This is a genomic window from Microbacterium phycohabitans (genome assembly GCF_032464935.1).
In the GTDB taxonomy this organism is placed as follows: Bacteria; Actinomycetota; Actinomycetes; order Actinomycetales; family Microbacteriaceae; genus Microbacterium; species Microbacterium phycohabitans.
On record NZ_JAWDIT010000003.1, the window covers coordinates 454522 to 511730 of the forward strand.

The window sequence follows — 57209 nt, forward strand, 5'->3', positions numbered from 1 at the left end:
ACCGCGCCACCTCCCCGTGCAGCGCTGGGTGAAGCCCGCGGAGTTCGTGGAGTTCAAGGAAGAGGCCGAGCGCATCGGCTTCCTCGGCGTGCTCGCCGGTCCCCTCGTGCGCTCGTCGTATCGCGCGGGCCGCCTGTGGGCGCAGTCCATGGTGTCGAAGGGCCGCGAGATCCCACCGCACCTGGCGCACCTCGCGAAGGACATCGCGGCGGCCGACGCCGGCTTCGCACAGGCGGTCTGACCCGACGGATGCCGCGGCCCGCCGCCGGGAGCCGGCAGTCGTGGCATCCGGGGGTCGGCGACGGGTGCCGTCAGACGGGCCAGACGTACGGCAGGTCGTCGGCGATCTCACCGAACCGCGGGACGTAGAACTCCGGGTCCTTGCGGATGAGATTGGAGCGGTGCGCGAGGTGGAAGTCCTCGTCGCCTATCCACGGCGGGAGCTCGAGATCGTCCTGGGCGAGACCGTCGACCTCGGGCGCGAACGCCCGGATCTTCTCGCGCACCGTGTCGGCGCGACCCTGCGCGATCCATTCGTCGGTCATCACGAGCCCGTACGACACGAGAGCTGGCAGATGCCCGTCCCACATCTTCGCCGCGGGGTGATGCCGCCACCCGTGATCGGGCACGGTGAGAGCGCGGAGGAGCTGGAACGTCTCGACGCGCTGCTTGCCGAGCCGCTTCGCGTCCAGAACGCGAGCGGAGTCGACGAACGACGGGTAGGGCAGGAAGGTCTGCACGGATCAGTCGGCGCTGGTGACCGACTGCACGCGCCCGTCGGAGGCGAGGTTGACCAACAGCACGTCGTCGGTCGCGTCGGGGTCGAGCGCGTACTCGAGGACGGCGAACGGGTCGGCGCCGCCGTGCTCGTCGGCGAGGATCGTCATGCTCATCAACTGCAGGGCCTTGATGACGTCGATGTGGGTGTCACCGGTCTGATCGACCAGGAGGTCGTCGAGCTCCTCGCCGAGAGTCGCTTGCTGCTGCAGGATGTACTCGGTCACCTCGCTCGTGCGCGAGTCGAGCTCGTTCACCATGGCGTTGCGGGCGGCGAGGTCGACGGCCTCGAGAGACGAGACGAGCGAGGCCGCGACGTCGAGGGCCTCGGTGGACACGTCGTCCTGATCGGGCGCGGTCAGGTCGACCGTCACGCTCTGGTCGCCGAACTCGACGTTCTCGCTCCAGAAGATCGACCCGTCGGGGCCCGACTCGAGGAGTCCGAAGAAGTCGTGCTCGATCGCCATGCGTCCCATGTAAGCATCACCCGCGGGCTTCGGGAAGAAGACCCGCCCGGAGCCGCCCGTGCGGTATGGGGGCTCAGTCGACCAACGATGCGGCGAAGACGTGCGGGGTGAAACCGGTGAGGTCGCCGATGCCCTCGCCCTGGCCGAGCAGCTTGACCGGGATGCCGGTGCGCTCCTGCACCGCGAGGACGAACCCGCCCTTGGCGGAGCCGTCGAGCTTGGTGAGCACGAGTCCGGTCACCCCGGCGCTGTCGAGGAACGCCTGCGCCTGCAAAAGCCCGTTCTGCCCCGTCGTGGCGTCGAGCACGAGCAGCACCTCGCTGATCGGCGCCTGCTTCTCGACGACGCGCTTGATCTTGCCGAGCTCGTCCATGAGCCCGCCCTTGGTGTGCAGACGCCCGGCGGTGTCGATCAGCACGATCTCGGTGGCGGTCTCCTTCGCGTGGGCGACGGTCTGGAAGGCGACGGATGCCGGGTCCTGGCCCTCGTGCTGGGGACGCACGATCGTGGCTCCCCCGCGCTCGGCCCACGTCGCGAGCTGATCGACCGCGGCAGCGCGGAACGTGTCGGCGGCGCCCACCACCACGGTGCGGCCGTAGCGCTGGAGGAACTTGGCGAACTTGCCGATCGTCGTGGTCTTGCCGACGCCGTTGACCCCGACCACCAGCACGACCGCGGGACGCTCGGTGAGGCGCAGGGTCGTGTCGAACTTCGCGAAATGCTCCTCGAGCGTCTCGCGCAGCATGCGCTGCAGGTCGCGCGGGTCGGTGGTGCGGTACCGCTCGACCTTTTCGCGCAGTTCGTCGATGAGGCGTTCGGTGACGTCGGGGCCGAAGTCCGCCGTCAGCAGCGCCGTCTCGAGATCATCCCAGGTCGTCTCGTCGATGGTGGGTTTGACGAACAACCCGCGCAGCGCGCGGCCCAGCGACCAGGAGTTCTCAGCCATTGCTTCAGCTTACGGGGGCGGCCTCGTCGCGGGCGGCGGCCGGGACGCTCTGCCGCGAGGCAGCACGATCGCCCATCCGCTGCCCCACCACCGCCGAGACGCCGTCCTGCCGCATCGACACGCCGTAGAGCGCGTCGGCGATCTCCATGGTGCGCTTTTGGTGGGTGATGACGATGAGCTGACTGCTGGCGCGTAGCTTCTCGAACACGCCGAGGAGGCGGCCGAGGTTGGCGTCGTCGAGAGCCGCCTCGACCTCGTCGAGGATGTAGAACGGACTCGGTCGTGCGGTGAAGATCGACGTCAGGAACGCTACGGCCGCGAGCGAGCGCTCCCCGCCCGAGAGCAGGGACAGGCGCTCGATCTTCTTGCCGACGGGACGCACGGCCACCTCGATGCCCGTCGTGAGCGGGGAGTCGGGGTCGGTCAGCGAGATGCTGCCGGAACCGCCCGGGAAGAGGATCGGGAAGATGTCGGTGAACGCGGCCCGGGTGTCCTCGAAGGCCGCGACGAAGATCGTCTGCATCCGTTCGTCGAGGTCGGCGATGATCGTCTGCAGGTCGGCTCGGGTCTGCTGCAGGTCGGCGAGCTGCTCGGTGAGGAACGCGTGCCGCTGCTCGAGGGCGGCGAACTCCTCGAGCGCGAGCGGATTGACCCGGCCGAGCTGACCGAGCTTGCGCTCGGCATCCTGGAGGCGGCGCTTCTGGGTCGCACGGTCGAAGGCGGTCGGCTCCCCCTCGTCATCGGCGGGAATCGGTTGATCGGGCCCGTATTCCGCAACGAGGACGTCTTCCTCGAGGGCCAGCTCCGACCTCACGCGTTCGAGGAGGCTCGTGACGTGGAGCTTCTTCTCGTGCATCTGCAACTCGAGCCCGTGCACGTTCTCGGTCAGGCGCGCGAGGCGATCGCGGACGCCCGACTCGTCTGCGCGAGCGCGCGTGAGCTCATCGGTGATCGCGGCACGCGCGGTCTCGGCCGCGGCGAGCTCGACACGCGCCTGGCTGACCGAACGGTCCACCGAGTCCAGCAGGGCGGGCAGCGCGCTGGCGACCTCGGCCGCGATCTCGCGCTGAGCACGACGAATCACGGCGCGGCGAGCGGCTTCGGCGGCGGCGGCGCGCTCGCGTTCGCGCTGCTGCTCGAGCTGCACGATGCGCGCCTCACCAGCACGCACCCGTTCCTTCAGCGTCTCGATGTCGAGCCGCGCGCGCATCTCCCGCTCCCGCGCCGTCTCGACCTCGGCGGCCAGGGGCGCCCTCGCCGACGCGTCGAGCAGCGGGCGGGGCACCTCGAGCGCACGGGACAGGGCGTCGTCGGCGCGTCGCGCCGCCCCCTCGGCCTCGGTCACGGCGGTCTCCGTCTGGGCGAGACCGGCCGCGAGGCGGTCGCACTCCGCCACCGCGGCCTCGTGACGGACGGTGACGCGGTTGACCTTCTCGGCGTGGGCCGCGAGAGCGGCGTCGTGCGCGCGCAGCGTCGAAAGCGTCTCCTTGGTGCGCTGCCGAGCGTCCGCGAGCACCCGTTGCTCATCGGCGAGAGCCTCCCGCAACGAGTCGGCGACCACCACGATCTCGTCGAGCCGCTCGGCCGCGGCGTCGCGCTCCGCGGCGAGCTCGAGGCGCGAGCGTCCCGTACCCGACCCGGCCCGCAGCGTGTAGGCCGTGAGCACCTCGCCGTCACGGGTGACGACCGTCACATCGTGCGGGATCCGCTCGCGCAGCGCTTCGGCCGCGGTCAGGTCGTCGACGATCACCGTGCGACTCAGGATGCCGAGCACCCCGTCGGACGCGGTCACCACCTCCGTCGCGGGGGTCGCACCCAGGTCGGGGGGCGAGACGGTCGTGGTACCGGTGCCGCCGGCGATGGCGATCTCAACCAGACCGAGGTCGGACGCGGACGCCTCGCGCGCCGCGACGAAGGCGGACCCGGCGTCGTCGACCAGGAGACCCTCCGCCAGCGAACCGAGCGCCGCGGCGATGGCCGCCTCATAGCCGGCGGTGACCTTGACGTCGTCGCCGACCAGTCCGCGGACACCGGGACCACCGCCGGAGAGGAGATCGGCCGCGGCGTTGCGCACGTCGAGGGCGCGGCCGAGGGCGGTCGTCTGGGCCGCCAGCGCATCGCGCTCGCGCTCGGCGGCGTGAAGGCGCTCTCTCAACCCCGCAACGGTGGTCTCCACCTCGTTGGCGTCGCGCTGCGCGCGCTCGTAGGCGGCCGCGTGCTCCGCCGTCGACGCCTCGGGAACCACGTCGGGATCCAGCTCGGCACGCGCCTGTTCGGCCTCCGCTCGGCGCGCGAGCGCGGCATCCAGAGCCCGCTGCTGGCGTTCCAGACCGCCGCGCACGGCCGCGAGGGCCGAGTTCGCGGCATCCGCCGTTCCCCGCAGGGCCTGGATCTTCAGCTCGTGCTCCGACACGAGCGCGCTCTGGGCGGCGATGTCGACGTCGAGGGCATCGAGATCGGCGCGGGCACGGACGACCGCGCGCGCTGCGTCGGCCGCGGCATCCTGGGCGTCGCCGAGACCGGATGCGATGTCGTCGATCTCGGAGCGGACGTCGTCGATCGTGCGCTGCGACACCGTCGGCGCGAAGCCTGCGCCGTCGCTGTCGTCGTCGCTCAGCAGGGTGAGACGCTGCCCGGCGAGGGTGTAGAGACCACGCAGACGCTCCTGCACCTGCTGGAGGGCGAAGGCGACGCCGCGCGCGCGATCGACGGCTTCGGACCGCTGGTCGTTCTCGAGACGCTCCACGCGTCGACGCAATCCGTCGGCCTGCTCCTGGAGCCCCAGCCGCTCGGTGTGGCGCTCGCTCTCCGCCCGCGCCGCGTCGGCCAGCTGCGTGCGGAGGCGGACGAGGTCGTCGGCGTACAGGCGCGCCTTCGCGTCGCGCACGACGGCCGCGATCGTGGCCGCCTCCCGCGCGATCTCGGCCTGCTTGCCGAGGGGCTTGAGCTGACGGCGGAGCTCGCCCGCGAGATCGCTCAGTCGCGTGAGGTTCGTCTCCATCGCCTCGAGCTTGCGGACGGTCTTCTCTTTGCGACGACGGTGCTTCAGGATGCCGGCGGCCTCCTCGATGAAGCCGCGTCGATCCTCGGCGGTCGCCTGCAGGACGGTGTCGAGGCGTCCCTGACCGATGATGACGTGCATCTCGCGTCCGAGACCGGAGTCGCTGAGCAGTTCCTGCACGTCGAGCAGTCGGCAGGTCTGCCCGTTGATGGCGTACTCGCTCGCGCCGTTGCGGAACAGCGTGCGACTGATCGTCACCTCGCTGTAGTCGATGGGCAGGGCGCCGTCGCCATTGTCGATCGTCAACTGCACCTCGGCGCGACCCAGCGGGCCCCGCGTCGAGGTGCCGGCGAAGATGACGTCCTCCATCTTGCCGCCACGCAGCGTCTTCGCCCCCTGCTCCCCCATGACCCAGGCGAGCGCGTCGACGACGTTCGACTTGCCGGAGCCGTTCGGGCCGACGATGCACGTGACCCCCGGCTCGAGAGCGAAGGTGGTCGACTGGGCGAAGGACTTGAACCCTTTGAGCGTGACGCTCTTCAGATGCACGTCACCCTCCCTCGCTCGACTCAGCGCTCCCACGGTATCCGAACGCCCCCGGGATTCCGCGGCGGCGAGCCGACACCGACCCACGGACGCGCCCGGGAGGCGTTCGTTTCTGAGGAAGAGCTTGACATCCGCTGAGTGCCTTCGCTAGCGTCGGGGGTCGCAACCGACGTCGAGAGGAGGTTCCTTCCATGATTCGCAACACCACCGGCTTCACCGCCCCCGGCTTCATCGCCGTCCCCGTGCTCTCCGCATCCGTTTCCGAAGGGGCTTCCGCCGTCGGAATGCCTTCCCGACTCGGATAACCCCGTCGCGTCGAGACGTCCTGCGTCTCCGCTTCCGCGAGCCTCTTCGCTCGCCCGGACCCTCGCGGTCCGTCCGTCGACGCGCCCGTCGCGTCATCCGCTCGTCTTCTTCCCTTCCACGGAGCATCCGCATGAACGCCCTGTTCACGCGCGCGCCGCAGCACGCCTCGGCCGCGCCCACCGTCATCGCCACCCCGTCGACCGTCACGTTCGACACCACCGCCTATCGCCCGCTCGGTCTGCTCGACCGGCTGTCGCTGCGTCTCGGCCTCTGGCTCCTGACGCGGCACGCCGATCGAGCGCGGGCGCTCGACCACCAGGCCGTCGCGGCGTACCGCGCGCAGAAGGCCCAGGCCGAGCGCGAGAAGCGCGAACGCGCCTGGCAGAGCGCCGCGGCCTTCAGCCGCCCGCCGTTGTAATCGGTGGGGCCGACAGACGATGTCGTCGGCCCCACCGCTATCCCCTCTTCGACACGAAAGTCATCGTATGAGCACTCTCCCGGCCGGCCTCGAGCTGCGCCCCCTGCACATCCCGTCCTCCATCGACGCTCCCGACGCCGCGGACTTCCGCGACATGGTGCGCCTGCGCAACCTCGTCTACGCCGAGATCTCCGGTCACGACGACTCCTCCATGCCCGCCGACGAACTCCTGCCGCTGTATCAACCGCAGCCCGAGATGAAGCGGTACGCGTGGATCGCCGTCTTCCGGGGCGAGGTCGTGGGTCGCGTGGGCCTCGACCTTCCCCAGGAAGACGGCGCCCGCACCGCGTTCTGGCTGATCGAGCTGCGACGGTCGTCGTGGGGCCACGGCATCGGCCGTGCCGCCTTCGCGGAGATCGAATGCGTCGCCCGCGACGAAGGGCGCACGGTCCTGCAGTCCTGGGCCGAGCACCCTGCCGCCGAGGGACCGCAGCTGGCGGCGCCCACCGGCTTCGGCGCCGTTCCCGAGGATCACGCGGCGCGGTTCCTCCGGGCCTCCGGCTGCACGCTCGAACAGATCGTGCGGGTGAGCGCGCTCCCCCTCGCCGGCGCCCGCCCTCACCTCGAGGCGCTGCTCGCCGAAGCCGAGGCCGCGGCATCCGGCTATCGGGTCGTGCAGTGGACGCTGCCGACCCCCGAGGAGTTCGTCGACGCCTTCGCGTGGATGAAATCGCGCATGGTCACCGACGCGCCCTCGGCCGACCTCGAGTTCGACGAGGAGGTGTGGGATGCCGGGCGCGTCCGCCGTTACGAAGCGGGGTACCTCGACGCCGGCCGCCACATGCTCGTCACCGCGGCCCAGCACGTCGACAGCGGCGAGCTGGCCGCCTTCAACGAACTCGTGATCGGCAAGGACCGCACGGCGGCGACCAGCCAGGAGGACACCCTGGTCGTCTCGACGCATCGCGGCCACCGTCTGGGCATGCTCGTGAAGTGCGCGGGCCTGCTCGCGTGGTACGACGTCGCCCCGGACTCCCCGCGCGTCCTGACCTACAACGCCGAGGAGAACCGCCCGATGCTCTCGATCAACGAGCGGATCGGCTTCCGTCCCCTCTCGTACGAGGGCGTCTGGAAGAAGGTCCTCGCCTGACCGCGCGAGTCGCCGGGAATCGTCGCCGCGAACCGGCCGGAAGCGACGATCCCCGGCGACTCACACACAGGTCGGGTCAGCGCCGACGCTGGCAGTGCGGGCAGAAGTGGCTCGAGCGGTTCATGAACGACACGCGCACGATCGGCCGACCGCACCGCGGGCACGGCTGACCGGTCCGGCCGTAGGCGTTGAGCGAGTGCGCGAAGTACCCCGCCTGACCGTTGACGTTGACGTACTGCGCGTCGAAGCTCGTGCCGCCCTCGGCCAGGGCCTTCTCGAGCACCGCCTGCACCTCGGCGAGCAGGCGGTTCACGGCACGAGTGGGAAGGGCGGATGCCGGAGTCTCGGGGTGGATGCGAGCGGCCCACAGCGACTCGTCGGCGTAGATGTTGCCGATCCCGCTGGCCGCGGTCTGATCCAGCAGCACGCGCTTGATCCCCGACGACGTGCGCCCCAACCGCGCGCGGAAGCGGGCGCCGTCGAAAGCCGGATCAAGCGGATCGCGTCCGATGTGCGCGACCTGGGTCGGCACCCGCGGGAGGGCGGAGCCCCGACCGCCGGCGGCCCCGTCGGGCGTGTCGACCAGAGCGTCGATCGCGAGCGAACCGAAGGTACGCTGGTCGGCGAAGACCACCGACAGCGGCCCGTGCTCCGGGTGCTCGAGCTCGATGCGGATGCGCTCGTGGCGTTCCTCGGGCGCTCCCGGGAGGCGCAGGAGCATCTGCCCGCTCATTCCGAGGTGCGTCACGATCGTCTCGTCGTCGGACACCGGCATCCACAGGAACTTGCCCCGCCGCACAGCCGCCGAGATGCGCCGACCGGTGAGCTCCGCCTCGAAATGGGCCGCTCCCCCGGTGTGCCGCGTGAGGGCGCGTTCGTCGCGCACGTCGACCGACGCGATCAACGCGCCGCGCACGGCGGGCTCGAGGCCCGCCCGAACGACCTCGACCTCGGGAAGCTCAGGCACGCGCGTCGAGCTCGCGCCAGGCGGCGAGGGCTGCCGCCATCTCGGCCTGCTTCTTGCTCGAGCCCTGGCCCGTCGTCACGACGTCTCCCACGGTCACGGTCGCGGTGAAGCGGCGGTCGTGGTCGGGGCCTGCGGCCTCGATGCCGTAAACGGGAGCTGAGAAGCCGAGACGCGCCGCGATCTCCTGCAGGCTCGTCTTCGGATCCATCGCGGCACCGTAGCGCTCGGGATCGGCGAGCAACGGCTCGACCAGGCGCAGCACCATCGCCGTCGCGGCATCGGGACCGGCCGAGAGGAAGGTCGCGCCGATGATCGCCTCCATGGTGTCGGCGAGGATCGAGTCCTTGTCGCGCCCGCCGGTGAGGATCTCACCGCGGCCGAGACGCACGTGGTCGCCGAGCGAGATGCTGCGGGCCACCTCGGCCAGCGCGACCGTGGAGACGACGCTCGCGCGACGCTTGGCGAGGCTGCCCTCGTCGAGGTCGGGGTGCCCGGTGAACAGACGCACGGTCACGGCCTGGCCCAGCACCGAGTCGCCGAGGAATTCCAGGCGCTCGTTGTGGGCGATGCCGCCGTTCTCGTAGGCGAACGACCGATGCGTCAGAGCAAGAGAAAGAAGCTCGGGGTCGATGTCGACCCCGAGCTTCTCGGTGAGCGCATCGCGCTCGACGTTGTTACGCGCCACGAAGTGCCGATCAGACGTCGGCGACCTTGCGGCCCTTGTACTCGAGGAAGAGCTCGGTGCCCTGCGAGTCGGTGACGACCTTCGCCTGGTGAGGGCGGCTGTAGACGACCTTGCCGTTCTCGATGGTCTTGACCAGGGCGGGGGCTTCAGCCTTCCACTGGGCGCGACGCGAACGGGTGTTGGAGCGGGAGACCTTCCGCTTCGGGGGGTTACCTGCCATGTCTAGCTCTTCTCTGTCTTGGGGGCGGCGCGGAGCGCATCGCCGTGGTCTGGGGTGTACTGCTGGAGCGCAGCCCATCGGGGATCGACAGGCGACTGCTCCGATTCGCCGGGGCTTTCCGTCAGCCTCTCGCCCGTGTTCGGGTCGAGCCCGGGGCAATCCGGCTGACACACCGGCTGGAACGGAAGCGACAGGACAATGGCATCCCGGACCAGATTTTCAAGATCCACGTGGTCGTCTTGAACGTCGAAGTCGCTCGCTTCTCCCCCAGGATACGCGAAAAGTTCTTGGAACTCGACTTCGACAGGCTCGGTCATGTCGATGAGGCAGCGTCCGCACACGCCCGTGGCGGTGGTGTCGACCGTGCCCGACACGAGGATGCCCTCGTGCACGGACTCCAGGCGCACCTCGAGTTCGAGCACCTCGGCCTCGGGGACGGAGAGGAGACCCTCGCCCCACTTCTCGGGGGTGGGGATGTCGAGGGAGTGCTCGCGCATCTCTCCCGGCTTGCGTTCGATGTCGCGCACGGGGAGCTGGAAGGGTCCGGGACGGTGAGTTCTCACGGTCGACAATGCTACCCGCGCGCCCCTGGGCGCGGGCCGGGTGCGGTGCGGCGAGCCCCGGCCCCCACGACCTCGGGAGGACGAGCATCCACCGGGGAGGCGATGCCGGGCTCCCGCGACGTCAGAGGTCGCGCGCACCCGTGTCGAGGAACCGCGCCACGGCCGCCGGCACATAGGGCGATACGTCGCCCCCGAGCCCCGCGACCTGCCGCACGAGCGAACTCGACACGAGGGCATGCGACGGGTCGGGCAGCAGGAACACGGTCTCGACGTGCGCGAGGTCGCGATTGACGATCGCCATGGGGGTCTCGTACGCCACGTCGACCTGCGAGCGGATGCCCTTGACGAGCACCTTCGCGCCCACGTCGGTGGCGTAGTCGACGAGCAGGCCCATGCTCCAGGCCGCCACGATCACGTCACCCTCGATGCCCGCCTCGCGGATGGACTGCTCGAGCAGACTCTGACGCTGCGCGATGGGCAGCATGGCCTCTTTGCCGGGGTTGTGCACCACCAGGACGTGGAGCTGGTCGAACAGACCGGCCGCACGGCGGATCACGTCGAGATGGCCGAGGGTGGGCGGGTCGAACGAGCCGGGGACGACGGCGATCCGGGGGTCCATTCCGCCAGCCTAGCGAGAGCACTCCTGCCCAGGGCCGACGACTCAGGACTTCGCCAGCGCGGCGCGCTCCTCGACACCGACGCGCCGCTCGAGAGCGGCGGCGAGACCCGGATGCCGGGTGAGCGCGGGGTCGTCGGCGAGGACGCGCTCGCCCTCTGCACGGGCCTCGGTGATGAGCGCGGCATCGGTGACCACGCGCAGCAGTCGCAGCGAGGACCTCGCCCCCGACTGCGCCCCGCCGAGCACGTCTCCCTCACCGCGCAGCTCGAGATCGACCTCGGCGAGGGCGAACCCGTCGAGGGTCGCGGCGACGGCCTCGACCCGCGACCGGGCCGAGGTGCCGGGGGCCGCCTCGGTCACGAGCAGGCAGAGCCCCGGAAGACCACCGCGCCCCACGCGACCGCGCAGCTGGTGCAGCTGCGAGACACCGAAGCGATCGGCCTCGAGGATCACCATCGTCGAGGCGTTGGGCACGTCGACCCCGACCTCGATCACCGTGGTGGCGACGAGCACGTCGATGTCGCCGCGCGAGAAGGCCTGCATGACGGCATCCTTCTCGTCGGAGGCCATCTTGCCGTGCAGGATCTGCACGCGGATGTCGCCGAACGACGGCAGCTGCGCGAGCAGCGCGTCGACCTGCACGACGCCCCATCGCGTGCGATTGCCCTCGCCCGACGCAGCCGCCGGCGCGTCGGCCGGCTCGTCGCTCTTGCCATCGGCGGCGACCTGCTCCGCGTCGATCGCGGGGCACACGACGAACGCCTGTCGCCCGAGCGCCACCTCTTCGGCCACGCGATCCCACACCCGCGCGAACCAGCCCGGCTTCTCGGCGAGAGGGGCGACGAACGATTGGATGCCGGCACGCCCGGCCGGCATGGTGCGGATCGTCGAGACGTCGAGGTCGCCGAACACCGTCATCGCGACGGTGCGCGGGATGGGAGTGGCCGTAAGCACGAGGGTGTGGGGGGAATCGCCCTTCGAGCGCAGCGCTTCGCGCTGGTCGACGCCGAAACGGTGCTGCTCGTCGACCACCACGAAGCCGAGATCGGCGAAGGTCGTGCTCGCGCTCAACAGCGCGTGCGTGCCGACGACGATGCGCGCCTGACCGGATGCCACCCGCAGCGCCGCCTTGCGACGCTCGGCCGCCGGCATCTGGCCGGTGAGCAGGGTGGGCATGAGCTCGGGCGCGAGTTCGGGCCCCAGCATGCGCGCGATCGAGCGCAGGTGCTGACCCGCGAGCACCTCGGTGGGCGCGATGAGCGCGGACTGGCCGCCGGACTCGGCGACCTGGAGCATCGCGCGCAGGGCGACGAGGGTCTTGCCCGACCCGACCTCGCCCTGTACGAGCCGGTTCATCGGCCAGCCGCCGACGAGGTCGGCCGCCAGCTGGGCACCGACGCTGCGCTGATCGGGCGTCAGCTCGAACGGGAGGATCGCGTCGAAGCGCTCGAGGAGGCCTCCCGGTGACGCGGGGCGACGGGCGGCGGAGAGCGCCCGCACGAACTGACGCTGCTGCAGCAGCGCGGTCTGCAGCACGAAGGCCTCCTGCATGCGCAGCGTCTCGACCGCGGGCGGGATGTCGTCGTCGCTCTCGGGACGGTGGATGCGCTCGAGCGCGGCGCGCGCGTCGAGGAGGCCGCGGCGGGACCGCAGATCGTCGGGCAGGGGATCGTCGATCTCGCCCAGACCGTCGAGTACGAGCGCGATGGTCTTCTGTACGAGCGTGCTCGGTACGGAACTGGTGGCCGGGTAGATCGGGATGGGCCGCTTGGCGGTGACCTCCGCCTCGGCGCGCGCTTCGGCGATGTCGTCGAAGAGCTCGTAGTCGGGGTTCGTCAGCTGCGTCTGCCGCCGGTACTCGCCCACCTTGCCCGAGAAGATGCCGCGCCGGCCGGGAGTGAGGTCTTTCAAGCGCCACGGCTGGTTGAAGAACGTCAGCGACATGCGCCCGTCGCCGTCGCTGATCGTGACCTCCAGCAACGACCCGCGGCGATTCTGCATGCGCCGCTCGTTCGCGCTGACCACCTCGGCCACGATCGTCACCGGCTCGCCCAGGGGGAGCGTCGCGATGGGCGTGAGCTCGCCGCGACGCGCGTAACGACGGGGGTAGTGCTCGAGGAGCTCGCCGACCGTCTTGACCCCGAACGCCTTGTCGAAAGCGGTCGCCGTCTTGCCGCCGACGGCCCCGTCGAGACGGGAGGCGAGCGAGAATCCGGGCATGCTCCGAGTCTAGGCAGCCCCTCCGACACCACCGGCCCGGGCGCGACGGCAGCCGTCCCCGGGATGGTTGCTCGCGGAGACCGATCCGCGGCATCGGGAAACCCTAGGCTGGAACGGTGACGCGCATCATCTCGGGCCGCGCGGGCGGCACGGTCCTCGACGTCCCCCCGAAGGGCACGCGCCCCACCAGCGACCGCGTGCGCGAGTCCCTGTTCGGCGCTCTCGAGTCCGCGGGTGTCCTCGACGATGCCCGCGTGGCCGACCTGTACGCCGGATCCGGCGCACTCGGCCTCGAGAGCCTGAGTCGCGGAGCGGCCTCCGCCGACCTCGTCGAGCTCTCCGCCCCCGCCGCGACGCTGATCCGCAAGAACGCCGACCGCCTGCGAACGGCGGGAGTCGCCGCACCCGCGCGCGTGCACCGGGCCAACGTCTCGACCTACCTCGCGGCATCCGCCCAGGTCTGGGACCTGGTGTTCATCGATCCGCCCTACGACGTCTCGGAGGCGGAGATCACGAGCGTGCTCGTCGCGCTCGCTCCCCGGCTCAGCGCCGACGCGACCGTCATCGTCGAGCGCGCCAAGCGCTCGCCCGCTCCCGACTGGGCCGCAGCCGGCCTCGAAGCCGATCGCGACCGGGCCTACGGCGACACCACGATGTGGTGGGGACGCCCCACGGGCTGAGTCCGCCACCCGGACTCGGTGCCGAGACCGGGGTTCCCTGCAGCACCGCACCGCGCAGCCGCCCCGGGCAAGGCCCTGCCGCCCGAGCGGTCCACCGGACGACGACGGGCAACCAGCCGGACGCGGAGCGCGCGGTGGGCCCGCCGCGGCCTCAGCCGCGTCCGGCGTCCCAGTCCCGGTAGGGATCCCAGCCGCCGAGCCCGTCCCATGCGCGCCCGTCGACCCGCACCGCCTCCGCGCCCCGGGCGACGACCGTGCCGATGCGACGGCCGTGGGGCTCGGCATCCGGGGGGAAGGTGACGAGGAACCCGTGATCCTCTCCCCCGTCCAGAGCGCGCGCCGGCTCGTCGCCGAGCGTGGCGGAGTCGATCTCGATCGTGACGTCGGAGGCGTCGGCCAGGCGGGTGGCGTCGAGCACGAGGCCGTCGGAGACGTCCATCATGGCCGTCGCGCCGGATGCCGCCGCCGCCAGCGCCGCGGCCAGCGGCGGGCGCGGGGCGAGCTGGCGCGACACCGCCCGCGCGTCGGCGGGATCAAGGGCCTCGCGGGCCTCCGAGGTCAGCGCGATGGGGGCGCCGTGGACGTCGGTGAAGCGCCGGAACAACACCTCGAGACCCCGCGCCGCCTCGCCCAGCTCGCCGATGACATAGACGCCGTCGCCCGCACGGGCGCCCGAGCGGCGCACCGGGTCGCGTCCATCGAGGCTGCCGAGAGCGGTCACGGCGATCGTGAGGGTGTCCGAGACGGTGAGGTCGCCGCCCTCGACGGCGCACCCGGGGGCAAGCTCGGCGCACGCGGCCGCGAGACCGTCGGCGAGCCCCCGCACGAACGACGCCGGCGTCGCGTCGGGCATGGCCAGCGCCACGAGCAGGGCCACGGGGCGGGCTCCCATCGCTGCCACGTCGGCGAGGTTGACCGCCGCGGCCTTGAAACCCAGGTCGAAGGGCGACGACCACGCGAGACGGAAGTCGGGTCCGTGCACGAGCGTGTCGGTCGTGGCGACCACGCGCCCGTCGGGGACCGCGAGCACGGCGGCGTCGTCGCCCGGGCCCACGGGCGCGGTCGAGGGCGGGAGGCGATCGAGGATGCCGCGGAGAACCTGCCCCTCGGACAGCTCCCCCACAGTGCTCTCGCGGGTGGTCTCGGCGTCGGTCACGCTCCCACGCTATTAGCCTGGAGGGGTGCCCCGCTCTTCCCGTACCCTCGCGCTGCTGACCGCCCTCGCCCTGCTCCCGGGGCTCGCGGCGTGCAGCACGACGGTGGCGATGGAGCCCGCGAGAGACGCGAACGACCCGGCCTGCGCCGACATCGTCGCGCGCCTGCCGCAGACCATCTCGGGGCAGGAGCGCCGGTGGACCGACGCCCAGGCGACCGGGGCGTGGGGCGATCCGGCCGCGATCCTCATGACCTGCGGGCTCGAGACCCCCGGCCCCTCGACGCTGCCGTGCCGCTCGTTCGACGGCGTGGATTGGCTCGTCGACGAGTCGCAGGCCGCCGACAACCGGTACACGCTCACGACGTTCGGCCGCACCCCCGCGCTCCAGGTGTACCTCGACTACGAGGCGGCGAGCAGCGGCGACGTCGCGCAGGCGCTCGGACCGCTCATCCGCAGCTACCTCCAGCCCACCGGCTCGGTGTGCACCTCGGCGTCCGACGCGACGGCGACCCCCAGCCCCACCCCGACGCCGTAGTCACCCACGCGTCCCCGGGGCTCGAATCGGTGACGAGCCGCGGGCACAACGGCAGGAAATTCACCCGACACGCCGCCGGCCGGCATCCGCCCCTCGGCGTGTCGGCGATCGACCCACCGATATGCACACCTTCGCGCGCGACGCCGGATCCGGCGGCGGAGGACGCCCGGTCAGAGCCCCGCCCGCCGCGGACGTCAGGCCTTCTCGAGTGCGGCCTCGAGCAGATCGGTGATGAGATCCGGGTACGACAGGCCCGAGGCGATCCAGCAGGTGGGGAACATCGAGATCGGGGTGAAGCCCGGCATCGTGTTCACCTCGTTCACGTAGAACTCCGACCCGGTGTAGAAGAAGTCCACGCGCGCCAGGCCCTGTCCGCCGAGCGCCTCGAACGCGTGAGCGGCGATCCGCTGCATCTCGGCCAGCTCTCCGTCGCGCAGATCCGCGGGGCACACCAGGTCGACACCGGGGGCGTCGAGGTACTTCGCCTCGAAGTCGTAGAACTCCCGACCGGTGACGACGATCTCCCCCGCCACCGAGACCCGTACCGGCCCGCCGTCGCGTCCGGGCAGCACGCCGCACTCGAGCTCGCGGCCCACGATGGCCTGCTCCACCAGCACGAGGCCGTCTTCCGCGAAGGCGGTGTCGAGGGCGGCATCCAGGTCTTCCCACCGCGAGACCTTGGTCACCCCGACGCTGGATCCCGCCTCGTTGGGCTTGACGAACACGGGCAGGTCGAGGGCGCGGATGCGCCGCTCCCAGAGCCCGCGATCGCGTGCGAGGTCGGCGCGGGTGACGGCGACCCACGGCACGACGGGCACGTTCGCCGCGCGCAGGACCTGCTTGGTGACGTGCTTGTTCATGCCGATCGCCGACATGAGCACGCCGCCGCCGGCGTAGGGGATGCCGAGCAGCTCGAGCAGCCCCTGCACCGTGCCGTCCTCGCCGAAGCGCCCGTGGAGGATCGGCAGCACGACATCGACCTCGCCCAGGGAGCGTTCGCCGTCGGCATCCGTCACCGTCCACTCGCGCGACAGCGTCGAGTCGGGCAGCCGCACGCGGGTGCCGTTGTCGACGACCTGCGGCAGCGCCTCGGGGCGCAGGGCGAACTTGTCGGGGTCGTCGTCTTCGAGCACGAAGGCGCCGTCGCGGGTGATTCCGACCGGGATCACCCGGAAGCGGTCACGGTCGATCGCCCGCAGCACCCCGCCCGCCGTGGCGGAACTGATCGAATGCTCGCTGGAGCGCCCGCCGAAGAGCACCACCACCACCGGATTGGTCATTCTGCGTCCTCTCGCCCTGCGGCTGGTCGTCGTCTGTGGTCAGATGCGGGGCGATGTCGCGGGGATCCATGGTGCCGTCGAGCACCATCTTCACCTGCTGCACGATGGGCATGTCGACACCGACCTGCTTCGCGAGCTGGAGCACCGGGGCGACGGATGCCAGACCCTCGGCGGTCTGCTGCATCTGGGTCACGACCTCTTTGTAGCCGTAGCCCTGGCCCAGGAGGCGCCCGGCGGTGTTGTTGCGGCTCAGCGGCGACTGACACGTCGCGATGAGGTCGCCGAGGCCGGCGAGACCCTGCAGGGTCTCGGGCTGCGCGCCCTGCGCCACCGCGAAGTCGGTCATCTCGACGAGACCGCGCGTGATGATCGACGCCTTCGTGTTCTCGCCGTAGCCGACGCCGTCGACGATCCCGATGGCGACGGCGATGAGGTTCTTCAGAACCCCGCCGAACTCGGTGCCGATCACGTCGGTGTTGACGAACGAGCGGAAGTACCGGTTGCGCGCGCGTCGGGCCACGGCCTCGGCGGTCTCGGGACTCAGCGAGCTGATGACCGCGGCCGTGGGCTGCTCGCGCGCGATCTCGAGCGCCAGGTTGGGGCCGGAGGCCACGGCGATGCGGGCCGGATCGCACCCCAGCACCTGCTCGATCACCTGGCTCATGCGCAGGCCCGTCGACTTCTCGACGCCCTTCATGAGCGAGACGAGCGGCACGTCGGTGGCCTCGACGAGCGGACGGATGGCGGCGAGGTTCTCGCGCAGCGACTGCGAGGGCACCGACAGGTAGATCTGCTCGGCACCGCTCAACGCCTCCGCCAGATCGGTGGTGGCCGTCATCGTCCGCGGCAGGTTGATGCCCGACAGGTACCGGCTGTTGCGCTTGGACTCGGTGATCTCGGCCGCGAGTTCCGGCCGACGAGCCCACATGACGACCGAGGCCCCGCCGTCGGCGAGGATCTTGCCGAACGTCGTGCCCCAGCTTCCGGCGCCGACGACGGCGACCTTGGGCCCCGCGGCCTGCGGGAGGTTCTTACGCGTCAAGGCGGCCCGTCTCGTTCTGTCCGTGCTGCGACGGATTCCACCGCTCGGCCGGCGCCGGGATGCCGCGGATGCCGGACAGCATCTCCGTGATGCGGTTCATGAGCGCGTCGGTGGCCCGGGTCAGCGTCGCCGGCTGCGTGGGCGCGTCGGCGTAGGCCGACATGTCCATCGCGGGTCCGAATTCGACGATGACGCGCGAGCGACGCGGGAAGCGCAGCTTGCCGTAGCGCGGGAGGATCTGCTGCACGCCCCACTGCGCCATCGGGATGAGCGGCAGGTCGCCCGCGAGGGCCAGCCGCACCGCGCCCGTCTTGCCGCGCATGGGCCACAGCTCGGGGTCGCGCGTGAGCGTGCCCTCGGCGTAGACGATGACACCGCGTCCGTCGCGGGCGATCTGCTCGGCCGCCTTCATCGATTGGTTGGCGCTCGTCGACGCGCGCGGCACCGGCACCATCCCGGTCGCCTTGAGGGCCGCGCCGAGGACGGGGACGCGGAAGAGGCTCTCCTTCGCCAGGAAGCGCGGGGCCCGGCCGACCCGCCACACAGCGACGGCGACGACGAGGGGGTCGAACTCGGAATTGTGGTTGGGGGCGAGCACGTACGCCCCCTCCCGCGGGAGGTTCTCCGCGCCGCGGATCTCGATGCGCGCGAACAGCCCGGTGAGGGGTACGACGATCGCCGCGAGCGGCCAGAAGGCGCTCGGACGGCTCTTCTCGGGCGAGGACGAGGACGCCATCGCGTCAGCCCACGACGTCGAAGTCGGCGTGCAGTGCCGTGAGCTTCTCGAGGAACTTCTCGTAGCCGCGCCGGATGATGCCGATGTTGCGCACCGTCGACTCGCCCTCGGCCGCCAGTGCCGCGATGACGTAGCTGTAGCCGCCGCGCAGGTCGGGAACCTCGACGTCGGCCGCGTGCAGCGGCGTGGGGCCGTTGATGACGGCCGCCTGCTCGAGGTCGCGACGCGGGACGCGACGGTCGGGGCTGTCGATGCCCTTGGGGTGCACGACGATGTCGGCGCCCATCTTGTTCAGCGCCGCGGTGAAGCCGAGTCGGTTCTCGTACACCGTCTCGTGCACGGTCGACGTGCCGGCGGCCTGCGTCAGGGCGACGATGAGCGGCTGCTGCCAGTCGGTCATGAAGCCGGGGTGCACGTCGGTCTCGACCATGACGGGCTTGAGTTCGTCGCCGCGACGGAAGAGGATGCCGTCCTCGCGCACGTCGAACCAGCCGCCGGCCTTGCGGAAGACGTTCAGGAACGTCAGCATGTCCTGCTGGCGCGCGCCCTTGGCGAAGATCTCACCGTCGGTCGCGAGGGCCGCACAGGCCCAGGACGCAGCCTCGTTGCGGTCGAAGATGGCGCGGTGGTCGTAGCCGACGAGCTTGTCGACGCCCTCGATGAAGATGACGCGGTTGGGCTCGTACGAGATGATCGCGCCCATCTTCTGCAGGACGGCGATGAGGTCCATGATCTCGGGCTCGATCGCGGCGTTGCGCAGCTCCGTGACGCCCTTCGCGCGGACGGCGGTGAGCAGCACCTGCTCGGTGGCGCCGACGCTCGGGTACGGGAGGGTGATGTTCGCACCGTGGAGTCCGTTGGGCGCCGTGATCCGGATGCCCTCGTAGCTCTTGTCGACGACGGCGCCGAACGCGCGCAGCGCGTCCATGTGGAAGTTGATCGGCCGGTCGCCGATGCGGCATCCACCGAGGTCGGGGATGAGCGCCTCGCCGAGCAGGTGCAGCAGCGGCCCGCAGAAGAGGATCGGAATGCGCGAAGCCCCCGCGTGCGCGTCGATCTCCTCGAAGTGCGCGGCGACGGCGCCCGAGGGGTCGAGGTGCAGCGTGCCCTCTTCGTCTCCCTCGGTGACCGTGACGCCGTGCACCTCGAGGAGCGACCGCACGACCTTGACGTCGCTGATCATCGGCACGTCGCGCAGGGTGCTGGCCGTCTCGCCGAGCAGGGCCGCCACCATCGCCTTGGTGACGAGGTTCTTCGCCCCCTTGACCTCCACCGTGCCGCGCAGCGGTCGCCCGCCGCGGATGGTCAGGGTTTCGGCCGACTCCCAATCCGGCTGCCCGATGGGGTGTTCTCCGGTGTCGGAAACGAGTGTGCTCATAGGGGGGTGGACCTCACTTCGTGGACGAGGGGCGACAGATCGACCCGATCGGGTCGATCGGGGTCAGCGGACCGGGAGGGTCCGCGGCCGCCATGCCTCGCGGCGCGCCTCGAACTGCGTGATCTTGTCTTCGTCACGCAGCGTGAGCCCGATGTCGTCGAGCCCTTCGAGAAGCCGCCACCTAGTGTAATCGTCGATCTCGAACGAGACCGTGAGCTCGCCCACCGTCGCGGTCTTCGCCTGCAGGTCCACGGTCATCTCGACGCCGGGGTTCTGCTCGAGGACGGCCCAGATCCGCTCGACCTCGTCCTCGGTGATCACGCCCGTCACCAGACCCTGCTTGCCCGAGTTCCCGCGGAAGATGTCGGCGAACTTCGGGCTCAGCACGACCTGGAAGCCGTAGTCGCGCAGCGCCCACACGGCGTGCTCGCGGCTGGATCCGGTGCCGAAGTCGGGGCCGGCGACGAGCACGGATGCCGAGCGGTAGGCGTCCTGATTGAGGATGAACTCCGGGTCCTGGCGCCAGTTGGCGAACAGAGCGTCGTCGAAGCCGGTCTTGGTGACGCGCTTGAGGAACACGGCCGGGATGATCTGGTCGGTGTCGACGGCCGAGCGCTTCAGCGGGGCGGCGACACCGGTGTGCGTGGTGAACTTCTCCATGTCAGGCCTCCGCCCCGGTCGAAACGGTCTCCGCGGGCGCAGCGGCCTCGGGCAGGGGGCCGAGGTCGGCCGGGCTCGACAGCGTCCCGCGCACGGCGGTGGCCGCCGCCACGAGCGGCGACACGAGGTGCGTACGCCCGCCCTTGCCCTGTCGGCCCTCGAAGTTGCGGTTCGAGGTCGATGCGCAGCGCTCCCCCGGAGCCAGCTGGTCGGGGTTCATGCCGAGGCACATCGAGCAGCCCGCGAAGCGCCACTCGGCACCGAACGCGGTGAACACCTTGTCGAGGCCCTCGGCCTCGGCCTCCAGTCGAACGCGGGCCGAGCCCGGAACGACCATGACGCGGACGTTCTCGGCCTTCGTTCGACCCTGGATGACGGAGGCGAAAGCCCGGAGGTCTTCGATGCGGCTGTTCGTGCACGAGCCCATGAACACGGCATCCACCGGGATGTCCTTCATCGGGGTGCCGGCCTCGAGGGCCATGTACTCGAGAGCCCGCTCGGCGGCGGCGCGCTCGTTCGGATCGGCGATGTCGGCCGGGGTCGGCACGACGTCCGACAACGACACGCCCTGACCGGGGTTCGTGCCCCAGGTGACGAAGGGCTCGAGGTCGGCTGCGTCGAGGAAGACCTCGGCGTCGTAGACGGCGCCCTCGTCGCTGGGAAGGGTGCGCCAGTAGGCCACCGCGTCGTCCCAGTCCTGGCCCTGCGGGGCGTGCGGCTTGTCTTTGACGTAGGCGAACGTCGTCTCGTCGGGGGCGATCATGCCCGCGCGGGCACCGGCCTCGATCGACATGTTGCACATCGTCATCCGCCCCTCCATCGAGAGGGAGCGGATCGCGGAGCCACGGAACTCGAGCACGTAGCCCTGGCCGCCGTTGGCGCCGATCTTGGCGATGATCGCGAGGATGATGTCCTTCGCCGTCACGCCGGGCTTCAGCTCGCCCTCGACGGTGATCGCCATGGTCTTGAACGGCTTCAGCGGCAGCGTCTGCGTGGCGAGCACGTGCTCGACCTCGCTCGTGCCGATGCCGAAGGCCATGGCCCCGAAGGCGCCGTGGGTCGAGGTGTGGCTGTCGCCGCACACCACCGTGATGCCCGGCATCGTCAGGCCCAGCTGCGGGCCGACGACGTGGACGATCCCCTGCTCCTTATCGCCGAGCGAGTGGATGCGCACGCCGAACTCGTCGGCATTGCGACGCAGCGTGTCGATCTGCGTGCGACTGGTGAGATCGGCGATCGGCTTGTCGATGTCGAGCGTCGGGGTGTTGTGGTCCTCGGTGGCGATCGTGAGATCGAGCCGGCGGACCGGGCGCCCCTCGGCCCGCAGGCCGTCGAACGCCTGGGGGCTGGTGACCTCGTGCACGAGGTGCAGGTCGATGTAGATGAGATCGGGCTGGCCGTTCTCGCCCTTGACCACCAGGTGGTCGTCCCAGACCTTCTCGGCCAGGGTGCGGGGGCGATCAGGGATCTGGATGCCGTCGATCGATGTGCTGCTCATTCTGCGTTTCTCCTCGGAAGGGGTGTGAGGCCCGCGACGAACTCCGCGACGAGAAAGGCCTAGAACAAGGTCTCGTCGCGGCCGCTAAGGAGGAGGCGAGCGATCCGCACCCGGTCACGATACCACCGGCCGAGACGGGGGTTCCCGCGTAACACGACGCCGCACGTTTCGTCGTTCCCCGATCGCGCATGCGAACCTGGCCCGATCCCGAAGGAAGGAGCACGCCCATGACCGCAGGTGCCGACACCGGATTCTCGACCCGCCAAGTCCACGCGGGCTCCGTCAGCGCGCCCGCCACCCCGCGGGCGACGCCGATCTACCTGACCGCCGGTTTCACCTTCAGCGACCTCGACGAGTCGGCCGAGCACTTCGGCACCGGCGCGGGGTTCGGTTACAGCCGCACCGGGAACCCGACCGTGCAGGCCGTCGAGGAGCGGCTCGCCTCTCTCGAGGGCGGCGACCAAGCGATCCTCGTGTCGAGCGGACAGGCCGCCGTCACCGTCGCCCTGCTCGCCCTCGCCGGAGCGGGCGACCACGTCGTCGTGTCGGAGCACATCTACGAGGGCACTCGCGGACTCTTGCTCGACAACCTCGCGCGACTGGGCATCGAGACGACGTTCGTCGACGTGTCCGACCTGGATGCCGTCCGCGCGGCCGTCACGCCACGGACGAAGGCCCTCTTCGCCGAGACGCTCTCCAATGCCCGCAACGACGTCCTCGACGTCGCCGCCGTCGCCGCGATCGGGGCCGAGCGCGGCATCCCCCTGGTCGTCGACAGCACGTTCACGACGCCGTATCTCCTGCGCCCGATCGAGCACGGCGCGGCCGTCGTGGTGCACTCGGCGAGCAAGTTCCTCGCCGGGCAGGGGGCGGTGCTCGGCGGCGTCATCGTCGACGACGGACGCTTCGACGCCGCGGCATCCGGGCACCTCTTCCCCCACCTCGTGCAGACGGACCGCCTCGGCGGAGCGAGCTACGCCGAGAAGCACGGCCCCCGCGCGCGCGGTCAGTACCTGCGCGAGAGCGTGGCGCCCCGGTTCGGCCCCTCCCCCTCGCCGTTGAACGCCTTCCTGATCGGTCAGGGCATCGAGACGCTGAGTCTGCGCGTCGAGCGCCAGTCGGCGAATGCGCTGGTCGTCGCCCGGTGGCTCGAGGACCGCCCCGAGGTCGAGCGCGTCGACTACGTCGGTCTCGCCTCGCACCCCCACCACGCCCTCGGCGAGAAGTACCTGCGCGGCGGGCACGGATCGGTCTTCACCGTGACGCTGCGCGGCGGTCTCGAGGCCGCCCGCCACCTCGTGCAGTCGGTGCGGCTGATCACGCACATGACGCACCTGGGCGATGTGCGATCGCTGATCCTCCACCCCCAGAGCACCTCGCACTCCGCGCGCACGGTCTCCGAGCGCGAGCGGGCGGGGGTCTTCCCCGGCACGGTGCGACTGTCGATCGGCATCGAAGACGTCGGCGACATCCTCGCCGACCTCGAGCAGGCACTGGTCGGGGTCCCCTCCGCCGAGCGGGAGACGGTGGTCCTTTGAGCCGCCTGCAGCACTTCGGCTGGTTCCTCGCGCGCGGCTTCGGCCCGCACGGCTGGGGGCACCCCTATCTGCGGTGGAACCACCGGTGGACCGAGCCCGGGCTCTACCAGGATTCCGCGCGCACCCTGGAGCAGGCCGGGTTCGACCTGCTCATCATCGAGGACGCCCCCTCCCTGGGCAGCGCCGAGACCATCGACCTGCGCGTGCGCCACGCCTTCGGCGGACCGAAGCACGACCCACTGCTGCTCGCGCCCTACCTCTTCGCGGCGACACAGCACCTCGGGGTCGTCCCCACGGTCAACCCCGCGGCGTACCTGCCCTACACCGCCGCCCGCCAGTTCGCGACGCTCCAGCACCTGAGCGGTCACCGCCTGGGCCTGAACGTCGTCACCGACACCGGAAGCGCGCGCCACTTCTCGACCGCGCCGCAGCTCGGACACGACGCCGCGTACGACCGCGCGGAGGAGTGGCTCGACGGCATCCGTCACCTCTGGCGCAGCTGGGGCGAGGGAGCCCTCGTGGCCGACGAGGAATCGGGCGTCTACGCCGACGGTACGAGACTGGATGCCACGCGCCACCGCGGTGAGTACTTCGGCTTCGACGGTCCGCTCAACGCGATCCCGTTCACCGACGGCGAGCCGGCGATCGTTTCGCCCGGCGGGTCGGGGCGGGGGCTGTCGTTCGCCGGACACAACTCCGACGTCCAGCTCGCGCTCGCGCCCCTCGACGAGGCCAGCATCCGGGCGTACCGCGGGCGGATCCACGCCGCGGCGGAAGCGGCGGGGCGCTCCGCCGACGACATCAATATTCTCTTCGCGATCCAGCCCGTGCTCGTGTCGTCGCCGGAGGAAGCCGACCGCCTGGTCGCGGCATCCGCCCACCCGGACGACGAGGCCCTGCGGCAGATCGCGCGCAAGCAGTCCAGCGACCTCGAGACCGACCTCACGGCGCTCGACCTCGACAAGCCGCTCGACCGCGCGATCTTCGGCGAGCACGTGTCGGAGGGCAGCATCAGACGCCTCGTCGGAAAGCACGACGCCGACGCTCCCCTGCGCACGCTGCTCGCGGCCCACGCGCGCCTCGGCCGCCTGAACGACGGATCCGGGTTCGTCGGAACCGCCGACGAGTTCGCCGACCGCATCGAGGAGCTCGGCGACTGGGGCAACGACGGCGTGCTGCTGTGGGGCGACCTGCACCCGGTCACCGTGCACCGGCTGCTCGACGACCTCGTGCCGATCCTGCGGCGGCGCGGGATCCTCCGCGAGGAGTACGTCGGCGGCGGCCTGCGGGCGAACCTGCGCGCGTTCTGAATTCCGGATGCCGCCCGCCCGGCCGAGACCCTCGTCCCACTTATGGCGGGTTGGCGCGCCCTCGACCGGCCACAAGTGGGACACGCAGCGCTAGAAGTGGGACAAGCGGCCAGCACCACCACCCCTCGCCCCACTCCTGACCGGCCAGCGGGCGTTCCCGACCGCGGATGCCGCCCGCCCGGCCGAGACCCTCGTCCCACTTATGGCCGGTTGGCGCGCCCTCGACCGACCACAAGTGGGACACGCACCCCGAGAAGTGGGACAAGGGGGGCGACAGGCGACTCGGGCCGCACAGGACGCAGACGTGTCGCGCGAGGGTCAGTCGCGCGAGGGTCAGTCGCGCTCGGGCTGTTCCACCGTCGCGGGGGTGCCCTTCTCGTCGGCGACCTCGGCCGCGGCATCCTGAGGTCCCTCGGCAGACGGCTCGCGCCGCGCGGCGACGAGGCTCGCGACCGTCGCCACCGCCATCGACAGGATGATCACCGCGAGCGAGACCCACGTCGAGATCTCGGGAGCCCACTCGATGGGCTCTCCGCCGTTGAGGAACGGCAGCTCGTTGACGTGCATCGCGTGCAGGATGAGCTTCACGCCGATGAAGGCGAGGATGAACGCGATGCCATAGTGCAGGTACTTCAGGCGATCGAGCAGGTCGCCGAGCAGGAAGTAGAGCTGGCGCAGGCCCATGAGCGCGAAGAGGTTCGCGGTGAACACGATGAACGGGCTCTGCGTGATGCCGAAGATCGCGGGGATCGAGTCGATGGCGAAGAGCAGGTCGGTCACGCCGATCGCCACGAACACGATGATCATCGGCGTGAACAGCTTCTTGCCGTTGACGCGGGTGATGACCTTCTTTCCGTCGTACGAGTCGCTCATCGGCAGCACGCGGCGCAGCGTCCGCACGATGAGGTTCTCTTTCTGACTGTCGTCATCGTCGTCGCCGGGGAACGCCTGGCGGATCGCGGTGTAGATCAGGAACAGGCCGAACAGGTAGAAGATCGGGCTGAAGTTCTCGATGATCGTCGCGCCGACGAGGATGAACGCCCCCCGCAGGATCAGCGCGATGATGATGCCCACCATCAGCACCTCCTGCTGATAGCGGCGCGGCACGGCGAACTGCCCCATGATCAGCACGAAGACGAAGAGATTGTCGATCGACAGGCTGTACTCGGTGAGCCAGCCGGCCACGAACTGACCCGCCACCTCTCCCCCGGCGACGATCCACAGCACGCCCGCGAAGATGAGCGCGAGCGTCACGTAGAAGATGACCCAGAGCGTCGACTCCTTCGGCGCCGGGATGTGCGGACGCTTGAGGATGATCAGCAGGTCGGCGATCAGGATGACGACCAGCACCACCAACGTGATGGTCTGGAAGAGCGGGTCGAGCTGCAGCTCCATCGCGGGGGCCTTTCATCGGGGGAAGCGATCGAGTCTATCGAGCGGACTCCGCCCGCCCCCGGGTTGTGCACGTAGTTCTCATTACGTGCGTCGTTGCGTGAGACGATCGGCCGCGCACCGACACCTCTGAGTGAGAGAGTGCTCGCAGAGCCTCGCCCGGACGAGAAGTGGATGCCGATGACCGACGACGTGATCGACGACAGGATGCTGGTCGCGCGCGCCGCCGGCGGCTCGGAAGCGGCGTTCCGCACCCTGTACCGCGCCTACGTGCGGCCCGTGTACTGGGTGGCCTTCGGGCTCGTCGGCCAGGCTGCTGACGCCGAGGACGTCACCCAGGAGACGTTCGTCGTCGCGTGGCGGAAGATCCCCGCTCTTCGCCTCGAGGGGGACTCGCTCCTCCCCTGGCTCGCGACGATCTGCCGCCTGCAGGCGCAGAATCGCCTGCGCGCACGGCGACGTCACGGTTCGCACGCGGCGCTCGACGCGGAGATCCCCTCCGTCGTCGACGTGGAAGCGCAGGTCGTCCAGGCCGAGACGGTCGCCGCGATCCTCGCGGCCGTCGACCGACTGAGCGAGCTCGACCGGGAGATCTTCCGCCTGTGCGCCGCCGAGGGCTACGGGTACGAGGCGGCGGCGGCGACGTTGGGCGTCTCGCACGGCGCGGTACGCAACCGCCTCTCCCGCATCCGATCCCGGATGCGCGCCACCGCGATGGAGACGGAGACCCCATGAACGCGCCCACCCTGCCCTCCCTGTCCCCCGACCGGATGGATGCCATCGAGACCGCCGTCTTCGGACGGATCGCCGACGAACGCGACCGCCGTCGTCGGCGTCGACGCGCCGTCTGGACGGGCGTCGGCGCCGCCGCCGCCGTCATCGTGGTCGCCGCCGTCGTCGGCCCCTCGCTCAGCACCACCTCGGGCGTCAGCGGTTCGTCGACCGTCGCGGGTGCCGGCGACAGCGCACCCGAGGGCGGGACGATCGATCAATCCGCCCAGGGCTTCGCCGGCTCGGAGGCCGGGTCCGCGCCCGTGGCCCCCGGCCAGAGCGGTGCGGGAGCACGCTCCGACGCCTCGTCGTCGACGGACGCCTCCGCGCGGGAGATCGTCTCCACGGGGTCCAGCACGGTCGCCGTCGACGACATCGGCACCGCGATCGAGGCGATCGGCAACGCCGCCACCGCGGCCGGCGGGTATGTCGAATCCTCTCAGCTCGGCGACGGCGGCGTCGTGATGCCCCTCGAAGGAGTCTCGACGGGCGCGACGCTCTCGTCGGGCTGGATCACCGTCCGGGTCCCCGCCGACTCGCTCGCCGCGGTGATGGACGGCCTGGGCACCGTGGGCGAGGTCACCGCGACCAGTGTGACCCGGTCCGACGTCACCGACCAGGCCATCGACCTGCGTGCGCGGGTGGCCGCGGGCGAGGCGTCCGTCGCCCGCCTGACCGAGCTGATGGCGCAGGCCGGATCGGTGTCCGACCTGATCGCCGCCGAGACCGCTCTCGCCGATCGCCAGGCGCAGCTCGACAGCGACCGGCAGATCCTCCAGTCGCTGTCGTCGCAGGTGGCGATGTCGACGCTCAGCGTGCAGCTGACCGCGCGCACGGCATCCGTCACCGCCGATCCGGCGGGCTTCGGCGACGGCCTCGCCGCGGGATGGAACGGCCTCGTGGCGACGCTCAACGGCATCGTGATCGGCCTGGGCTTCCTGCTGCCGTGGGTCGTCGTGGCCGGGATCGCCGCCGCCGCGGTGTGGGGCGTGCGCCGGGTCGTCCGCCGTCGCCGCGCCGCACGACAGGGCTGAGCCGGAAGGTCGGAGCGAGGCGGATGCCAAGGGCCCGGCGTCCGGTTTCGATGCACTCGACCGATTCCGCGGGGGTCTGAGCCGCGGCTCGGCGCCGCTTCAGGGCGCGCGGAGCCTCCGGGCGGTGGGGCCCAACCCGCACATACAGCTCCTCGTCCTGCTGAAGTCGCCGACAACGAAAATGAGCCCCGACCATTCGGTCGAGGCTCTTCTTCGTGTTGGTGACCCCAGCGGGATTCTCCCTCCGCCCCCTCCACGCGCCGCTTCGCAGCGCGCGGAGCCTCCGGGCGGCGGGGCCCAACCCGCGCATGCAGCTCCTCGTCCAGCCGAAGCCGCCGACAACGAAGAAGAGCCCCGACCATTCGGTCGAGGCTCTTCTTCGTGTTGGTGACCCCAGCGGGATTCGAACCCGCGTTACCGCCGTGAGAGGGCGGCGTACTAGGCCGCTATACGATGGGGCCGCGTCGCAACGTGTTCAAGTATGCACCACGAATGACGCGCACGCAAAATCAGGGCCGAGCCACCGATATCCCGGGCGTGTCCGGCCACGGTACCGCGATCGGGCGGCCAACGGAAGAGGCGATAGACGCTGTTCACCTTCCGCGCCAGCGCTTGCCGCCCCGTGGCATCCGGGAGTTGGATCGGGGTATGCGCCTCACGAAACACGAACACGCCGCCCTCGTCGTCGTCGAGTCCGGGCACACGCTCGTCATCGACCCCGGGAGCTTCACCTCTCCCCTCGAAGAGCTCACGGGCCTCGTCGGAGTGGTGATCACGCACGAGCACGCCGACCACTGGACGCCCGAACACCTCACGCGCCTGCAGAAGGCGCACCCGGACGTGCCAATCTACGGGCCCGAGGGCGTGCGGAACGCCGCGGCGGGCTTCGAGATCACAGTCGTGAACCCCGGTGACCGACTGGACCTCGGCCCCTTCCACCTCGAGTTCTTCGGCGGACGCCACGAAGTCATCCACGAATCGATCCCCGTGGTCGACAACGTCGGCGTCCTCGTCAACGACGCGCTCTACTACCCCGGCGACTCCTACGCCGTGCCGAAGCACAAGAAGGTGGCCCTTCTCGCCGCTCCGGTCGGGGCGCCGTGGCTCAAGATCGGCGATGCCATCGATTACGTCCTCGCGGTCAAACCCGAGCGGGTCTTCGCCACCCACGACATGACGCTCTCGGTCGCCGGCAAGCAGATGGGCGATGCCCGCCTGACGTGGGCGGTGGAGCAGAACGGCGGCTCTTTCGTCGATCTGAAGCCAGGCGATTCGGTCGAGGTCTGAGGCCGCGGGCGGGCCGAACTCCGGAGCCTTCGACCGTCGGCGTCGGTCGCCACGGCGTGTCCGGCAGCACATCACGCAGATCTCAGGAATTCTTCCCGCTCGCGCAACGCCACCCCGACGCTGACGGGCCCGCTTCGAAACCAGAACACCGGATGCCACGAGCCCTCAGGCCCGTGGCATCCGGTGTTCTGGTGCGAGGTGCTTACTGCGCGTCGAGGTCGGTCTCGAGCAGGGCGACGAGCTCGTCGAGCGCCTGCTCGGCACCCTCGCCCTCGGCCTTGAGCGTCACGACCGTGCCGTGACCGGCGCCGAGACCCATGAGCGACAGGATGCTGCCGGCGTTGAGGTCGGGACCGCCCTGGGCCGCGATCGTGACGGGGACCTTCTTCTCCTGCACGGCCTGCACGAAGAGCTTCGCAGGACGGGCGTGGAGGCCCGAGGCGCTGGCGATGGTGGCCTGACGTTCTGCCATGGTGAATCCTTCCGATTCGACGGGGGTGTTACGCGGCGACCGTGACTGCGGGCGCAGCCTCGGTGACGGCGGCGTCCTTGGTGCTGCGACCGACGCCCTTGAGGGCGACGACGATGAGCGCCGTCACGACGGTACCCGCCACGATCGCGAGGGCGAAACCCCAGAAGGGGTTGATCGCGAAGAAGACGAAGATGCCGCCGTGCGGGGCGAACGACTGCACACCGAAGAGCATGCTCAGACCACCCGTGATCGCACCGCCCACCATCGAGGCGGGGATGACGCGCAGCGGGTCGGCCGCCGCGAACGGGATGGCACCCTCGGAGATGAACGAGGCGCCCAGCAGCCACGCGGCGGCACCGTTCTCGCGCTCGACCGGAGTGAACTTCTTGCGCGCGAGCAGCGTCGAGGCCAGGGCCATGGCCAGCGGCGGGACCATGCCGGCGGCCATGACGGCGGCCATGATCAGGTACGGAGCCGTGTTGGTCTGGGTGGCGGCGGCGAGGCCCGTGGTGGCGAAGACGTAGGCGACCTTGTTGACCGGGCCACCGAGGTCGAAGCACATCATGAGACCGAGGATCACGCCGAGCAGGATCGCACCGGCACCGGAGGCGGCGAGCGAGTTGAGGCCGTCGGTGAGGGCGGCCATGAGGGCGGCGATCGGACGACCGAGGAACAGGATCATCAGGCCCGAGGCGAAGATCGAGCCGAGGAACGGCACGATGACGACGGGCATGAGTCCGCGCAGCCAGCGCGGCGCGTCGAAGCGGCCGAGCCACCAGGCGATGAAACCGGCAAGCAGACCGCCGATGATGCCGCCGATGAAGCCCGCGTTCATGAGCACCGCGACGGCACCGGCGACGAATCCGGGCGCGATACCCGGGCGGTCGGCGATCGCGTAGGCGATGAAGCCCGCGAGCACGGCGACGATGAAGCCCATCGAGGTCGCGCCGATCATGAACGCCACCGAGCCGAGGTACTGGCCGACCGGTCCGAGCGGGGAGGTGATGCCCTCGGTCGGGAGGTCCCACAGCGAGTTCTGGATGATGACGTTGGCGGCGTTCTGCGTCACCTGATATCCGCCGAGCAGGAAGCCCAGCGCAATGAGCAGACCGCCACCGGCGACGAAGGGAATCATGTAGCTGACACCGGTGAGCAGCCACCGCTGGATGCGACGGCCCACCGACTGCTGCGCCACCGGAGCGTCCGACGCGAATGCCGCGGCGGCACCGCCCTGCACGCGCGCGGCGTTCGGGTTCTCGCTGGCGGCGAGGGCCTCGGCGATGAGCTGCTTCGGCTGCTCGATGCCGCGCTTGACGCCGGCGCGCACGACGGGCTTGCCCGCGAAGCGCTGCGGCTCGCGCACGTCGACGTCGACCGCGAAGATCACGGCGTCGGCGTCGTCGATGACGCTCTGCGGGAGGGCCTTGTATCCGCTCGAACCCTGCGGCTCGACGACGAGCTCGACGCCGTCGGTCTCGGCACCGGCCGCGGTGAGGGCGTCGGCAGCCATGAAGGTGTGGGCGATGCCCGTGGCGCACGCGGTGACGGCGACGATCTTCTTCGTCTTCGTCGCCGTGGCGGTGCGCGCCTCGGCGCGGGTCGCAGCGGGGGCCTCGGCGGCCGCCGGCTGCGCGGGGGCCGGGTTCACGGCATCCGTGATGATGCGCACCGCGTCCGAGGGCGTCTGCGCGGCGCGCAGGCCGGACATGAACTGGTCGTTCATGAGGCTGCGAGCCAGCTGCGACAGCACCGCGAGGTGCGCCTCGTCGGCACCGGCGGGTGCGGCGATGAGGAACACGATGTCGGCCGGGCCGTCGGGGGCGCCGAAGTCGACGCCCGGGGTGAGGCGGGCGAAGGCGAGGGTCGGCTCGGTGACCGACGCGCTGCGCGCGTGCGGGATGCCGATACCGCCGGGCAGGCCGGTCTCGTCCTTCTGCTCGCGGGCCCACGCGTCGTCGAAAAGCTCTTGGGCGCTGGTCGCGCGGCCCTGCGCGACGACGCGCTCGGCGAGGGCGCGGATCACCGACTGCTTGTCGGTGCCCAGGGGCACGTCGAGGGTGACGAGCTCCGGAGTGATGATGTCGGACATTGTCAGTGACCTCCGTGGTCAGGATGTTGCGATGGGGGTGGCGAAATTGGATACGGCGATCGGGCCCGCGGGCAGATCGGCCGGTGTCGGGGCCTGGGTCCCCGGCAGGGTCGCGGCAGCGGCACCGTAAGCGATGCTGCGCGCGAGACGGTCGGGGGCCGGAGCCCCCTCGAGGTCGGCCAACAGGTAGCCGGCGAGCGAGCTGTCGCCCGCGCCGACCGTGCTGGCGACCTGGATCTTGGGGGCGCGTCCGCGCCACGCGCCGTCGGCGGTGAACAGCAGCGCACCGTCGGCACCGAGGGTCACGAGAGCGGATGCCACGCGGCCGGGCACGAGGGCCGTTGCGCGCCGGGCGGCCTCGGCGAGGACATCGGCATCGAGGGACGGGTCTTCCCCGACCAGCTCGGCGAGCTCCTCGTGGTTCGGCTTGATGAGGTCGGGACGAGCGCTCTCGACGACCGCGGCGAGAGCCTCGCCGGAGGCGTCGACCGCGATGAGCGGGGCGGCGGCGCCCCAGCGTCCGCGGACGGCGGAGACGAGGTCGGCGTAGAACGACGCGGGCACCCCGGGAGGCAGGGACCCGGCAAGCACGAGCCAGGTCGCGCCCTCGGCGGCCGCGACCACGCCCGCGGTGAGCGCCTCGGCCTCGACGGCGCTGAGCTCGGCACCGGGCAGGTTGAGCTTCGTGGTCTCCCCGGTGGGGTCGGTGATGGTGAGGTTCGCGCGGGCGCGACCGGCCACCTCGACGATGTCGAGGGCGATGCCGGTGTCCTCGAGCAGCACGCGGTACGGGTCGTGAGCACCGACCGGCACGACGGCCCGGGCCGGGGCACCGGCGGCCGTCACGACGCGGGCGACGTTGACGCCCTTGCCTCCGGCATCCTCGCGCGACGACACCGCACGCTGAACCTCGCCCGGGACGAGGGCGTCGGACAGCACGACGGCACGGTCGGCGGACGGGTTGGCGGTCAGGGTGACGATCATGCGACCCGCACCTCGATGTCGGCGTCGGCGAGGGCCTCGGCCAGGTCGGCGGGCGGTGCCGCATCGGTCACGAGAACGTCGATCTCGTCGAGCTGGGCGAAGCGCACGAGCAATTCCTCTCCGAACTTGGCCGCGTCCGCGACGAGGACGACGCGGCGGGCCGACTGGATGATGGCGGCCTTCACCGCGGCCTCGTCGGGGTCGGGCGTGCTGAGGCCGAATCCCGCACTGAGACCGTTGGTGCCGACGAAGGCGATGTCGGGCCGCAGCTGGCGGATCGTGCGTACGGTGTGCGCGCCGACGGCGGCGGCGGTGACCCCGCGGACGCGGCCGCCGATGGTGGTCAACGACAGCCGGTCGTCGCCCGAGAGCACGTGCGCGGCTTCGAGCGAGTGCGTGACGACCTCGACCCCGGCGATACCCGCTCCGAGAGCCTCGGGCAGGAGAGCGGCGACCGCGGCGGGCGTCGTGCCGGCGTCGAGGAAGACCGAGCCGCGGAAGTCCGGGCCCAACAGAGCGACGGCCGCGGCGGCGATCGCGCGCTTCGCATCGCCGTGCCGCTCTCGGCGTTCGGTGAGCGGAGACTCCGCGGTACTCGCGCGACCGGCGTCGACGGCACCGCCGTGCACGCGACGGAGGGAGCCGAGGCTCTCGAGGCGGTCGAGGTCGCGGCGCACCGTCTCGGTGGTCACGTCGAAGCGGCGGGCAAGGTCTACGACGCTGACGCGTCCGACCTCGCGCAGTTCGCGCTCGATGAGCTGCTGGCGCTCCATTGCGTACACGGGATCTCCTTCGAAGATTCCCACACAGTACAACACGAAACCACAGAGGGCAACAGATTTACGCAGGCATGCGCGCAGGACGCCTCCAGCTCCCGCACCCACGGACTTCCGTCGGGTCGAGCGCCGTTCCTCACCGATCGGCTGGGCAGGACAGCATCTCGGGATGCCGCCCGCCAGGGCAGCCGGGGGTGACGGCGGTCAGCGAGCGTCGGCGGGCGGGAAGCGCCGGGACTAGGGCGCGACGACGGAGATCGTGAAGTCGACCTGCTGCCCGTCGGGGCCGGTGGTCGTCGCCGCCGTCGTCCCGAGCGCGCGGGCGATGAAACCGGGCCGGAACACCGCCCCCTCCGACGGGCCTCCCGCCGAGAACTCCGCGACGGTCACCTCCGCCGTCGAGCCGGTCCACTCCGCCTCGGTCCCGTCGGGCACGGCGAGGACCACCGCGCTCCCGATGGCCACGCTCACGTCGGTCCCCGCGAGGTCCGCCGGCACGACGATCGCCGGCGGGAGCGCTTGCCCCTCGGACGACGGCGTCGGGGAGGGTGCGGCGGCACTGCCGGTCGGCGTGATGGGGTCGGATCCCGCCGGCGTGCACCCCGCGACCATCAACGGCAACACGATCGCAGCGACGGCGACGGCGGAACGCTTCACGGTGACCTTCTTCCGCGGGGTGGATGCCGATGGCATCCCTCGATCGGATGGTAGCGACGGCGCGCGGGCGATCGTCGTCGCCGCGCGGTCAGTCCCGCGCGCTCGGGTCGTCGGTGGGAACGACCGGGACCTCGATCGAGGCCACCGGCGCGTCGAGGAGACCGAGGAGGCCCTCGGGAGAGGTTCCGGGGCCCTCCTCGTCGGGCAGCACCTCGGCGCGCGAGCGCGGACGCGCCGGCTCACCGGGAAGACCGGCCCACTCGCTCGGTTCTTCGGGTCGCTGTACGAAGAGTCCCATGCGTCCAGTGTGCCGCGTCGGCGTAAGGACGGGCTGAGAAAGCGAAAGCCCCGGTGATCTTCGCGATCACCGGGGCTTTTCTCAAAGCTGGGGTACCTGGACTCGAACCAAGAACAACGGAACCAGAAACCGCCGTGTTGCCAATTACACCATACCCCAAGGCGCTGAGCCGTAACTCGTGCCGAGGATCAAGCTTACGTGACGCGGGCTCCAGCGCCAAACCGGCGGCAGCCCGCGCGCGTCGCGGGCCTGTTCTCCGGCGGTCCGCGGCGCGGCGCGCCTCAGCGACGACGGAGGATGTGCAGCACCGTCGTTCCCGGACCACCGGCGCTGAAGGACGGGACGGCATCCTGATCGGTCATCCCTCCCACGACCAGCGTCGGGGACAGGGCGCGGCCCGACACGCCACGTCCCTCGCCCGCGCCCCAAGCCAGGACGCGTCCGTCAGAGCACAGGGCATAGGCCGTTCTCGCGGTTGCGGCGATCTGCCGAACACCCGAAAGACCGGGGACCCGCTGCGGACTCGATGAATCGGTCGTCGAACCGTCACCCAGCTGGCCCACGTCGTTCGCGCCCCAGGCCCAGACGTCACCGTTGCCGTCGAGGGCGTACGCGCTGCTCTCCCCCGCGACGATCGCCCGCACGTCCGTCAGGCCGACGTCGACGGGGGCGGTTCGCGTCTCCGACGATCCGTCGCCGATCTGGCCGGATCCGTTACCACCCCATGCGAACACGCGCCCGTCATTCGTCAACGCGTAAGCAGATCTCGCGGATCCCGCCACCTGTTGCGATGCCGGCACGGGGATCGTCACCGGACGCGGCTGATCGGCCGTCGAGACCCCGGTTACCTGATTGTCGTCGTTCCTGCCCCACCCCACGACGCGACCATCGTTCAGCAATGCCACACAGCCGAACATCATCGGCGAGAGCTGCGCGACACCCTCGAGATCCGGGATCACGCGAGGACGAGGGTCTTCGCGACTGCCGGTGGGGTAGCTCGTCGGGTCGCTGTCGTCTTCCAGGTCGCTGGCGACCGTTCCGTCGCCGAAGGCGCCGAAAGCATAATCACCCCACGTCACGACGCTGCCGTTCGCACGCAGGACGTAGACCGTGCCACGGCTGCAGACGACCTGCCGAGCGTCGGTGAAGCCCGGAAAGGCCGTGATCGTCGTGACGTACGGCATGATCTCCGCGGGGTCCCCCACGCCGAAGAATCCGTTGCTCTGGTCGTATCCCGTGATGCGTTCGAGTGTGCGGAAGAAGTCCGCGCCCACCGCGTGCAGGGCTCCATCCGCCGTCACGAAGAAGGAGTTGCCCCAGGAGCTCGCCGCGCTCACGATCCGCCCCTCGAGAGCGGACACGAGAGGTGCACCGGCCGCGGCGTCGACACCGTTCGCACCCACGCGCCCCGTGCCGAGTCCGTACCACGGAGACATGGACCCCACAGCCAGGGCGTTGCCACCGACCACGTGGATGTCTTGGCGCGCCACCTGCGATCCCTGCGCGACGGTGAGAGCGACGATACCCAGCGAGTATCCTCCCGTCGTCCGCAGCGACACCCTCGCCCAGCCGCGCGCATCGGTGATGCCGGAGGCGACGTCGTCGACGAATGAAACCCCGATTCCTGTCGCGCCGAATTGGAGGGTCTGTCCCGCGACCGGCGATCCGTCGGCGTAGAGCACCGCCCCTTCGACCTCGACGACGGATCCGCTCGCGACGACGTCGTCTGCCGTCCTGAGGGAGAGCCGCGGCGAACCGTGGGCGTCCATCACCGGGTCGGCGACGACGAGGTGACGCAGCGCCGAACCGGACCCGACTCCGAGGGCCAGGATGGGCCGCTCCTGCACGTCCAGTTGCGCCGGCCGGGAGACGATCGTACCGTCCGCGCTACCGTCGCCCACCGCACCGGTCGCGTTCAGACCCCACCCGAACACCGCTCCCGAGCCATCGCGAACGTGAGCGGTCGATACCCCACCCGATACTTCACGGACGTCGGCAACCGCGACGTCGACCGCCCACGACGATGACGCACGGGTTCCGATCCCGAGCTGCCCCGCGGCGTTGTCACCCCACGCGACGAGAGTGTGATCATCGAGGACGGCGTAGCCCGAGGTCCCGCCAGCCGAAACCTGCACCGCCCCGGTGAGCGGCGTCGACGCGTCGCGCCCGACGGACGCCGCGACCGATCGTCCTCGAGGAGTATCTCCGGTGCCGAGCTGACCCCCCGCACCGGCCCCCCAAGCGACCACCGTGCCATCGTCGCGGAGCGCGCAGGCGAACTCGGCCCCGGCCGAGATCTGCGTGACATGGCCGAGGGGCTCGATCGTCGACGAATCCTTCTTCCACATGACCGTGGCGATCGTCGAGGTCGCTCCCGCGAAGACACCGTCGGATCCGGCAGCTTCATTGTCCCCGAGTTGCCCGAACGCGGCCCGGGCCGACCAGGAACGCACCGTTCCGTCCGCGAGGAGGGCGTATGCCGTCGTCCGACCGGCAGCCACCTGCACCGGCGACGCATCTGCACCGTCGAGTCTCTGGAGTCGTGTCGGCAGGCTCAGCCCGACCGCCCCCTCGCTGGCCGAGAGATCCCCCCAGGTGTAGACCGAGCCTGACGCCGTCAGGGCCACCCCGAAGGTGCCTCCGGTGGCGATGTCGACAACATGGGCGAGGCCGCGCACGCGACGCGGGACCTCACTGTCCATGTCGACGGCGACCGTGTGCCCGTCGAACCCGAAACCCGGGGTGCTGTCGCCGATCCCGAGCATCCAGGAGCCGTTCGACCCTGCGGCGTACACGTCGCCGTCAGCGGTCAGGAAGAGGGTGAAATCCGGTCCCTGCGCGATCTTCGTCACGCGGTACGGAAAAGCCGGATACACGGGGGACGGAGATCTCCTGGCCGCGGCATCACCGGTGCCGAGCCCACCTCGATCGCCCGCACCCGTGGCCAGGACGTTCGTGCCGGCGTACCGCACGGTCGCGAACGCACTCATCGAGCCGGAACCCGCCCCCGATACGGCCGTGACCGTCGCCGGCCCGAATGTCGTGCCGGCCGTCGACGACAGGGTGGATCGGAACTCTCCGTCGACGTCGGTCACGCCCGCGTCCGGCGAGAACGAGAGTCCGGGAAGGTCGGACGCGCTCAGAGCCACCGCGGCTCCCGCGGTGGCGATCCCCTCCCCCGACCCGATCCGAGCAACGACCGAGACCGCGTCTCCCCACGCGACGTTCTGCGAGTCCGCCGGTCGAGTGGTCTCCCGGACATCGATGGACAGACGTTGCGTCTCCGACGTCGCGGCGTGAGCGGGGACGGCTGCTCCCGCGACAACAGCGGGGAGCGCCCATGCACCCGCTTGCAGGACGGTTCGTCGAGCCGGTCGGAGGACGGGAACGGGCGATTCGGGGTTCGACGGTCTCGACATGCGGGCCTCTTCTCGGGTCGCCTGCCCGAGGAGGGGCTGTTCCCCGCGCGGGCGCGAGTTCCCATCTTCGGGCGGCCACCCGCACCGCCGGCGGCGGGAGCTGCCTCCATTCACCCGCGCGGGCGCGATCGTCACCCGCGATCCCCTGCGCGCACGGAACGCCCGACACCCGGCACCCCGGCGGGAGTGAGCCGGGAGTCGAGCCCGCAGGATCGCTCAGCCCAGGTGCTGCACCAGCGCCTCGAGGCGGCGCAGCGTCTCGGCCTTGCCGAGCAGCTCCATCGACTCGAACAGCGGCGGCGACACGCGCCGGCCCGTCAGGGCGACGCGCGGCGGACCGTAGGCCACGCGGGGCTTGAGACCGAGCTCGTCCACGAGCGCCGTCGACAGGGCCGCCTGCACACCGGCGGTGGTGAAGTCGTCGACGCCCTCGAGGGCGCGGACGGATGCCGTGAGCACCTCGGCCGCATTGGCGGGGAGACCCTTCAGGGCGTCCTCGGCGTAGGTCACGTCGGAGACGAAGAGGAAGCCGAGCATCCCCGGCACCTCGCCGAGGAGCTGCACGCGCTCCTGCACGAGAGGCGCGGCCTCGGCGATGATCGCCCGGTGCTCCGGCGACGGATCCTCGGCGATCAGCCCCGCGCCCGCGAGGTACGGGACGATCCGGGCGGCGAAGTCATCGGCATCCAGCATCCGGATGTGGTCGCCGTTGATCGCCTCGGCCTTCTTCTGGTCGAAGCGCGCGGGGTTCGGGTTGACGTCGGCGATGTCGAACGCGGCGATCATCTCCTCCAGCGAGAACACGTCGCGGTCGCTCGCGAGCGACCAGCCCAGCAGCGAGAGGTAGTTGAGCAGGCCCTCGTGGATGAAGCCCTTCTCGCGCTGCAGGAACAGGTCGGCCTGCGGGTCGCGCTTCGAGAGCTTCTTGTTGCCCGTCTCGCCCAGCACCAGCGGCATGTGACCGAAGCGCGGGATGAACGTCGTGACCCCGGCATCCACCAGGGCCGAGTACAGCGCCAGCTGACGGGCCGTGGAGGGCATGAGGTCTTCGCCGCGGATGACGTGGGTGATGCCCATGAGCGCGTCGTCGACCGGGTTCACGAAGGGGTAGAGCGGCACTCCCCCGGCGCGCACGAGCACGAAGTCGGGGAAGGATCCTGCCGGGAAGGTCACCTCGCCGCGGATGAGGTCGACGTAGCTGAGGTCGTGATCGGGAACGCGCAGACGCCACGCGGGCTGACGCCCTTCGGCGCGGAACGCCGCCTTCTGCTCGTCGGTGAGGTCGCGGTCGAAGTTGTCGTAGCCGAGCTGCTTGGCGCGGCCGTTCGCCTCGTTGCGGGCGTCGATCTCCTCCGCCGTCGAGTAGCTCTCGTACACGGCGCCGGCGGCGATGAGCTCGTCGAGCACCTCGCGGTAGATCTCGTGGCGCTGGGACTGACGGTAGGGGGCGTGCGGACCGCCGACCTCGACACCCTCGTCCCAGTCGATATTCATCCACCGCAGTGCCTCGAGGAGCTGCTGGTAGCTCTCCTCGCTGTCGCGCGCGGCGTCGGTGTCTTCGATGCGGAAGACGAGCGTGCCGCCGTTGTGCCGGGCGTACGCCCAGTTGAACAACACCGTGCGGATGAGACCGACGTGCGGCAACCCCGTCGGTGAGGGGCAGAACCGAACGCGAACGTCGGCGCCGGTGGCGGTCGTGGTGCGGGGATCGGGCGTGGCAGACATCCCCTCGATCCTACCGGCGGGCGCCGCCGGTCCCCGAGGTGCGTCGATGCTCGGCCACCACCTCGGCGACGACCTCGAGGGCCGCACCCACCGCGGGCACGCTCTCGGCTCCTCGGGCGGTGACGACGTGGAGGGTGCGTGCCTCCTCCCCGGGAAGGCGCGGCACCGCGATACCGGCGAGGAGGGGGAGGGATGCCACGGCCATGCGCGGCAGGATGGCCATGCCGACCCCGAGCGCGACGAGGTTCTCGACGGCGACGTAGTTGTCGGTCTCGAACGCGATGTCGGGCGTGAACCCCGCGCGCCCGCAGGCCTCGAGCAGATGGCCGCGGCACTGGGGGCAGCCGGCGATCCACCGCTCCCCCGCCAGCTTCGACAGGTCGATCGGGTCGTCGGAGGCGGCGGGATGCTCCGCGGGGACGACCACGACGGTGTCGTCGTCGCCCAGACGGCGGACCGACAGGCCGGCGGCGGCCTGCGTGAGCTGCTCGCGGCGATCACCGGGGTAGCTGTAGATCAGGGCGATGTCGGCGCGGTCCTCCCGCACCGCGGAGATGGCCTCCGGGGGTTCCGCCTCGACGAAGCTGATCGACACGCCCGGGCGGCGGGCCGTGACCGCCGCGATGACACGCGGCACGACGGTCGACGACGCCGAGGGGAACGCCGCGATCCGCACGCGGCCGGCGCGCAGGCCGCGCAGCTCCGCGAGGTCGCCGGCTGCGGCATCCAAGGCGGTCGTGACCGTCGCGGCGTGACGCGCGAGAACCCACCCGGCCTCGGTGAGTCGCACGCCGCGACCGACGCGCTCGACGACGGGCATCCCCGCGCGGTGCTCGAGGCGGCGCAGCTGCTGGCTGACCGCGGGCTGACTGTAGCCGAGGGCCCGCGCGGCAGCGGTGATCGAGCCGGTGTCGGCGATCGCCTTGACGACGCGGAGTCCGTGGGCGTCGAGACCGTCGTCGATGTCGCTCATGACGACACATAAGCAGAATGGATGCTTCTCATGCAACACCTGCTCTAGTGCAATGACCGGCGGCGCGCGACCCTGGTTCCATGAGCAGCCTCGCCACGCACTTCGCCGGCGGCCGCGACTACCTCGCCGCCTGCACCGTCGGACTCCCGTCCCGCGCCACGGTGCGCGCCGTCCGCGCCGACCTCGATGCCGCGGCATCCGGTCGTCCCGACGTCGTCGCGGCCTCGCAGGCGGTCGAGGAGGCCCGGGCCTCCTTTGCTCGCCTCGTGAGCACACCGGTGAGTCACGTGGCGATCGGCTCGCAGACCTCGGTGCAGGTGTCGCTGATCGCCACATCGGTTCCCGACGGCGCGGAGGTGCTGTGCGCCGAGGGCGACTTCTCGTCGCTCGTCGCCCCCTTCGCGCACGCGGGTCGAGGCATCCGGCTGCGCACCGCTCCCCTGTCGGAGCTCGCCGCCGCCATCGCCCCCGACACCTGGCTCGTCGCGTTCTCGCTCGTGCAGTCGGCCACCGGAGAGGTGGCGGATGCCGCGGGCATCGCCGCCGCCGCGGCACGCGCGGGAGCGCGGACCCTCTGCGACCTGACCCAGGCCGCGGGGTGGCTACCCGTCGACGCGACCATGTTCGACGCGACCGTGTGCCACGCGTACAAGTGGCTGTGCTGCCCCCGGGGCGTGTCGTTCCTCACCCTGTCCCCCGCGCTCGCGGACGAGATCCGCCCGGTGCAGGCCGGCTGGTACTCCGGCGACGACCCGTGGTCGTCGTGCTACGGCACCGGCGGCACGCTCGCCCCCGACGCGCGCCGCTTCGACGTCTCGCCCGCGTGGCAGGCGTTCGTCGGGGCGGCTCCCGCGCTCGCCCTGTTCGCCGACGCCGACATCACCGCGACCTACACGCACACGACGGGCCTCGCCGCGCGCTTCCGCGACGGCCTCGGGCTCGCCCACCCCGAGCGTCCCTCCGCCATCGTCACGTGGCCGGATGCCACCGGCGAAGCCCTCGCGCAGCTGACCGCGCACGGCATCACCGCATCGGGCCGCGCGGGTCGGGCCCGGGTGGCCTTCCACGTCTTCAACGACGAGCGCGATGTCGACCGGGCGCTGCACGCCCTCGGCGTGCGCGGGATCGAAAACCTGTCGGCGTTCGACGGTTTGGTGTACGCGATCTGACGCGAGTTGGCCCCTGCCCGCAGGGGCTCGAGGTGTCACGCGCCGTCGCGCGAGCGCGCCACGGCGCGACTCCTCACGCGCGGGCGGACGCGACAGGAGCTCGCCCGACGAGCGACGCGCCCAGGCAGACCAGGCCGACGGGAACGAACGCCCAGAGCGCCAGTCCGCCGTAGCCGGCGAGCCCGAGGATCAGTCCCGCCAGGATCGACCCCACCGCCGCCGAGGCCGTCATGAGCGTGTCGCTGCGACCCTGCCGGCGCGGTCGCAGCGCGAGCGGAGTCGCCTCCGTCAGCAGCGCCGAGCCGGCGACGGTCGCCGCGCTCCACCCGAGACCGAGCAGTACCAGCGCGACCAGCACACCGACCTGCCTGTCGGCGAACGCGGCCGCGGCGACGAGCGCCGCCGCGAGCAGCACCTGGCCAAGCAGGATCACCGGGATGCGACCCCAGCGATCCGCGAGGATGCCGAACACCGGCGACAACCCGTACATCCCGAACACGTGCAGCGCGATGGTGACGCCCACGGCCAGGGTCACGGCATCCGGGGCGACGATGTGCGACAGGTGAACGGGCGTCATCGCCATCACCGACGCCATGGTCACGTGCGACGCGGCGACGGCGAGCATCGCGAAGCGCGCGAGCGCGGGCCGGTCCGTCTGGGGTGCCACGGGGGCGGACGCCGCGCTCTCGCGGTCGAGACGCTGGGCCAACAGGAGCGGGTCGGGGCGCAGGACCAGGACGTAGAGCGCGAAGGCGCACGCCTGAGCGGCGAACGAGAACAGGTACGCACCGGTGAGGCGCGGCATCCCGATGCTCGCCCCGAGGAGTTCGCCGGGCGCGAGCAGGAGCGGACCGACCACCCCGCCGACCGTGGTGGCCCACACGACCGTGGCGAGGTCACGACCGCGTCGTGCGGTGGGCGCGAGGTCGGTCGCCGCGAATCGCGATTGCAGGGTGGCGGCGTTACCGGCCCCGATCAGCGCGATACCGACGAGCAGGAGGGGGAACGCCCGTGTCGCGGCCGCGGCGATGACGACCGCGATGCCCGTCAGCGCAGCGATGTTGCCGGTGGTCAGGGCGAGGCGACGCCCGCGGCGCGCAGCGAGTCGCGCGAGCGGGATCGCGGTGAGGGCGGCCCCTAGCGTGACCGACGCCGTGGCGAAGCCCGACAGGGCTTCCTGCCCCGACAGGTCGGCCGCGAGCAGGGCGCCGAGGGAGAGGGTCGCTCCGAACGCCACGCCGGTGAGCACCTGGCCCGCCGCGAGCACGCGCACCGTGCGGCGCTGTGTCGCGGCGAGATCGATGCCCGCCGGCGCGGCGGTGTCAGGCATCGCGGGCGGTGTTGCGCAGCACCCCGATGCCGTCGATCTCGACCTCGACGACGTCGCCGGCGACGAAGGACCCGATTCCGGCCGGGGTTCCGGTGAGGATGAGGTCGCCGGGGAGCAGCGTGAACACGGCGGACGCGTAGGCGACGAGGGTGGGGATGTCGTGGATCATGTCGGACACGGGACCCTGCTGGCGCACCTCCCCGTTGACGCGCGTGGTGATCGACGCGGCGGACACGTCGAGATCGGTCTCGATGACGGGCCCGACCGGGCAGAAGGTATCGAAGCCCTTGGCGCGCGACCACTGGCCGTCGGTGCGCTGGAGGTCACGGGCGGTGACGTCGTTCGCGACGGTGTAGCCGAAAATGTACTCCCCCGCCCGTTCGGCGGGCACGTTCTTCGCGATGCGCCCGATGACGACGGCGAGCTCACCCTCGTAGTCGGTCTGGGAGCTGAGGCTCGTGGGACGCACGATGACGTCGTTGGGCCCGATCACCGAGGTGTTGGGCTTGAGGAACATGAGCGGTTCGGCCGGCGCCTCGCCGCCCATCTCCGCCGCATGATCGTGATAGTTCTTCCCGATGCATACGACTTTCGACCGGGGGATGACGGGCGCGAGCAGCGTCACGTCGGCGAGCGGGATGCGCTCGCCGGTGGTGCCGAACCCGGCGAACATGGGGTCGCCCTCGAGCACGACGAGATGATCGTCGTCGACGATCCCGTAGCGAAGGGCATCCTGGTGGCTGAATCGAGCGATCTTCACCGGGCCAGCCTATCCGCGGGGTCCGACACCGGCCCGGGCCGCCCGCCTCTTCGCACGCTTGAACGCGATCCGCGCCGGGAAACACGAGGGCAGCGCGTCCATGCGTGGGACCAGGCCGACATCCCCGGCACGAACGACGGAGGGGCCCCCGGCATCCGGGAGCCCCTCCGAGAACGACGCGAGTCAGGCGTCGAGGCGGTACAGCCAGCCGTGCTTGTCTTCGGCGCGGCCGTACTGGATGTTCGTGAGCTCCTCGCGCAGCTCCAGGGCGAGCGTGCCCGAGGGCTGCTCGTCGATGAAGTCGCGTCCCTTGAGCGTGCCGATCGGCGTGACCACAGCCGCGGTGCCGCACGCGAACACCTCGACGATGTCACCGGATGCCACGCCCTCGCGCCACTCGGTCAGCGAGACGTTGCGTCCCTCGACGTGGTGGCCACGGTCGCGCGCGAGCTGCAGGAGCGAGTCGCGCGTGATGCCCTCGAGGATCGAGTCGGACTGCGGGGTGACGATGGTGCCGTCCTTGTAGACGAACACGACGTTCATGCCGCCGAGCTCCTCGACGTTGCGGTCCTGGTCGAGGAAGACGACCTGGTCGCACTCGTTCTCGTAGGCCTCGGACTGCGGGAGCAGGCTCGCGGCGTAGTTGCCGCCGGTCTTGGCCGCACCCGTTCCGCCCTTGCCGGCACGCGAGTAGTCTTCGCTGAGCCAGATCGAGACCGGCTGCACGCCGCCCTTGAAGTAGGCGCCGGCGGGGCTCGCGATCAGGTAGTACGCGACCTTGTGCGCGGGGCGGACGCCGAGGAACGCCTCTTTGGCGAACATGAACGGTCGCAGGTACAGGCTCTGGTCTTCACCCGAGGGGACCCACGCGCCGTCGACGGCGATGAGTTCGCGCAGCGACTGCAGGAAGTAGGGAACGGGCAGCTCGGGCAGGGCGAGACGGCGAGCCGAGCGCTGCAGCCGCCGACCGTTCTGATCGGGGCGGAACGTGTGCACCGAGCCGTCGGCGTGCCGGTAGGCCTTGATGCCCTCGAAGATCTCCTGGCCGTAGTGCAGCACCGCGGCCGCGGGGTCGAGGGAGATGGGGCCGTAGGGCGAGACGCGCGGGCGGTGCCATCCGCCGCGCACCGACCAGCAGATGTCGACCATGTGGTCGGTGAAGTTCTGCCCGAAGCCGGGGCTGGCAAGGATGGCGTCGCGGTCGGCCGCGCTCTTGGCTGCGAGGTTGCGGGTGACCGCGAACTCGAGCGGGTCGAGTCCGGTGTCGGGGTCGGTGTCGATGGTCGTCATCTGTGATCCAAAACTCTTCGTGTGCCGGGGGCGATGCGGGCCGATCGGTCCAGGTTACGCCTGGACGCGAGCGGCGATGGCGTCGCCGATCTGAGCGGTGGTACGGGCGCCGTCACGGCTCGCGATGTCGTCCTCGACCGCGCGGGTGACGCGGGCGGCTTCGTCGGTCAGCCCGAGGTGATCGAGCAGCAGGGCGACGGAGAGGATCGCGGCCGTGGGGTCGGCCTTCTGGGATCCCGCGATGTCGGGCGCCGATCCGTGCACGGGCTCGAACATCGAGGGGAAAGCGCCGTCGGGGTTGATGTTGCCCGAAGCGGCGAGGCCGATGCCACCGGTGACGGCGCCGGCCAAGTCGGTCAGGATGTCGCCGAAGAGGTTGTCGGTGACGATCACGTCGAAGCGGCCCGGGTTCGTGACCAGGAAGATCGTCGCCGCGTCGACGTGCAGGTAGTCTACGTCGACCCCCGGGAACTCGGATGCCACGGCATCCACGATCCGCTTCCACATACCCCCGGCATGCACGAGCACGTTGGTCTTGTGCACGAGGGTGAGCTTGTGCCGACGACGCTCGGCCAGGGCGAAGGCGTAGCGCACGACGCGCTCGACGCCGTACGCCGTGTTGACCGACGTCTCGTTCGCGACCTCGTGCGGGGTGCCGCGTCGGATCGCGCCGCCGTTGCCGACGTAGGGGCCCTCGGTGCCCTCGCGCACGACGACGAAGTCGATCTCGCCCGGCTCGGCCAGCGGCCCGGTCGCCCCGGGGTAGAGCTTCGACGGACGGAGGTTGACGTAGTGGTCGAGCTCGAAGCGCAGCTTGAGCAGGAGACCGCGTTCGATGTTCGCGTCCTTCAGTCGCGGATCGCCCGGCACTCCCCCGACGGCGCCCAGGAGGATCGCGTCGTGCGAGGCGATGGCGGCCAGGTCGTCGTCGGTGAGGGTGTCGCCCGTCTCGAGGTAGCGGCCCGCTCCGAGCGAGAACGGCGTCTTCTCGAACGTCACTCCCGAATCGGCGGTGACCGCGTCGAGGACCTTCACGGCCTCCCCCACGACCTCGGGACCGATGCCATCACCGGGGATGACGGCCAGCTTCACGACACGCGACATCGCTCTCCTCAGAGCTCGGGGCACGTCACTTCGTCGACGTGCCGCGGGACCCTCCCAGGGTAGTGGCAGCGATCACCGCGGCCATGACGATCAGGCCCGCGCCGATCAGCGCCGTGATCACGACACCGGAGTCGAACGCGTGCGCGGCGGCGAGACGCAGCGCCTCGGCCAGCGCCGGATCGTCGAGCGTCTGCGACACGGCGACGGCTCCGGCGAGGGTCTCTCGCGCCCCCTGGGCCGCCGCCTCCGGCAGCCCGTCGGGCAAGACGAGCTCCGCACGGTAGAACGCGGCCAGGATGCCGCCCAGCACGGCCGTGCCGAGCACGGCGCCCACTTCGTAGGCTGTCTCGGACACGGCGCTCGCGGCGCCCGCCTTGGCCGACGGAGCGCTGGAGAGGATGAGTTCGTTCGACACCGTCTCGGCCGCACCGATGCCGATCCCGAGCAACCCGAACGCCACGATGAGCTGGACGAGGTCGGCGGTGGACACCGCGACCATCGCGTACGCCACGACCGAGAACGTCAACGCGACCGGCACGACCACGCGGGGCGCGAAGCGCTTGGCCACGGGCACCACCGCCAGTCCGGCGACGATCATGAGCACGAGTCCTGGCAGCAGGGCGAAGCCGGCGACCATGGGCGAGAGGCCGACCACGAGCTGGAGATGCTGGGCCACGAAGTAGAGGAACCCGACGAGTCCGACCACGCTGAGGAGATTGACCAGGATCGCGCCCGAGAACGTGCCCCGGCGGAACAGCGTCATGTCGAGCATGGGGGTCGGGAGCGAGCGCTGACGGCGCACGAAGAGCCACCCGAAGACGATGCCGACGACGAACAGCACGGGGGCGAGGGAGAGCGGGCCGTCGACCGCGAGCTTTTTGATGCCGTAGACGATCGGCACCATCGTCGCGAGCGACAGCAGCACGCTCACGGGGTCGAAGCGACCCGGGTGCGGGTCGCGGCTCTCGGGCACGAAGAACGGGGCCAGGATCAGCAGCGGGACGAGCACCGGCACCGCCATGAGGAAGACCGACCCCCACGAGAAGTGCTCGAGGAGGAAACCGCCCACGATCGGCCCGAGCGCGGCGCCCGCCGAGAAGCCCGACGCCCAGATCGCGATGGCGAAGCGCCGCTGATCGCGATCGCGGAAGATGCTGCGCAACAGCGACAGCGTGGAGGGCATGAGCATGGCGCCGAAGACACCCATGAGCGCGCGCCCCGCGATGAGGAGCGCCGCCGTGGGAGCGAAGGCCGACAGCGCGGACACCGCGGCGAAGCCGGTGGCGCCGATGAGGAGCAGCCGCCGACGACCGAACCGGTCGCCCAGGGTTCCCATCGTGACCAGCAGACCGGCGAGCACGAGCGGATAGACGTCGATGATCCAGAGCTGCTCGATGCTCGACGGCTGCAGCGACAACGCGATCTCGGGCAGGGCGAAGCTCAGCACCGTGTTGTCGACGGAGACGAGCAGCACGGGCAGCATGAGCACCGCCAGCGCGAACCAGCCACGCCAGCCGGCGCGGGTCACGGCGATCTCCGAGGTGGGCAACGACGAGGTGAGCATGCTTCCGATCCGTTTCTTAACCGTCCAGCCGGTATAGTAACAGAGAAGCAGCGTCATCCGCCATTACGATCGAGGAGTCATGAGCCGCCCCCCACTCGCCCGCGAAGCCGTCCTCGACGCGTTCACGACGATCCTCGTCGACGAGGGTGAACGAGCGGCGACCATGGACGCCACGGCCCGCGGCGCCGGAGTGTCGAAGGGCGGGCTGCTCTACCACTTCAACTCCAAGAGCGCACTCGAAGCGGCCCTCGTCGAACGCCTCGAGCGCCTGGCTCAAGAAGACGTCGATGAGATCGAGAAGTCCGCAGAGGGGGTCGTCGCCGCGCACCTGCGCTCGTCGCAGAACACCGGCTCGCCCCTCGACGTCACGATCCTCGCGGTGTCCCGTCTCGCACAGAACGGCAACGACACGGCATCCGCCTCTCTACGCCGCGTGCGGGAGCTGTGGGAAGAGAGCCTGCGCGCGCACACTCGCGACGAGACGGCCTTGCAGATGGTGCTGCTCGTCAGCGACGGTCTCTACTTCAACGCCGTGCTCGACCTGAACGCGCTCCCCGGCCCGGCTCTCGAGGGGCCCGCGCTCGACGCGCTCATCGACGCCGTGGTCGCCGCGACCACCTGACGCAACGCCTCTCGCGTACGCGGCGGTGGTCGTCGCGACGGCTCGGCGGCATCGCATCCGCCGGTACGCGACTCGCGGCGTGGTGTCCGCGGAGCCGCGGCGACGCCCCGGACACAACCTCCGCGATTCGCAGAACCTCCGTCCGAACAGGACGCCGACGACGGAGGTCGTGCACATCGCGGAGGTGGTGCTCATCCACCCCGCGCACAGAATCTCGGTGATGCGCACAACCTCAGCCCCGAACGGGACGCATCCGACTGAGTTCCTGCACATCGCGGACGCTGCACCCACACACCCCTCGGCTGCCCCGCGCGCCCAATCTCCGCGATTCGCACAACCTCCGCCCGAAAAGGACGCCGGCGACGGAGGTCGTGCACATCGCGGAGGTTGTGCTCACCCACGTTTCGGCCCGTCCGCGAGCCTCACCCCACCCGGCCCTCGGCCGCAACGCGCCGCCGGATGCCGAAGAGGGGGCCGCCGCAGCGACCCCCTCCCCCGTCACACGTTCGGGTCTCAGCCCTCGACGATCTCGATCTGACGGAACAGATCGGCGCCGACGGCCTCGCGCATCGCGCCGAGGATCTCGTCGGGAACCGGCGAGTCGACCGTGAGCACCGAGAGTGCGCGGCCCGTGGCATCCTGAGCCGCCACCTGGAGACCGGCGATGTTGATGCCGGCTTCGCCGAGCTTCTGGCCGTAGATCGCGACGATGCCCGGGCGGTCGGCGTAGCGCATCACGATGTGGTGCTGCTCGATCGGCACCTCGATGTCGTAGCCGTTGATCGCGACGACCTTGGGCACCATGCGGGTGCCGGCGAGCGTGCCCGCGACCGTGAGGGTCGAGCCGTCGGCGAGGGTTCCGCGCAGGATCGTGATGTTGCGGTACAGCGGGCTCTCGGCCTCGACCACGAGACGGGCCTCGACCCCGCGCTGCTCGGCGAAGAGCGGCGCGTTGACGTACGAGACGCTCTCGCTCACGATGCGGCTGAAGTATCCCTTGAGCGCCGCGAGGCGGTACACGCTCACGTCGTACTGCGCGAGCTCGCCGCGCACCTCGATGTCGAGGCTCGTGAGGGCGCTGTCGGCGAGGCCGCTGAAGAACTGGCCGAGCATCTCGACGAGCGCGATGCCGGGGCGCACGAACGGGTCGATCGCGCCACCGGCGACGTTCACGGCATCCGGGACGAGGTCGCCCTCGAGGGCGAGCTTGACGCTGCGGGCGACCGAGACGCCGGCCTTCTCCTGCGCCTCTTCGGTGCTGGCACCGAGGTGCGGCGTGACGACGACGTTCGGGAGGTCGAGGAGCTTGCGGGCGGGGCCACCCTCGGCGGGGGGCTCGGTCGAGAAGACGTCGAGGCCGGCGCCGGCGATCTCGCCGGTCGTCAGCGCCTCGAACAGCGCCTCTTCGTCGATCAGGCCGCCGCGGGCGACATTGATGACGTACGCGCTCTTCTTCATGCGGCGCAGCTGCTCGGCGCCGATCATGCCGGTGGTCTCGGGCGTCTTCGGCATGTGGATCGTGACGAAGTCGCTCTGCTCGAGAAGCTCGTCGAGCGAGACGAGCTGCACCCCGAGCTGCTGGGCGCGGGCGGCCGTGACGTAGGGGTCGTACGCGATGACGCGCATGTCGAAGCCCTGCAGGCGGGCGGCGATGAGGGCGCCGATGCGGCCGAGGCCGATGATGCCGATCGTCTTCTCGAAGAGCTCGGTGCCGGTGAACGAGCTGCGCTTCCACAGGCCCTGCGCGAGCGAGGCGTGCGCGGCGGGGATGCGACGGGCGAGGCTGAGCACGTGTCCGACGGTCAGCTCGGCGGCCGAGATGATGTTCGAGGTGGGGGCGTTGACCACCATGACGCCGGCCGAGGTGGCCGACTTGATGTCGACGTTGTCGAGGCCGACCCCCGCGCGGGCGACCACCTTCAGCGACGGCGCCGCGGCGAGGGCCTCGGCGTCGATCTGGGTGGCCGAGCGCACGAGCACCGCGTGCGCGTCGGCCAGGGCCGAGAGCAGCGCGGGGCGGTCGGTCCCGTCGACGTTGCGCACGTCGAAGTCGGGGCCGAGCGCGTCGATCGTGGCGGGAGAGAGTTCTTCGGCGATGAGCACGACGGGCTTCGTCACGGATGCGTCCTTCGAAACGGTGCTGGGGACCGGCGCGCACCGCCGCGCACCGCCGGCGCGAACCGGGCGCACGACCCGTGCGGGCCGTGTGCCAGCCTAGCGCGGCCCGGAATGCCCACCCGACCGTGTGACGCGCGACGCCGCCCTCCGCGGCGACAGCGCCGCCCTCGGCGATCCGCCGCCACCCCGAGCGCAGCGACCGCGCCGCGAGACGGCATCCCTCCGACCGCCAGGCGTCAGCCGGCAAGCGGGAGGTCAGCCGGCAAGTGGGACGTCAGCCGGCAAGCGGGAGGTCAGCCGGCAAGCGGGACGTCAACCCCGCGCCGTCTCGCGGCGCACCCGGCGCACACCAGCCCGCGCTGGACGAATCAACGGATGCCGGGAACCCCGGCCCCTCAGCCCCCGTACAGTCCGTACGACGTCGCTCCGTAACCGACGATCGCGAGCCAGAACGCCGCCGAGAGGGTGAGGCCCGCGAGCATCGCCAGAGCGAACTCCCCCGCGGTCCGACGCGCGCCGATCCCGAAGGCGACGGCGAATGCGATGAGGGGGAAGACGATCGGCAGGATGTAGACGACCCACCCGAGGGCGTTGAGGCCGAGCGGACCGGTGGCCTGCGTGATCAGCAGCGCGACCGAGCTCCATACGACGTAGGCGTAGAACAGTCCGAAGAGGCCGGCGATGGTGACCACCAGCCAGGTCGGCAGGACGCGTGTGCGGGTGGCGGTGCTCATGCGAGGGCTCCCACCGACAGGAACGGCCAGGGAACGAGGAGCACGATCCCCACGATGAGAAGCAGGAACCGCTGCCACGTTCGCCACGAGCGGGTGAGCACGAGGACCGCGACGAACCACACGAGCGGCGCGAGCACGGCTCCCGCGGTGAGGGCGATCACCGTGACGTCGGGGATCGGCAGACCGAGTTCGCGCAATCGCAGACCCGCGAAGAGCCAGCCGAGGGCGAAGAGCAGGAACGTCGCCGCGACCATGCCGATGCCGACGAGACCCACGTTGCCCAGCGGCGCCGAGGAATCGGCATCCGTGTCGTCGTCGGCGGCGACAGCGTCGTCCTGCACCGTCGGAGGCGCGACCTGCGGGCGTCGCGACGTCGCGGTCTCGGCCGGCTGCAGAGGCTCGGGCTCGGGAGTCGGTTGCAGCGGCTCGGGCTCGCCCGACGCGCGCTGCGCCCCACCCTGCTCCCGCGGCTCGAGGCCGACGCGGTCGTGCGGGACCGCCTCGGGCACGCGCTTGTCGCCGACGTCGAGCGTCGGGTCGTCGTCACCGCCCCACGAGAGGGCGTCGTCATCGCGCGGAGTGCTCACGGGTCCACGGTAGCGGCGCTCCCCCGCGACCGGGCCGCGCCCCGCCGATCGCGGACGCCGACGGCATCCGTACCCGGGGAAAGGCGAACGCCCCGTGGCCGGAGCCACGGGGCGTTCGAGACGATCGACGGATCAGCGAGCGGCCGAGCCCTCGACGTAGTCGGAGTCCTGCTGCTTCCACGCGAACAGACCGCGCAGCTCCTTGCCGGTGGCCTCGATCGGGTGACCCTGCTCCTTCTCGCGCAGCGCGAGGAACTCGGGGGCGCCGTTGTCCTGGTCGGCGATGAAGCGCTCGGCGAACGCGCCGGACTGGATGTCGGAGAGGACGGCCTTCATGCTGTCCTTGACGTCGGACGAGATGACGCGGGGGCCCGAGACGTAGTCGCCGTACTCGGCGGTGTCGGAGATCGACCAGCGCTGCTTGGCGATGCCGCCCTCCCACATGAGGTCGACGATGAGCTTGAGCTCGTGCAGCACCTCGAAGTACGCGATCTGGGGCTGGTAGCCCGCCTCGACGAGGGTTTCGAAGCCGGCCTGCACGAGGTGGCTCATGCCACCGCACAGCACGGCCTGCTCGCCGAACAGGTCGGTCTCGGTCTCTTCGGTGAAGGTCGTCTTGATGACGCCGGCGCGGGTGCCGCCGATGGCCTTCGCGTACGACAGAGCGGTGTCCCAGGCCGAACCCGAGGCGTCGCGCTCGACGGCGATGATGTCGGGGATGCCGCGGCCCGCGACGTACTCGCGACGCACGGTGTGGCCGGGAGCCTTGGGGGCGACCAGGATGACATCGACACCCTCGGGGGCGTCGATGTAGCCGAAGCGGATGTTGAAGCCGTGCGCGAAGGCCAGCGTCTTGCCCGCGGTCAGCTTGTCCTTGATCGAGTCGGCGAAGATCGAGCGCTGGTGCTGGTCGGGCGCGAGGATCATGATGAGGTCGGCCCACTCCGCGGCATCCGCCACGTTCTTGACCTCGAAGCCGTCTTCCTGCGCCTTGGCGGCCGACTTGGAGCCGTCCTTGAGCGCGATGACGACCTCGACGCCCGAGTCGCGCAGGTTCTGCGCGTGGGCGTGGCCCTGCGAGCCGTAGCCGACGATGGCGACCTTCTTGCCCTGGATGATCGAGAGGTCGGCGTCGTCGTCGTAGAAGATCTCTGCCATGGGGATGTTCTCCTTGGATTCAGGTCCCTGAGCAAGTCGAAGGGACCGGGGGTTGTGGGACGTACGAGATTCGGGGAGTCGGGCCCTTCGACAGGCTCAGGGACCGACGTGATTCGGGGAGTCGGGCCCTTCGACAAGCTCAGGGACCGACGTGATTCGGGGAGTCGGGCCCTTCGACAGGCTCAGGGACCGACGTGATTCGGGGAGTCGGGCCCTTCGACAGGCTCAGGGACCGACGGGGGCCGACGGGGTCAGCCGCGAAGGACGCGCTCGGTGATGCTCTTGCCGCCGCGGCCGACGGCGAGGAGCCCGGACTGCGCGAGCTCCTTCACGCCGAACGGTTCGATCGCCTTGAGGAAGGCGCTCACCTTGCCCGAGTCACCGGTGATCTCGATGACCATGGCGTCGGGTGCGTAGTCGACCACCGACGCGCGGAAGAGGTTGACGACCTCGAGCACGTTGGAGCGGCTGGCGTTGTCGGCGCGCACCTTCACGAGCACGTGTTCGCGCTGGACGGATGCCGCGGGGTCGAGCTCGACGATCTTGATGACGTTGATCAGCTTGTTGAGCTGCTTGGTCACCTGCTCGAGCGGGAGGCCTTCGACGTCGACGACGACCGTGATGCGCGAGAGCCCCGGCACCTCGGTCACGCCCACGGCGAGCGACTCGATGTTGAAGCCGCGGCGGGCGAAGAGACCGGCGACGCGGGTCAGCAGACCCGGCTTGTCCTCGACGAGGAGGCTCAGAACGTGACGAGACATCTCAGTCCTCCTGCTCGGCGAAGGCGGGCGAGTGATCGCGCGCGTACTGGACGTAGCTGTTGCTGACGCCCTGCGGGACCATCGGCCACACCATCGCGTCGGCGCTCACGACGAAGTCGATCACCACAGGGCGGTCGTTCGTGTCCAGCGCCAGCTGGATGGCGGCGTCGATCTCGTCTTCCTTCTCGACGCGGATCGCGAGGCACCCGTAGGCCTCGGCGAGCTTGACGAAGTCGGGGATGCGACGCGTGCCGTGACCGGTGTTCAGGTCGGTATTGGAGTGGCGTCCGTCGAAGAACAGCGTCTGCCACTGGCGCACCATGCCGAGCGAGGAGTTGTTGATGACCGCGACCTTGATCGGGATGTCGTTGATGACGCAGGTCGCGAGCTCCTGGTTGGTCATCTGGAAGCAGCCGTCGCCGTCGATCGCCCACACGGCGCGCTCGGGCTGGGCGACCTTCGCGCCCATGGCCGCGGGCACGGCGTAGCCCATCGTGCCGGCGCCGCCGGAGTTGAGCCAGGCGTTGGGGCGCTCGTACTTGATGAACTGCGCCGCCCACATCTGGTGCTGGCCGACACCCGAGGCGAAGACGCCCTCGGGACCGGTCATCTCGCCGATGCGCTGGATGACGTACTGCGGCGAGAGCAGACCGTCGGTGGTGGGCGTGTAGCCGAGCGGGAACTCCTCGCGGAGGCCGTTCAGGTAGGTCCACCACTCGGTGTAGTCGTGCGGGTGCTCGGCGTCGGCGGCGCGGAAAGCGGCATCCAGGTCGACGAGCACCTCTTTGAGGTCGCCCACGATCGGCACGTCGGCGGTGCGGATCTTGGAGATCTCGGCCGGGTCGATGTCGACGTGCACCACCTGGGCGTTCGGCGCGAAGAGCGCCGCCTTGCCGGTGACGCGATCGTCGAAGCGGGCGCCGAGCGAGACGATGAGGTCGCTCTCCTGCAGCGCCAGCACCGCGGGAACGGTGCCGTGCATGCCCGGCATGCCCAGGTGCTGCTCGTGCGAGTCGGGGAACGCGCCGCGCGCCATCAGCGTCGTGACGAGCGGCGCACCGGTCGCCTCGGCGAGGGCCTTGAGCTCGGCCGACGCCCGGGCGCGGATGACGCCTCCACCCACGTAGAGCACGGGCTTCTGCGCGGTCGCGAGCAGCTGGGCCGCGGCCTGGATCTGCTTGCCGTGCGCCTTGGTGACCGGTCGGTAGCCGGGCAGGTCGATCTTGGGCGGCCACACGAACGGCGCCTCGTTCTGCTGGGCGTCCTTCGTGATGTCCACGAGCACCGGGCCGGGGCGACCGGTCGAGGCGATCTCGAAGGCCGCGGCGATCGCGCCGGGGATCTCCTCGGCCGACTTCACCAGGAACGAGTGCTTGGTGATCGGCATCGTGATGCCGACGATGTCGGCTTCCTGGAAGGCGTCGGTGCCCATGAGCGTCGAGAACACCTGGCCGGTGATGCACACCAGCGGCACCGAGTCCATGTAGGCGTCGGCGATCGCGGTGACGAGGTTCGTCGCGCCGGGGCCCGACGTCGCGATCGCGACGCCGACCTTGCCGGAGGCGGCGGCATAGCCCTCGGCCGCATGGCCTGCGCCCTGCTCGTGACGCACGAGGATGTGCCGGACGTGCTCGTCGTCCATGAGCGGGTCGTAGACGGGCATGATCGCCCCGCCCGGCAGGCCGAACACGTCGGTGACGCCGAGCAGGTCGAGGGAACGCACGACCGCCTGCGCTCCCGTCATCACGGGCGCCGGAGCGGTGCGGGCCGGCGGCCGGGGCACGGCTGCCGTGGGGGAATCGATGGACATGGGAGTACCTCGAGAACCGTAAGAAGGTGAAAGGGGACGGCCGTCAGCCCGTGACCGCGCCCTCCGCGGCGGAGTGCACGAGCTTGGAGTACTTGGCCAGAACGCCACGGGTATAGCGCGGGGGAAGCGGTTCCCAGCCGTCACGGCGGGAACTCAGCTCGTCCGGCTCGACGATCAAGTCGAGAGTGCGAGCGGCGATATCGACCCGTATCAGATCACCATCGCGCACGAAGGCGATAGGACCTGCGTCCACCGCTTCGGGAGCTATGTGGCCGATGCACAGTCCGGTTGTGCCGCCTGAGAATCGACCGTCCGTCAAGAGTAGTACATCTTTTCCGAGGCCCGCGCCCTTGATCGCGGCGGTGATCGCCAGCATCTCGCGCATGCCGGGGCCGCCCTTGGGACCCTCGTAGCGGATGACGACGACGTCGCCGGCGGCGATCTCGCCCGCCTCGAGGGCGTCCATCGCGCCGCGCTCGCGCTCGAACACGCGGGCCGGCCCCTCGAAGACGTTGCCGTCGAAGCCGGCGGACTTCACGACGGCCCCCTCGGGAGCCATCGAGCCGTGCAGGATCGTGATGCCGCCGGTGGCGTGGATGGGGTCGTCGAACGAGTGGATGACCTTGCCGTCGACCGGGTCGGGGTTCAGGTCGGCCAGGTTCTCGGCGAGCGTCTTGCCCGTGACGGTCAGCGCGTCGCCGTGCAGCAGGCCCTCGTCGAGCATCGCCTTCATGATCACGGGGATGCCGCCGTGACGGTCGACGTCGTTCATGACGTACTGGCCGAACGGCTTCATGTCGGCCACGTGCGGGGTGCGGTCGCCGATGCGGTTGAAGTCGTGCAGGTTGAGCTCGACCTCGGCCTCGTTGGCGATGGCGAGGAGGTGCAGCACGACGTTCGTCGAGCCGCCGAGGGCCATCGCGAGGGCGATGGCGTTCTCGAACGCCTCCTTGGTGAGGATGTCGCGCGTGGTGATGCCCTGGCGCAGCAGGTTGACGACCGCTTCGCCCGAACGGTGGGCGAAGTAGTCGCGGCGACGGTCGGCCGACGGCGGGGCCGCCGAACCCGGGAGGCTCAGACCCAGCGCCTCGGCGACCGAGGCCATGGTGTTGGCGGTGTACATGCCGCCGCACGCCCCCTCACCCGGGGCGATCGCGCACTCGATGCGCTTGAGGTCGGCCTCGCTCATCTTGCCCGCGAGGCACGCGCCCACGGCCTCGAACGAGTCGATGATCGTGACGTCCTTCTCGGTGCCGTCGCTGAGCTTGACCCAGCCCGGAGCGATCGAGCCGGCGTAGAGGAAGACGCTCGAGAGGTCGAGGCGGGCGGATGCCATGAGCATGCCCGGGATCGACTTGTCGCAGCCCGCCAGCAGCACGGAGCCGTCGAGGCGCTCGGCCATCATGACGGTCTCGACGCTGTCGGCGATGACCTCGCGCGAAACGAGGGAGAAGTGCATGCCCTCGTGGCCCATCGAGATGCCGTCGGAGACGGAGATGGTGCCGAACTGCAGCGGGTACCCGCCACCGGCGTGGACGCCCTCTTTGGCGCCCTGCGCGAGGCGGTCGAGGCTGAGGTTGCAGGGGGTGATCTCGTTCCAGCTCGACGCGATGCCGATCTGGGGCTT

At 70.6% G+C, this 57209-nt stretch carries 51 protein-coding genes and 2 tRNA genes (2 of these 53 only partly in view); 12 read left to right on the forward strand and 41 right to left on the reverse strand.

Going from position 1 to position 57209, the window contains the following annotated elements:
* On the forward strand, window positions 1–241 hold the end of the coding sequence (gene lipA / locus RWH44_RS10790; protein WP_316004563.1) for a lipoyl synthase. The gene continues 794 nt to the left of window position 1, outside the view; 241 of the gene's 1035 nt are visible here — the last part of the coding sequence; its start codon lies off the left edge, out of view; the stop codon is at window positions 239–241.
* 70 nt (window positions 242–311) lie between these two features.
* On the opposite strand, the gene RWH44_RS10795 is transcribed toward lipA, so the two are convergent.
* The 4 genes from RWH44_RS10795 to smc form a co-directional block, all read right to left on the reverse strand.
* Entirely contained in the window at window positions 312–740 is a 429-nt protein-coding gene (locus tag RWH44_RS10795) for an MSMEG_6728 family protein (RefSeq protein WP_316004564.1), read from the reverse strand.
* A gap of 3 nt (window positions 741–743) precedes the next feature.
* Window positions 744–1244 carry a DUF2004 domain-containing protein gene (locus RWH44_RS10800; RefSeq protein WP_298872284.1) on the reverse strand — a complete coding sequence of 167 codons (501 nt, stop codon included), beginning with the start codon at window positions 1242–1244 and terminating at the stop codon, window positions 744–746.
* Between the two features lie 73 nt (window positions 1245–1317).
* On the reverse strand, window positions 1318–2190 hold the full coding sequence (gene ftsY, locus RWH44_RS10805) for a signal recognition particle-docking protein FtsY (RefSeq protein ID WP_298872283.1): 873 nt from the start codon (window positions 2188–2190) through the stop codon (window positions 1318–1320).
* 4 nt (window positions 2191–2194) lie between these two features.
* Window positions 2195–5740 carry a chromosome segregation protein SMC gene (gene smc, locus RWH44_RS10810; protein ID WP_316004565.1) on the reverse strand — a complete coding sequence of 1182 codons (3546 nt, stop codon included), beginning with the start codon at window positions 5738–5740 and terminating at the stop codon, window positions 2195–2197.
* A 433-nt stretch (window positions 5741–6173) separates the two neighbouring features.
* On the opposite strand from smc, the gene RWH44_RS10815 reads away from it, so the two are divergent.
* Together RWH44_RS10815 and RWH44_RS10820 are read left to right on the forward strand one after the other, a co-directional pair.
* Window positions 6174–6461, forward strand: a complete 288-nt coding sequence (locus RWH44_RS10815) for a hypothetical protein (RefSeq protein WP_316004566.1) — start codon at window positions 6174–6176, stop codon at window positions 6459–6461.
* Between the two features lie 67 nt (window positions 6462–6528).
* Complete coding sequence (locus RWH44_RS10820) at window positions 6529–7611, forward strand: GNAT family N-acetyltransferase (RefSeq protein ID WP_316004567.1); 1083 nt, start codon at window positions 6529–6531, stop codon at window positions 7609–7611.
* 76 nt (window positions 7612–7687) lie between these two features.
* Here RWH44_RS10820 and mutM read toward each other — a convergent pair whose 3' ends face one another.
* The 6 genes from mutM to RWH44_RS10850 form a co-directional block, all read right to left on the reverse strand.
* Complete coding sequence (mutM, locus tag RWH44_RS10825; RefSeq protein ID WP_298872274.1) at window positions 7688–8578, reverse strand: bifunctional DNA-formamidopyrimidine glycosylase/DNA-(apurinic or apyrimidinic site) lyase; 891 nt, start codon at window positions 8576–8578, stop codon at window positions 7688–7690.
* Window positions 8571–9263 carry a ribonuclease III gene (gene rnc, locus RWH44_RS10830; protein WP_316004568.1) on the reverse strand — a complete coding sequence of 231 codons (693 nt, stop codon included), beginning with the start codon at window positions 9261–9263 and terminating at the stop codon, window positions 8571–8573. The genes mutM and rnc overlap by 8 nt, the downstream gene beginning before the upstream one ends.
* A gap of 10 nt (window positions 9264–9273) precedes the next feature.
* Entirely contained in the window at window positions 9274–9483 is a 210-nt protein-coding gene (gene rpmF / locus RWH44_RS10835; RefSeq protein ID WP_013586329.1) for a 50S ribosomal protein L32, read from the reverse strand.
* 2 nt (window positions 9484–9485) lie between these two features.
* Window positions 9486–9980: a YceD family protein gene (locus RWH44_RS10840; RefSeq protein WP_298873136.1), complete on the reverse strand. Its 495-nt coding sequence runs from the start codon at window positions 9978–9980 to the stop codon at window positions 9486–9488.
* A gap of 187 nt (window positions 9981–10167) precedes the next feature.
* The gene (coaD, locus tag RWH44_RS10845; protein ID WP_298872270.1) at window positions 10168–10665 is read right to left on the reverse strand and encodes a pantetheine-phosphate adenylyltransferase; all 498 of its coding nucleotides are present in this window, start codon (window positions 10663–10665) and stop codon (window positions 10168–10170) included.
* A 42-nt stretch (window positions 10666–10707) separates the two neighbouring features.
* Window positions 10708–12885 carry an ATP-dependent DNA helicase RecG gene (locus RWH44_RS10850; RefSeq protein WP_316004569.1) on the reverse strand — a complete coding sequence of 726 codons (2178 nt, stop codon included), beginning with the start codon at window positions 12883–12885 and terminating at the stop codon, window positions 10708–10710.
* Between the two features lie 116 nt (window positions 12886–13001).
* On the opposite strand from RWH44_RS10850, the gene rsmD reads away from it, so the two are divergent.
* A complete protein-coding gene (gene rsmD / locus RWH44_RS10855) occupies window positions 13002–13565 on the forward strand; it encodes a 16S rRNA (guanine(966)-N(2))-methyltransferase RsmD (protein WP_316004570.1) in 564 nt (187 codons plus the stop codon).
* A gap of 151 nt (window positions 13566–13716) precedes the next feature.
* Here the strand turns inward: rsmD and thiL are convergent, their stop codons facing one another.
* On the reverse strand, window positions 13717–14721 hold the full coding sequence (gene thiL, locus RWH44_RS10860; protein WP_316004571.1) for a thiamine-phosphate kinase: 1005 nt from the start codon (window positions 14719–14721) through the stop codon (window positions 13717–13719).
* Between the two features lie 25 nt (window positions 14722–14746).
* Between thiL and RWH44_RS10865 the strand changes: the two genes are divergently transcribed.
* Window positions 14747–15256: a DUF3515 family protein gene (locus RWH44_RS10865; protein WP_316004572.1), complete on the forward strand. Its 510-nt coding sequence runs from the start codon at window positions 14747–14749 to the stop codon at window positions 15254–15256.
* A 194-nt stretch (window positions 15257–15450) separates the two neighbouring features.
* Here the strand turns inward: RWH44_RS10865 and RWH44_RS10870 are convergent, their stop codons facing one another.
* From RWH44_RS10870 to leuC, 6 genes are all read right to left on the reverse strand, one after another.
* Window positions 15451–16536 carry a D-alanine--D-alanine ligase family protein gene (locus tag RWH44_RS10870; RefSeq protein ID WP_316004573.1) on the reverse strand — a complete coding sequence of 362 codons (1086 nt, stop codon included), beginning with the start codon at window positions 16534–16536 and terminating at the stop codon, window positions 15451–15453.
* On the reverse strand, window positions 16436–17578 hold the full coding sequence (locus RWH44_RS10875; protein ID WP_316004574.1) for an NAD(P)H-dependent glycerol-3-phosphate dehydrogenase: 1143 nt from the start codon (window positions 17576–17578) through the stop codon (window positions 16436–16438). The genes RWH44_RS10870 and RWH44_RS10875 overlap by 101 nt, the downstream gene beginning before the upstream one ends.
* Window positions 17568–18314 carry a lysophospholipid acyltransferase family protein gene (locus tag RWH44_RS10880; RefSeq protein ID WP_316004575.1) on the reverse strand — a complete coding sequence of 249 codons (747 nt, stop codon included), beginning with the start codon at window positions 18312–18314 and terminating at the stop codon, window positions 17568–17570. Before RWH44_RS10880 ends, RWH44_RS10875 begins: the two co-directional genes overlap by 11 nt.
* Before the next feature lie 4 nt (window positions 18315–18318).
* Entirely contained in the window at window positions 18319–19692 is a 1374-nt protein-coding gene (gene murA / locus RWH44_RS10885; RefSeq protein ID WP_298872256.1) for a UDP-N-acetylglucosamine 1-carboxyvinyltransferase, read from the reverse strand.
* A 63-nt stretch (window positions 19693–19755) separates the two neighbouring features.
* A complete protein-coding gene (gene leuD, locus RWH44_RS10890) occupies window positions 19756–20352 on the reverse strand; it encodes a 3-isopropylmalate dehydratase small subunit (RefSeq protein WP_316004576.1) in 597 nt (198 codons plus the stop codon).
* 1 nt (window position 20353) lies between these two features.
* Entirely contained in the window at window positions 20354–21850 is a 1497-nt protein-coding gene (gene leuC / locus RWH44_RS10895) for a 3-isopropylmalate dehydratase large subunit (protein ID WP_298872254.1), read from the reverse strand.
* Window positions 21851–22077: 227 nt separating this feature from the next.
* Here leuC and RWH44_RS10900 point away from each other — a divergent pair, with 227 nt between their 5' ends.
* Both RWH44_RS10900 and RWH44_RS10905 read left to right on the forward strand, forming a co-directional pair.
* On the forward strand, window positions 22078–23388 hold the full coding sequence (locus RWH44_RS10900) for an O-acetylhomoserine aminocarboxypropyltransferase/cysteine synthase family protein (RefSeq protein WP_316004577.1): 1311 nt from the start codon (window positions 22078–22080) through the stop codon (window positions 23386–23388).
* Window positions 23385–24698, forward strand: coding sequence for an LLM class flavin-dependent oxidoreductase (locus tag RWH44_RS10905; RefSeq protein ID WP_316004578.1), 1314 nt, complete (start codon window positions 23385–23387; stop codon window positions 24696–24698). Before RWH44_RS10900 ends, RWH44_RS10905 begins: the two co-directional genes overlap by 4 nt.
* Window positions 24699–25031: 333 nt before the next feature.
* Here RWH44_RS10905 and RWH44_RS10910 read toward each other — a convergent pair whose 3' ends face one another.
* The gene (locus RWH44_RS10910; RefSeq protein ID WP_316004579.1) at window positions 25032–26093 is read right to left on the reverse strand and encodes a TerC/Alx family metal homeostasis membrane protein; all 1062 of its coding nucleotides are present in this window, start codon (window positions 26091–26093) and stop codon (window positions 25032–25034) included.
* 177 nt (window positions 26094–26270) lie between these two features.
* Here RWH44_RS10910 and RWH44_RS10915 point away from each other — a divergent pair, with 177 nt between their 5' ends.
* A complete protein-coding gene (locus RWH44_RS10915) occupies window positions 26271–26825 on the forward strand; it encodes an RNA polymerase sigma factor (RefSeq protein ID WP_298872247.1) in 555 nt (184 codons plus the stop codon).
* Window positions 26822–27895: a DUF4349 domain-containing protein gene (locus tag RWH44_RS10920; RefSeq protein WP_316004580.1), complete on the forward strand. Its 1074-nt coding sequence runs from the start codon at window positions 26822–26824 to the stop codon at window positions 27893–27895. Before RWH44_RS10915 ends, RWH44_RS10920 begins: the two co-directional genes overlap by 4 nt.
* A 385-nt stretch (window positions 27896–28280) precedes the next feature.
* Here the strand turns inward: RWH44_RS10920 and RWH44_RS10925 are convergent.
* A tRNA-Glu gene (locus tag RWH44_RS10925) sits at window positions 28281–28356 on the reverse strand.
* 187 nt (window positions 28357–28543) lie between these two features.
* Between RWH44_RS10925 and RWH44_RS10930 the strand changes: the two genes are divergently transcribed.
* Window positions 28544–29182 carry an MBL fold metallo-hydrolase gene (locus tag RWH44_RS10930; protein ID WP_316004581.1) on the forward strand — a complete coding sequence of 213 codons (639 nt, stop codon included), beginning with the start codon at window positions 28544–28546 and terminating at the stop codon, window positions 29180–29182.
* Window positions 29183–29384: 202 nt separating this feature from the next.
* Here the strand turns inward: RWH44_RS10930 and RWH44_RS10935 are convergent, their stop codons facing one another.
* The 10 genes from RWH44_RS10935 to RWH44_RS10980 all read right to left on the reverse strand — a co-directional run bounded on the left by RWH44_RS10935 (window position 29385) and on the right by RWH44_RS10980 (window position 40575).
* Window positions 29385–29654, reverse strand: a complete 270-nt coding sequence (locus RWH44_RS10935) for an HPr family phosphocarrier protein (protein WP_058623374.1) — start codon at window positions 29652–29654, stop codon at window positions 29385–29387.
* A 28-nt stretch (window positions 29655–29682) separates the two neighbouring features.
* On the reverse strand, window positions 29683–31743 hold the full coding sequence (locus RWH44_RS10940) for a PTS fructose transporter subunit IIABC (protein WP_316004582.1): 2061 nt from the start codon (window positions 31741–31743) through the stop codon (window positions 29683–29685).
* 18 nt (window positions 31744–31761) lie between these two features.
* Window positions 31762–32727 (reverse strand): 1-phosphofructokinase family hexose kinase, encoded by a 966-nt coding sequence (locus RWH44_RS10945; protein ID WP_316004583.1) that lies wholly within the window; start codon window positions 32725–32727, stop codon window positions 31762–31764.
* The gene (locus RWH44_RS10950; protein WP_316004584.1) at window positions 32724–33509 is read right to left on the reverse strand and encodes a DeoR/GlpR family DNA-binding transcription regulator; all 786 of its coding nucleotides are present in this window, start codon (window positions 33507–33509) and stop codon (window positions 32724–32726) included. The genes RWH44_RS10945 and RWH44_RS10950 overlap by 4 nt, the downstream gene beginning before the upstream one ends.
* Window positions 33510–33740: 231 nt before the next feature.
* A complete protein-coding gene (locus RWH44_RS10955; protein ID WP_316004585.1) occupies window positions 33741–34160 on the reverse strand; it encodes a hypothetical protein in 420 nt (139 codons plus the stop codon).
* An 88-nt stretch (window positions 34161–34248) separates the two neighbouring features.
* Window positions 34249–34458 (reverse strand): hypothetical protein, encoded by a 210-nt coding sequence (locus RWH44_RS10960; RefSeq protein WP_316004586.1) that lies wholly within the window; start codon window positions 34456–34458, stop codon window positions 34249–34251.
* 87 nt (window positions 34459–34545) lie between these two features.
* Window positions 34546–34617: transfer RNA gene (locus RWH44_RS10965), tRNA-Gln, on the reverse strand.
* Window positions 34618–34739: 122 nt separating this feature from the next.
* Window positions 34740–37877 carry an RCC1 domain-containing protein gene (locus tag RWH44_RS10970; RefSeq protein ID WP_316004587.1) on the reverse strand — a complete coding sequence of 1046 codons (3138 nt, stop codon included), beginning with the start codon at window positions 37875–37877 and terminating at the stop codon, window positions 34740–34742.
* 216 nt (window positions 37878–38093) lie between these two features.
* Window positions 38094–39602 carry a glutamate--tRNA ligase gene (gltX, locus tag RWH44_RS10975; RefSeq protein ID WP_316004588.1) on the reverse strand — a complete coding sequence of 503 codons (1509 nt, stop codon included), beginning with the start codon at window positions 39600–39602 and terminating at the stop codon, window positions 38094–38096.
* Window positions 39603–39612: 10 nt separating this feature from the next.
* Window positions 39613–40575, reverse strand: a complete 963-nt coding sequence (locus RWH44_RS10980; protein WP_316004589.1) for a LysR family transcriptional regulator — start codon at window positions 40573–40575, stop codon at window positions 39613–39615.
* Window positions 40576–40655: 80 nt separating this feature from the next.
* Between RWH44_RS10980 and RWH44_RS10985 the strand changes: the two genes are divergently transcribed.
* On the forward strand, window positions 40656–41744 hold the full coding sequence (locus tag RWH44_RS10985; RefSeq protein ID WP_316004590.1) for an aminotransferase class V-fold PLP-dependent enzyme: 1089 nt from the start codon (window positions 40656–40658) through the stop codon (window positions 41742–41744).
* 73 nt (window positions 41745–41817) lie between these two features.
* Here RWH44_RS10985 and RWH44_RS10990 read toward each other — a convergent pair whose 3' ends face one another.
* The 5 genes from RWH44_RS10990 to RWH44_RS11010 all read right to left on the reverse strand — a co-directional run bounded on the left by RWH44_RS10990 (window position 41818) and on the right by RWH44_RS11010 (window position 47792).
* Window positions 41818–43074, reverse strand: coding sequence for an MFS transporter (locus RWH44_RS10990; protein WP_316004591.1), 1257 nt, complete (start codon window positions 43072–43074; stop codon window positions 41818–41820).
* The gene (locus RWH44_RS10995; protein WP_298872208.1) at window positions 43067–43834 is read right to left on the reverse strand and encodes a fumarylacetoacetate hydrolase family protein; all 768 of its coding nucleotides are present in this window, start codon (window positions 43832–43834) and stop codon (window positions 43067–43069) included. Before RWH44_RS10995 ends, RWH44_RS10990 begins: the two co-directional genes overlap by 8 nt.
* A gap of 183 nt (window positions 43835–44017) precedes the next feature.
* Window positions 44018–45124 carry a branched-chain amino acid aminotransferase gene (locus RWH44_RS11000; protein ID WP_316004592.1) on the reverse strand — a complete coding sequence of 369 codons (1107 nt, stop codon included), beginning with the start codon at window positions 45122–45124 and terminating at the stop codon, window positions 44018–44020.
* A 54-nt stretch (window positions 45125–45178) separates the two neighbouring features.
* Entirely contained in the window at window positions 45179–46228 is a 1050-nt protein-coding gene (locus tag RWH44_RS11005; RefSeq protein ID WP_298872201.1) for a 3-isopropylmalate dehydrogenase, read from the reverse strand.
* Window positions 46229–46253: 25 nt separating this feature from the next.
* Entirely contained in the window at window positions 46254–47792 is a 1539-nt protein-coding gene (locus RWH44_RS11010; protein WP_316004593.1) for an MFS transporter, read from the reverse strand.
* A gap of 79 nt (window positions 47793–47871) precedes the next feature.
* Here RWH44_RS11010 and RWH44_RS11015 point away from each other — a divergent pair, with 79 nt between their 5' ends.
* Window positions 47872–48414, forward strand: a complete 543-nt coding sequence (locus tag RWH44_RS11015; protein WP_316004594.1) for a TetR family transcriptional regulator — start codon at window positions 47872–47874, stop codon at window positions 48412–48414.
* A gap of 513 nt (window positions 48415–48927) precedes the next feature.
* On the opposite strand, the gene serA is transcribed toward RWH44_RS11015, so the two are convergent.
* From serA to ilvD, 7 genes are all read right to left on the reverse strand, one after another.
* A complete protein-coding gene (gene serA, locus RWH44_RS11020; protein ID WP_316004595.1) occupies window positions 48928–50532 on the reverse strand; it encodes a phosphoglycerate dehydrogenase in 1605 nt (534 codons plus the stop codon).
* 395 nt (window positions 50533–50927) lie between these two features.
* Window positions 50928–51266: a bacitracin resistance protein gene (locus tag RWH44_RS11025; protein WP_316004596.1), complete on the reverse strand. Its 339-nt coding sequence runs from the start codon at window positions 51264–51266 to the stop codon at window positions 50928–50930.
* Entirely contained in the window at window positions 51263–51853 is a 591-nt protein-coding gene (locus RWH44_RS11030; RefSeq protein ID WP_298872187.1) for a DNA polymerase III subunit gamma/tau, read from the reverse strand. The genes RWH44_RS11025 and RWH44_RS11030 overlap by 4 nt, the downstream gene beginning before the upstream one ends.
* Window positions 51854–51985: 132 nt before the next feature.
* On the reverse strand, window positions 51986–53011 hold the full coding sequence (gene ilvC, locus RWH44_RS11035; RefSeq protein WP_298872185.1) for a ketol-acid reductoisomerase: 1026 nt from the start codon (window positions 53009–53011) through the stop codon (window positions 51986–51988).
* A 251-nt stretch (window positions 53012–53262) separates the two neighbouring features.
* Entirely contained in the window at window positions 53263–53772 is a 510-nt protein-coding gene (ilvN, locus tag RWH44_RS11040; protein ID WP_298872183.1) for an acetolactate synthase small subunit, read from the reverse strand.
* Between the two features lies 1 nt (window position 53773).
* The gene (locus RWH44_RS11045; protein WP_316004597.1) at window positions 53774–55582 is read right to left on the reverse strand and encodes an acetolactate synthase large subunit; all 1809 of its coding nucleotides are present in this window, start codon (window positions 55580–55582) and stop codon (window positions 53774–53776) included.
* A 43-nt stretch (window positions 55583–55625) separates the two neighbouring features.
* Window positions 55626–57209: the 3' portion of a dihydroxy-acid dehydratase gene (ilvD, locus tag RWH44_RS11050; protein ID WP_316004598.1), read on the reverse strand. 135 nt of this gene lie beyond the right edge of the window; the window shows 1584 of its 1719 coding nt (coding positions 136–1719); its start codon lies beyond the right edge, outside the window; it ends in the stop codon at window positions 55626–55628.

Excerpts from the sequence above, each read along its gene's own strand:
- RWH44_RS11005 (WP_298872201.1), bottom strand. The coding sequence starts at position 46,228 with ATGTCGCGTGTCGTGAAGCTGGCCGTCATCCCCGGTGATGGCATCGGT.
- RWH44_RS10880 (WP_316004575.1), bottom strand. The coding sequence starts at position 18,314 with ATGGCGTCCTCGTCCTCGCCCGAGAAGAGCCGTCCGAGCGCCTTCTGG.
- ilvN (WP_298872183.1), bottom strand. The coding sequence starts at position 53,772 with ATGTCTCGTCACGTTCTGAGCCTCCTCGTCGAGGACAAGCCGGGTCTG.
- RWH44_RS10960 (WP_316004586.1), bottom strand. The coding sequence starts at position 34,458 with ATGGGACTCTTCGTACAGCGACCCGAAGAACCGAGCGAGTGGGCCGGT.
- coaD (WP_298872270.1), bottom strand. The coding sequence starts at position 10,665 with ATGGACCCCCGGATCGCCGTCGTCCCCGGCTCGTTCGACCCGCCCACC.
- RWH44_RS10985 (WP_316004590.1), top strand. The coding sequence starts at position 40,656 with ATGAGCAGCCTCGCCACGCACTTCGCCGGCGGCCGCGACTACCTCGCC.
- leuC (WP_298872254.1), bottom strand. The coding sequence starts at position 21,850 with ATGAGCAGCACATCGATCGACGGCATCCAGATCCCTGATCGCCCCCGC.
- RWH44_RS10840 (WP_298873136.1), bottom strand. The coding sequence starts at position 9,980 with ATGCGCGAGCACTCCCTCGACATCCCCACCCCCGAGAAGTGGGGCGAG.
- RWH44_RS10815 (WP_316004566.1), top strand. The coding sequence starts at position 6,174 with ATGAACGCCCTGTTCACGCGCGCGCCGCAGCACGCCTCGGCCGCGCCC.
- RWH44_RS10850 (WP_316004569.1), bottom strand. The coding sequence starts at position 12,885 with ATGCCCGGATTCTCGCTCGCCTCCCGTCTCGACGGGGCCGTCGGCGGC.
- RWH44_RS10980 (WP_316004589.1), bottom strand. The coding sequence starts at position 40,575 with ATGAGCGACATCGACGACGGTCTCGACGCCCACGGACTCCGCGTCGTC.
- RWH44_RS11015 (WP_316004594.1), top strand. The coding sequence starts at position 47,872 with ATGAGCCGCCCCCCACTCGCCCGCGAAGCCGTCCTCGACGCGTTCACG.
- RWH44_RS10920 (WP_316004580.1), top strand. The coding sequence starts at position 26,822 with ATGAACGCGCCCACCCTGCCCTCCCTGTCCCCCGACCGGATGGATGCC.
- RWH44_RS10910 (WP_316004579.1), bottom strand. The coding sequence starts at position 26,093 with ATGGAGCTGCAGCTCGACCCGCTCTTCCAGACCATCACGTTGGTGGTG.
- murA (WP_298872256.1), bottom strand. The coding sequence starts at position 19,692 with ATGAGCACACTCGTTTCCGACACCGGAGAACACCCCATCGGGCAGCCG.
- RWH44_RS10930 (WP_316004581.1), top strand. The coding sequence starts at position 28,544 with ATGCGCCTCACGAAACACGAACACGCCGCCCTCGTCGTCGTCGAGTCC.
- RWH44_RS10820 (WP_316004567.1), top strand. The coding sequence starts at position 6,529 with ATGAGCACTCTCCCGGCCGGCCTCGAGCTGCGCCCCCTGCACATCCCG.
- rpmF (WP_013586329.1), bottom strand. The coding sequence starts at position 9,483 with ATGGCAGGTAACCCCCCGAAGCGGAAGGTCTCCCGCTCCAACACCCGT.
- RWH44_RS11025 (WP_316004596.1), bottom strand. The coding sequence starts at position 51,266 with ATGAGCACCGCCACCCGCACACGCGTCCTGCCGACCTGGCTGGTGGTC.
- RWH44_RS11045 (WP_316004597.1), bottom strand. The coding sequence starts at position 55,582 with ATGTCCATCGATTCCCCCACGGCAGCCGTGCCCCGGCCGCCGGCCCGC.
- RWH44_RS10935 (WP_058623374.1), bottom strand. The coding sequence starts at position 29,654 with ATGGCAGAACGTCAGGCCACCATCGCCAGCGCCTCGGGCCTCCACGCC.
- gltX (WP_316004588.1), bottom strand. The coding sequence starts at position 39,602 with ATGTCTGCCACGCCCGATCCCCGCACCACGACCGCCACCGGCGCCGAC.
- RWH44_RS10800 (WP_298872284.1), bottom strand. The coding sequence starts at position 1,244 with ATGGCGATCGAGCACGACTTCTTCGGACTCCTCGAGTCGGGCCCCGAC.
- RWH44_RS10915 (WP_298872247.1), top strand. The coding sequence starts at position 26,271 with ATGACCGACGACGTGATCGACGACAGGATGCTGGTCGCGCGCGCCGCC.
- leuD (WP_316004576.1), bottom strand. The coding sequence starts at position 20,352 with ATGGAGAAGTTCACCACGCACACCGGTGTCGCCGCCCCGCTGAAGCGC.
- RWH44_RS10940 (WP_316004582.1), bottom strand. The coding sequence starts at position 31,743 with ATGTCCGACATCATCACTCCGGAGCTCGTCACCCTCGACGTGCCCCTG.
- RWH44_RS10970 (WP_316004587.1), bottom strand. The coding sequence starts at position 37,877 with ATGTCGAGACCGTCGAACCCCGAATCGCCCGTTCCCGTCCTCCGACCG.
- RWH44_RS10990 (WP_316004591.1), bottom strand. The coding sequence starts at position 43,074 with ATGCCTGACACCGCCGCGCCGGCGGGCATCGATCTCGCCGCGACACAG.
- RWH44_RS10870 (WP_316004573.1), bottom strand. The coding sequence starts at position 16,536 with ATGACCAATCCGGTGGTGGTGGTGCTCTTCGGCGGGCGCTCCAGCGAG.
- RWH44_RS10945 (WP_316004583.1), bottom strand. The coding sequence starts at position 32,727 with ATGATCGTCACCCTGACCGCCAACCCGTCCGCCGACCGTGCCGTCGTG.
- RWH44_RS11010 (WP_316004593.1), bottom strand. The coding sequence starts at position 47,792 with ATGCTCACCTCGTCGTTGCCCACCTCGGAGATCGCCGTGACCCGCGCC.
- RWH44_RS10900 (WP_316004577.1), top strand. The coding sequence starts at position 22,078 with ATGACCGCAGGTGCCGACACCGGATTCTCGACCCGCCAAGTCCACGCG.
- ilvC (WP_298872185.1), bottom strand. The coding sequence starts at position 53,011 with ATGGCAGAGATCTTCTACGACGACGACGCCGACCTCTCGATCATCCAG.
- ftsY (WP_298872283.1), bottom strand. The coding sequence starts at position 2,190 with ATGGCTGAGAACTCCTGGTCGCTGGGCCGCGCGCTGCGCGGGTTGTTC.
- RWH44_RS11000 (WP_316004592.1), bottom strand. The coding sequence starts at position 45,124 with ATGACGACCATCGACACCGACCCCGACACCGGACTCGACCCGCTCGAG.